The 57,671-nt window shown below is 36.7% G+C and carries 63 protein-coding genes (2 of these 63 cut by a window edge); 44 read left to right on the top strand and 19 right to left on the bottom strand.

The window, feature by feature from the left end; all coding sequences use genetic code 11:
- The 5 genes from Q0X02_RS00595 to Q0X02_RS00575 form a co-directional block, all read right to left on the bottom strand.
- Positions 1-966, bottom strand: partial view of an adenine-specific methyltransferase EcoRI family protein gene (locus Q0X02_RS00595; RefSeq protein WP_297809991.1) — the 5' portion only. The gene continues 18 nt to the left of window position 1, outside the view; 966 of the gene's 984 nt are visible here — the first part of the coding sequence; its start codon is at positions 964-966; its stop codon lies beyond the left edge, outside the window.
- Between the two features lie 6 nt (positions 967-972).
- Positions 973-1,815, bottom strand: coding sequence for an EcoRI family type II restriction endonuclease (locus Q0X02_RS00590; RefSeq protein WP_297809988.1), 843 nt, complete (start codon positions 1,813-1,815; stop codon positions 973-975).
- Positions 1,816-1,926: 111 nt separating this feature from the next.
- Positions 1,927-2,097: a hypothetical protein gene (locus Q0X02_RS00585; protein WP_297809985.1), complete on the bottom strand. Its 171-nt coding sequence runs from the start codon at positions 2,095-2,097 to the stop codon at positions 1,927-1,929.
- The gene (locus tag Q0X02_RS00580; RefSeq protein WP_297809982.1) at positions 2,098-2,688 is read right to left on the bottom strand and encodes a methyltransferase domain-containing protein; all 591 of its coding nucleotides are present in this window, start codon (positions 2,686-2,688) and stop codon (positions 2,098-2,100) included.
- The gene (locus Q0X02_RS00575) at positions 2,681-2,986 is read right to left on the bottom strand and encodes a helix-turn-helix transcriptional regulator (protein WP_297809979.1); all 306 of its coding nucleotides are present in this window, start codon (positions 2,984-2,986) and stop codon (positions 2,681-2,683) included. Before Q0X02_RS00575 ends, Q0X02_RS00580 begins: the two co-directional genes overlap by 8 nt.
- A 216-nt stretch (positions 2,987-3,202) precedes the next feature.
- Between Q0X02_RS00575 and rpmH the strand changes: the two genes are divergently transcribed.
- Genes rpmH through jag form a run of 5 tightly spaced genes read left to right on the top strand, consistent with a single transcriptional unit; the run spans position 3,203 to position 5,641 of the window.
- Positions 3,203-3,337, top strand: coding sequence for a 50S ribosomal protein L34 (rpmH, locus tag Q0X02_RS00570; protein ID WP_002835948.1), 135 nt, complete (start codon positions 3,203-3,205; stop codon positions 3,335-3,337).
- Between the two features lie 29 nt (positions 3,338-3,366).
- Complete coding sequence (gene rnpA, locus Q0X02_RS00565) at positions 3,367-3,708, top strand: ribonuclease P protein component (RefSeq protein WP_297809974.1); 342 nt, start codon at positions 3,367-3,369, stop codon at positions 3,706-3,708.
- On the top strand, positions 3,696-3,908 hold the full coding sequence (gene yidD, locus Q0X02_RS00560) for a membrane protein insertion efficiency factor YidD (protein WP_297809972.1): 213 nt from the start codon (positions 3,696-3,698) through the stop codon (positions 3,906-3,908). Before rnpA ends, yidD begins: the two co-directional genes overlap by 13 nt.
- 15 nt (positions 3,909-3,923) lie before the next feature.
- On the top strand, positions 3,924-4,655 hold the full coding sequence (locus tag Q0X02_RS00555; protein ID WP_297809969.1) for a YidC/Oxa1 family membrane protein insertase: 732 nt from the start codon (positions 3,924-3,926) through the stop codon (positions 4,653-4,655).
- Complete coding sequence (gene jag, locus Q0X02_RS00550; RefSeq protein WP_297809966.1) at positions 4,652-5,641, top strand: RNA-binding cell elongation regulator Jag/EloR; 990 nt, start codon at positions 4,652-4,654, stop codon at positions 5,639-5,641. Before Q0X02_RS00555 ends, jag begins: the two co-directional genes overlap by 4 nt.
- A gap of 79 nt (positions 5,642-5,720) precedes the next feature.
- On the opposite strand, the gene Q0X02_RS00545 is transcribed toward jag, so the two are convergent.
- The 3 genes from Q0X02_RS00545 to Q0X02_RS00535 all read right to left on the bottom strand — a co-directional run bounded on the left by Q0X02_RS00545 (position 5,721) and on the right by Q0X02_RS00535 (position 9,753).
- Entirely contained in the window at positions 5,721-7,187 is a 1,467-nt protein-coding gene (locus Q0X02_RS00545; protein ID WP_297809962.1) for a YjiH family protein, read from the bottom strand.
- A complete protein-coding gene (gene speB, locus Q0X02_RS00540) occupies positions 7,187-8,149 on the bottom strand; it encodes an agmatinase (RefSeq protein WP_297809959.1) in 963 nt (320 codons plus the stop codon). Before speB ends, Q0X02_RS00545 begins: the two co-directional genes overlap by 1 nt.
- 257 nt (positions 8,150-8,406) lie before the next feature.
- Positions 8,407-9,753 (bottom strand): sigma-54-dependent Fis family transcriptional regulator, encoded by a 1,347-nt coding sequence (locus tag Q0X02_RS00535; protein ID WP_297809956.1) that lies wholly within the window; start codon positions 9,751-9,753, stop codon positions 8,407-8,409.
- A gap of 175 nt (positions 9,754-9,928) precedes the next feature.
- Here Q0X02_RS00535 and mnmE point away from each other — a divergent pair, with 175 nt between their 5' ends.
- From mnmE to Q0X02_RS00475, 12 genes are all read left to right on the top strand, one after another.
- Positions 9,929-11,287, top strand: a complete 1,359-nt coding sequence (gene mnmE / locus Q0X02_RS00530; RefSeq protein ID WP_297809954.1) for a tRNA uridine-5-carboxymethylaminomethyl(34) synthesis GTPase MnmE — start codon at positions 9,929-9,931, stop codon at positions 11,285-11,287.
- A 1-nt stretch (position 11,288) separates the two neighbouring features.
- Entirely contained in the window at positions 11,289-13,172 is a 1,884-nt protein-coding gene (gene mnmG, locus Q0X02_RS00525) for a tRNA uridine-5-carboxymethylaminomethyl(34) synthesis enzyme MnmG (protein ID WP_297809949.1), read from the top strand.
- Positions 13,172-13,864 carry a 16S rRNA (guanine(527)-N(7))-methyltransferase RsmG gene (gene rsmG / locus Q0X02_RS00520; RefSeq protein WP_297809946.1) on the top strand — a complete coding sequence of 231 codons (693 nt, stop codon included), beginning with the start codon at positions 13,172-13,174 and terminating at the stop codon, positions 13,862-13,864. The genes mnmG and rsmG overlap by 1 nt, the downstream gene beginning before the upstream one ends.
- 179 nt (positions 13,865-14,043) lie before the next feature.
- Entirely contained in the window at positions 14,044-15,276 is a 1,233-nt protein-coding gene (locus Q0X02_RS00515; RefSeq protein ID WP_297809943.1) for a competence/damage-inducible protein A, read from the top strand.
- Between the two features lie 42 nt (positions 15,277-15,318).
- On the top strand, positions 15,319-16,065 hold the full coding sequence (locus Q0X02_RS00510) for a ParA family protein (RefSeq protein ID WP_297809940.1): 747 nt from the start codon (positions 15,319-15,321) through the stop codon (positions 16,063-16,065).
- Positions 16,065-16,874 (top strand): ParB/RepB/Spo0J family partition protein, encoded by an 810-nt coding sequence (locus Q0X02_RS00505; RefSeq protein ID WP_297809937.1) that lies wholly within the window; start codon positions 16,065-16,067, stop codon positions 16,872-16,874. Before Q0X02_RS00510 ends, Q0X02_RS00505 begins: the two co-directional genes overlap by 1 nt.
- Complete coding sequence (locus Q0X02_RS00500) at positions 16,871-17,506, top strand: cyclodeaminase/cyclohydrolase family protein (RefSeq protein ID WP_297809933.1); 636 nt, start codon at positions 16,871-16,873, stop codon at positions 17,504-17,506. The genes Q0X02_RS00505 and Q0X02_RS00500 overlap by 4 nt, the downstream gene beginning before the upstream one ends.
- Positions 17,506-18,663 (top strand): aminotransferase class V-fold PLP-dependent enzyme, encoded by a 1,158-nt coding sequence (locus tag Q0X02_RS00495; protein WP_297809930.1) that lies wholly within the window; start codon positions 17,506-17,508, stop codon positions 18,661-18,663. The genes Q0X02_RS00500 and Q0X02_RS00495 overlap by 1 nt, the downstream gene beginning before the upstream one ends.
- Entirely contained in the window at positions 18,650-19,138 is a 489-nt protein-coding gene (locus Q0X02_RS00490) for a DUF4446 family protein (protein ID WP_297809927.1), read from the top strand. The genes Q0X02_RS00495 and Q0X02_RS00490 overlap by 14 nt, the downstream gene beginning before the upstream one ends.
- 42 nt (positions 19,139-19,180) lie before the next feature.
- Positions 19,181-20,152, top strand: coding sequence for a phosphate acetyltransferase (gene pta, locus Q0X02_RS00485; RefSeq protein ID WP_297809924.1), 972 nt, complete (start codon positions 19,181-19,183; stop codon positions 20,150-20,152).
- Between the two features lie 168 nt (positions 20,153-20,320).
- The gene (locus Q0X02_RS00480) at positions 20,321-20,488 is read left to right on the top strand and encodes a hypothetical protein (RefSeq protein WP_297809921.1); all 168 of its coding nucleotides are present in this window, start codon (positions 20,321-20,323) and stop codon (positions 20,486-20,488) included.
- A 32-nt stretch (positions 20,489-20,520) separates the two neighbouring features.
- Positions 20,521-21,429 carry a putative ABC transporter permease gene (locus Q0X02_RS00475; protein WP_297809919.1) on the top strand — a complete coding sequence of 303 codons (909 nt, stop codon included), beginning with the start codon at positions 20,521-20,523 and terminating at the stop codon, positions 21,427-21,429.
- A 45-nt stretch (positions 21,430-21,474) separates the two neighbouring features.
- Here Q0X02_RS00475 and mnmH read toward each other — a convergent pair whose 3' ends face one another.
- Positions 21,475-22,494: a tRNA 2-selenouridine(34) synthase MnmH gene (gene mnmH / locus Q0X02_RS00470; RefSeq protein WP_297809916.1), complete on the bottom strand. Its 1,020-nt coding sequence runs from the start codon at positions 22,492-22,494 to the stop codon at positions 21,475-21,477.
- A gap of 178 nt (positions 22,495-22,672) precedes the next feature.
- Here mnmH and Q0X02_RS00465 point away from each other — a divergent pair, with 178 nt between their 5' ends.
- On the top strand, positions 22,673-22,873 hold the full coding sequence (locus tag Q0X02_RS00465) for a hypothetical protein (protein WP_297809913.1): 201 nt from the start codon (positions 22,673-22,675) through the stop codon (positions 22,871-22,873).
- Positions 22,874-22,998: 125 nt separating this feature from the next.
- Here Q0X02_RS00465 and Q0X02_RS00460 read toward each other — a convergent pair whose 3' ends face one another.
- Positions 22,999-23,730 (bottom strand): TraX family protein, encoded by a 732-nt coding sequence (locus Q0X02_RS00460; protein WP_297809910.1) that lies wholly within the window; start codon positions 23,728-23,730, stop codon positions 22,999-23,001.
- Positions 23,731-24,002: 272 nt separating this feature from the next.
- On the opposite strand from Q0X02_RS00460, the gene Q0X02_RS00455 reads away from it, so the two are divergent.
- The 20 genes from Q0X02_RS00455 (at position 24,003) to Q0X02_RS00360 (ending at position 39,323) form a co-directional block, all read left to right on the top strand.
- On the top strand, positions 24,003-24,353 hold the full coding sequence (locus Q0X02_RS00455) for a GrdX family protein (RefSeq protein WP_297809908.1): 351 nt from the start codon (positions 24,003-24,005) through the stop codon (positions 24,351-24,353).
- 14 nt (positions 24,354-24,367) lie between these two features.
- Complete coding sequence (locus tag Q0X02_RS00450; RefSeq protein ID WP_297809905.1) at positions 24,368-25,654, top strand: glycine/sarcosine/betaine reductase component B subunit; 1,287 nt, start codon at positions 24,368-24,370, stop codon at positions 25,652-25,654.
- 9 nt (positions 25,655-25,663) lie between these two features.
- Positions 25,664-26,953, top strand: coding sequence for a glycine/betaine/sarcosine/D-proline family reductase selenoprotein B (locus Q0X02_RS00445; RefSeq protein WP_297809902.1), 1,290 nt, complete (start codon positions 25,664-25,666; stop codon positions 26,951-26,953).
- Between the two features lie 48 nt (positions 26,954-27,001).
- Complete coding sequence (locus Q0X02_RS00440; protein WP_297809900.1) at positions 27,002-28,084, top strand: hypothetical protein; 1,083 nt, start codon at positions 27,002-27,004, stop codon at positions 28,082-28,084.
- Between the two features lie 26 nt (positions 28,085-28,110).
- On the top strand, positions 28,111-28,764 hold the full coding sequence (locus tag Q0X02_RS00435) for a Crp/Fnr family transcriptional regulator (protein WP_297809899.1): 654 nt from the start codon (positions 28,111-28,113) through the stop codon (positions 28,762-28,764).
- Between the two features lie 74 nt (positions 28,765-28,838).
- The gene (locus tag Q0X02_RS00430) at positions 28,839-29,396 is read left to right on the top strand and encodes a hypothetical protein (protein WP_297809897.1); all 558 of its coding nucleotides are present in this window, start codon (positions 28,839-28,841) and stop codon (positions 29,394-29,396) included.
- Entirely contained in the window at positions 29,380-29,835 is a 456-nt protein-coding gene (locus tag Q0X02_RS00425; RefSeq protein WP_297809895.1) for a prepilin-type N-terminal cleavage/methylation domain-containing protein, read from the top strand. Before Q0X02_RS00430 ends, Q0X02_RS00425 begins: the two co-directional genes overlap by 17 nt.
- Positions 29,819-30,142: a prepilin-type N-terminal cleavage/methylation domain-containing protein gene (locus Q0X02_RS00420; RefSeq protein ID WP_297809892.1), complete on the top strand. Its 324-nt coding sequence runs from the start codon at positions 29,819-29,821 to the stop codon at positions 30,140-30,142. Before Q0X02_RS00425 ends, Q0X02_RS00420 begins: the two co-directional genes overlap by 17 nt.
- Positions 30,099-30,644: a type II secretion system protein J gene (locus Q0X02_RS00415; protein ID WP_297809889.1), complete on the top strand. Its 546-nt coding sequence runs from the start codon at positions 30,099-30,101 to the stop codon at positions 30,642-30,644. Before Q0X02_RS00420 ends, Q0X02_RS00415 begins: the two co-directional genes overlap by 44 nt.
- Positions 30,641-31,579, top strand: a complete 939-nt coding sequence (locus Q0X02_RS00410; protein WP_297809886.1) for a hypothetical protein — start codon at positions 30,641-30,643, stop codon at positions 31,577-31,579. The genes Q0X02_RS00415 and Q0X02_RS00410 overlap by 4 nt, the downstream gene beginning before the upstream one ends.
- A gap of 73 nt (positions 31,580-31,652) precedes the next feature.
- Positions 31,653-32,270, top strand: coding sequence for a hypothetical protein (locus Q0X02_RS00405; RefSeq protein WP_297809884.1), 618 nt, complete (start codon positions 31,653-31,655; stop codon positions 32,268-32,270).
- Between the two features lie 331 nt (positions 32,271-32,601).
- Complete coding sequence (locus tag Q0X02_RS00400; protein WP_297809882.1) at positions 32,602-32,862, top strand: G5 domain-containing protein; 261 nt, start codon at positions 32,602-32,604, stop codon at positions 32,860-32,862.
- 87 nt (positions 32,863-32,949) lie between these two features.
- Positions 32,950-33,534: a rubrerythrin gene (rbr, locus tag Q0X02_RS00395; RefSeq protein WP_297809881.1), complete on the top strand. Its 585-nt coding sequence runs from the start codon at positions 32,950-32,952 to the stop codon at positions 33,532-33,534.
- A gap of 432 nt (positions 33,535-33,966) precedes the next feature.
- Positions 33,967-34,620: a YitT family protein gene (locus Q0X02_RS00390; RefSeq protein ID WP_297809879.1), complete on the top strand. Its 654-nt coding sequence runs from the start codon at positions 33,967-33,969 to the stop codon at positions 34,618-34,620.
- Between the two features lie 73 nt (positions 34,621-34,693).
- Entirely contained in the window at positions 34,694-35,572 is an 879-nt protein-coding gene (locus Q0X02_RS00385) for a CPBP family intramembrane glutamic endopeptidase (protein WP_297809877.1), read from the top strand.
- A 124-nt stretch (positions 35,573-35,696) separates the two neighbouring features.
- Positions 35,697-36,785: a cysteine desulfurase family protein gene (locus Q0X02_RS00380; RefSeq protein WP_297809874.1), complete on the top strand. Its 1,089-nt coding sequence runs from the start codon at positions 35,697-35,699 to the stop codon at positions 36,783-36,785.
- Complete coding sequence (mnmA, locus tag Q0X02_RS00375) at positions 36,778-37,878, top strand: tRNA 2-thiouridine(34) synthase MnmA (protein WP_297809872.1); 1,101 nt, start codon at positions 36,778-36,780, stop codon at positions 37,876-37,878. The genes Q0X02_RS00380 and mnmA overlap by 8 nt, the downstream gene beginning before the upstream one ends.
- Positions 37,879-37,996: 118 nt before the next feature.
- Positions 37,997-38,419 carry a hypothetical protein gene (locus tag Q0X02_RS00370; protein WP_297809869.1) on the top strand — a complete coding sequence of 141 codons (423 nt, stop codon included), beginning with the start codon at positions 37,997-37,999 and terminating at the stop codon, positions 38,417-38,419.
- A gap of 86 nt (positions 38,420-38,505) precedes the next feature.
- Entirely contained in the window at positions 38,506-38,835 is a 330-nt protein-coding gene (locus Q0X02_RS00365; RefSeq protein ID WP_297809866.1) for a hypothetical protein, read from the top strand.
- A gap of 35 nt (positions 38,836-38,870) precedes the next feature.
- A complete protein-coding gene (locus tag Q0X02_RS00360) occupies positions 38,871-39,323 on the top strand; it encodes a hypothetical protein (protein WP_297809863.1) in 453 nt (150 codons plus the stop codon).
- A 77-nt stretch (positions 39,324-39,400) separates the two neighbouring features.
- On the opposite strand, the gene Q0X02_RS00355 is transcribed toward Q0X02_RS00360, so the two are convergent.
- Complete coding sequence (locus Q0X02_RS00355; protein WP_297809861.1) at positions 39,401-40,027, bottom strand: nuclease-related domain-containing protein; 627 nt, start codon at positions 40,025-40,027, stop codon at positions 39,401-39,403.
- Between the two features lie 51 nt (positions 40,028-40,078).
- Positions 40,079-40,600, bottom strand: a complete 522-nt coding sequence (locus Q0X02_RS00350) for a cysteine hydrolase family protein (RefSeq protein ID WP_297809859.1) — start codon at positions 40,598-40,600, stop codon at positions 40,079-40,081.
- A gap of 163 nt (positions 40,601-40,763) precedes the next feature.
- On the opposite strand from Q0X02_RS00350, the gene Q0X02_RS00345 reads away from it, so the two are divergent.
- From Q0X02_RS00345 to Q0X02_RS00330, 4 genes are all read left to right on the top strand, one after another.
- On the top strand, positions 40,764-42,413 hold the full coding sequence (locus tag Q0X02_RS00345) for a putative manganese-dependent inorganic diphosphatase (protein WP_297809857.1): 1,650 nt from the start codon (positions 40,764-40,766) through the stop codon (positions 42,411-42,413).
- 19 nt (positions 42,414-42,432) lie between these two features.
- On the top strand, positions 42,433-43,383 hold the full coding sequence (locus tag Q0X02_RS00340; RefSeq protein WP_297809855.1) for a ketopantoate reductase family protein: 951 nt from the start codon (positions 42,433-42,435) through the stop codon (positions 43,381-43,383).
- 45 nt (positions 43,384-43,428) lie between these two features.
- A complete protein-coding gene (locus tag Q0X02_RS00335) occupies positions 43,429-43,764 on the top strand; it encodes a hypothetical protein (protein WP_297809853.1) in 336 nt (111 codons plus the stop codon).
- Positions 43,765-43,873: 109 nt separating this feature from the next.
- Positions 43,874-44,380 (top strand): DUF6568 family protein, encoded by a 507-nt coding sequence (locus Q0X02_RS00330; RefSeq protein WP_297809849.1) that lies wholly within the window; start codon positions 43,874-43,876, stop codon positions 44,378-44,380.
- Positions 44,381-44,427: 47 nt separating this feature from the next.
- On the opposite strand, the gene Q0X02_RS00325 is transcribed toward Q0X02_RS00330, so the two are convergent.
- Positions 44,428-44,670 carry a cell division protein FtsW gene (locus tag Q0X02_RS00325; RefSeq protein ID WP_297809846.1) on the bottom strand — a complete coding sequence of 81 codons (243 nt, stop codon included), beginning with the start codon at positions 44,668-44,670 and terminating at the stop codon, positions 44,428-44,430.
- A gap of 386 nt (positions 44,671-45,056) precedes the next feature.
- Here Q0X02_RS00325 and Q0X02_RS00320 point away from each other — a divergent pair, with 386 nt between their 5' ends.
- Positions 45,057-45,770 carry a hypothetical protein gene (locus Q0X02_RS00320; RefSeq protein ID WP_297809843.1) on the top strand — a complete coding sequence of 238 codons (714 nt, stop codon included), beginning with the start codon at positions 45,057-45,059 and terminating at the stop codon, positions 45,768-45,770.
- Positions 45,771-45,812: 42 nt separating this feature from the next.
- Here the strand turns inward: Q0X02_RS00320 and Q0X02_RS00315 are convergent, their stop codons facing one another.
- From Q0X02_RS00315 to Q0X02_RS00300, 4 genes are all read right to left on the bottom strand, one after another.
- On the bottom strand, positions 45,813-49,232 hold the full coding sequence (locus Q0X02_RS00315) for a pyruvate carboxylase (RefSeq protein ID WP_297809840.1): 3,420 nt from the start codon (positions 49,230-49,232) through the stop codon (positions 45,813-45,815).
- Between the two features lie 11 nt (positions 49,233-49,243).
- Positions 49,244-49,663 (bottom strand): cytidine/deoxycytidylate deaminase family protein, encoded by a 420-nt coding sequence (locus tag Q0X02_RS00310; RefSeq protein WP_297809837.1) that lies wholly within the window; start codon positions 49,661-49,663, stop codon positions 49,244-49,246.
- Positions 49,664-50,147: 484 nt separating this feature from the next.
- Positions 50,148-53,738, bottom strand: a complete 3,591-nt coding sequence (locus Q0X02_RS00305) for a cell wall-binding repeat-containing protein (RefSeq protein WP_297809834.1) — start codon at positions 53,736-53,738, stop codon at positions 50,148-50,150.
- Positions 53,739-54,089: 351 nt separating this feature from the next.
- On the bottom strand, positions 54,090-54,467 hold the full coding sequence (locus Q0X02_RS00300; RefSeq protein WP_012291195.1) for a type II toxin-antitoxin system HicB family antitoxin: 378 nt from the start codon (positions 54,465-54,467) through the stop codon (positions 54,090-54,092).
- A 213-nt stretch (positions 54,468-54,680) separates the two neighbouring features.
- Here Q0X02_RS00300 and relB point away from each other — a divergent pair, with 213 nt between their 5' ends.
- Positions 54,681-54,899 carry a type II toxin-antitoxin system RelB family antitoxin gene (relB, locus tag Q0X02_RS00295; RefSeq protein WP_297809830.1) on the top strand — a complete coding sequence of 73 codons (219 nt, stop codon included), beginning with the start codon at positions 54,681-54,683 and terminating at the stop codon, positions 54,897-54,899.
- 189 nt (positions 54,900-55,088) lie between these two features.
- Here the strand turns inward: relB and Q0X02_RS00290 are convergent, their stop codons facing one another.
- Positions 55,089-56,399 (bottom strand): glutathionylspermidine synthase, encoded by a 1,311-nt coding sequence (locus tag Q0X02_RS00290; protein WP_297809827.1) that lies wholly within the window; start codon positions 56,397-56,399, stop codon positions 55,089-55,091.
- Positions 56,392-57,671 carry the 3' portion of a glutamate--cysteine ligase gene (locus Q0X02_RS00285; RefSeq protein ID WP_297809824.1) on the bottom strand. It continues 25 nt past the right edge of the window, so only the last 1,280 of its 1,305 coding nucleotides appear in the window; its start codon lies beyond the right edge, outside the window; it ends in the stop codon at positions 56,392-56,394. Before Q0X02_RS00285 ends, Q0X02_RS00290 begins: the two co-directional genes overlap by 8 nt.

The following is a 57,671-nucleotide window of genomic DNA, read 5'->3' as shown; positions in this document are numbered from 1 at the left end:
ATTTTTTATCAAAATTCTAAAATAAGGACATCTTCCATCGACCGATAAGTCCTTGTTGTCATTTCCCTTTCTGAATTTTATTATTTCAAATTGTTCGGGATTGAATTTATGAAGAAATGTAATAGGAACGCCCATTGCCCCGTTGTAATCTTTGGGTATGTCAACAGTTTTATTCACGTTTATTCCATCGTAATTGTCATATTTTGGATACATTGTTTCGTTTCCATTATATGTCTGGGTCAACGGTATATCTGTGTGTCGTTTTTCGTTATCTAAATTTGTCAACCATAAGTTATTGTTAGTTGAGATTATCCTATTTCCTTCATCATCTATCTTCGTTTCTGTTCCATATAATTCATAATACTCTGGGACTATGAATCCGGATATTCCCCTTCCCATATTCACTCCCATCCAAGCCTTATTGTGTTGTATCAAATTGAAAATGCTTTTATAAGTGATTGCATTGATATTTCCAATAACAAGAAATTCTTTGTCGTATTTCATTATTTGTTCAATGTGTTCTCTGAACAATGAAAATGGTGGATTAGTGACCACAACATCACTTTTTTTTAAAAGTTCGATGCTCTCTTGACTTCGAAAATCTCCATCACCTCTAAAAGGTATTAAATCATATTTAGTTGGTATCAATTTTTCCTCTTTTTTACCCGTATATTCATAGTAAAACCCACTGGCAAAGTGCTTTTTATTGAAATTTAAAAGATTGATTTCATTTTCAACATAGCAAGAAGATATCAGCTTTTTCAACCCAAGCTTGTGGAAATTTTCTGCAAAAAATTTATAAAAATTACTCCTTGTAGGGTCATCACAATTGCAGTATACAATTTTAGAGTTAAATTGATTTGTATAGTATTCTAACTCTCTCTGTATATCTACCATTTGCGTGTAAAATTCATCATTCTTATTCTTTTTTGCTTTTCTTAAAAAATCGTTACTGTTATTTCTCATGAATAATTAATTTCCCCTTTTATTTGTAATCTGAATAAATATATCCCTACCTAACATCTTTAACGATGTCTGGGCAATATCCATTAAAATTTCAAACATTTCTTCATTAGTCCAGCTGCTACCATCACCTTTTGTATACATGGATGCAGCTTGAAGCATAAATAATTTATCATCTTTTTTTATAATTTTGTTTATACAAAGATTAGTATTAAATGGCATTCCATAGTTTGCTGCGGTTAGCCTGTCCAATCTGTTTAATTTTCCTGAATTATAACTTAGAACGACTATACGACCATCTGGTCTCGTAACTTCTATAGTTTTGGTCAAAAAATTTGAACCTTCCAAGAAAATAACATAAGGAAAGTGAGATTCAGATAACATAAAATTCCCTATTTCTGATATGTTTTTATATGAGCGTTCTATTGCGTTTCCACCTTCCATCAAGTCTTGGTTCTTATTTTTTCCGACAAGTATTCCATTTTTAATATTTTCTATATCTTTGCCTTGAAATTTCGCTTCAGATACTAAAACAACTCTCCAATTGTTTTCATCATCTTTTACCTCTATTATTCCACCATCAGGTTCTATTCTAGAGTTTTCTATGAATAATATTTGACCGAGCTCGCTATCTAAATTTTGTAAAGATTTATTTATTTCTGATTTTCTTATACTTCTTCTATATCTAAATGTTAATTCTGGATATTTTTCTTCTAATTTTTCCAATACTATTTTTGATATTTGCCCTACTGACAAGTCATGCTTTTTTGCTTCATCACCGAATATACCAATAACACCATGTGATTGTTTGTGTTGTTTAGTTAATCTTTTACTTTGATTATTTTTTGACATTCAGAAACTTCTCCTTAAAATTTAAATTCAACTATTTTTAATTGATAACATTTCTGTTGTTTACAATTTTATTTTACTACAATTATTTTATTTTTTCTCAAACAAACTAGCTTATTTATTGCCGATAAACATTGTTTCTTGAATGTATTGTTTTATTTGTAGGCCGTAGCCCCATTTTTCTGCGTACTGGTCTGTGACTTCTTCACTTTTTGCAAAGAAGTTTGTAAATCCTGCTTTTTTGATGATTTTCTCTACGTCTTCTTCCAGAAGCGCTCCTCCCACTCATGAGCCGTAGATGTTGTCTAGTGACATAATTTCTTTTGTGAGTGGTTTTTTGAGTGTGATGTCACTGATTATGAACATTCCGTTTGGTTTGAGGATTCGATGGATTTCTCGGTAGACTTGTAGTTTGTTTGGTTCAAGGTTTATGACACAGTTGCTTATTATCTTGTCTATGGAGTTGTCTTCAAATGGCATTTTGATTAGTTCTCCTTGGACAAATTCGATTTTTTTGAACCCTTTTTTGTCTCTGACTTTTTCGGCTTTTTCTATCATGGATTTTAGTCTGTCCATTCCATAAATTGTGTTGGAGTTGGGGTATTTTATTCTCGCCATAAACACGTCTAGTCCCATTCCACAGCCTAAGTCCAGTAGTGTGTCGGTGTCTTTTAGTACGAGGTTGTCGAGTGGGTTTCCACACGATAGTCCCGATGATATTTCTTCTGGGAGTTGTTGTAGTAGTTTGGTGTCGTAGCCGAGGGATTTGTATAGGTCGATTGATTTTACTTTTGTCGTTGTCTTTCCTTGTGCTATGTTGTCGTAGAATTTTTTCACTTGTTGTCTTATTTCTTCGTCTGTGTATTGTTTACTCATTTATTGTCCTTTCTTTATTATTATCGTTTAATTTTGTGATGTCTATTAATAGTGTCATTAGATTACTACATTGTTTTTCTGATATTTTATAATATGTCCATTTCCCAACTTGTCTGGATTGTATTATTTGTGAATTTGTGAGTATTTTCATATGATAAGACAATCCAGATTGCGTTAAGTTCAATTTTTCTAAAAGTACACATGCGCATTGTTCTCCATTTTGTAACAATTGCAAAATATCTATTCTTTTTTCATCGCTCAATGCTTTGAATGTATCTGCTATTTGTTTGTTATTCATTTTATCGCCTCATATCAAATATTTTTGATACATTAATTATATCATTTTTGGGATAATACATCAAATATTTTTGATATGAGTTAATTAAATTATTTTTCCTAAATAATTGGTATTTGTCAACAAAAAAGCTTGACAATATGGGAGTTGGTTTGTATAATTGGAGTAGTGTTTTTATAAGGAAAAAAGTCCTTTATTTTATACTAGGAGGTGCGATTGATGAAAAGAACTTATCAACCAAATAACAGAAAAAGAAAAAAAGACCACGGATTTAGAAATAGAATGGCTACAAGAGGTGGAAGAGCTGTTTTAAAGGCTAGAAGAAGAAAAGGTAGAAAAGTATTATCAGCTTAGGTCACATTTGTTGTGACCTTTAATTAATTATGGATAAAAGTTTAAGGTTAAGAGATAACAGGGAATACAATGTTGTCTACAAGAAGGGCAAGAGCTTCTACAATAGAAACTTTTCACTTGTTGTGTACAATGCTAAAAAAGGAAGTCGAATCGGATTCTCTGTTACTAAAAAATACGGCAATGCCGTTGAGAGAAACAGAATCAAGAGGAAACTCAGGGAGATTGTTAGGCTTAATTTTTCTGAGTTTGACAAGGGCTTGGATATTGTGATTATCCCCAAGAAAAACACGCAAGACTTAACCTACAAACAGCTTCAATCCGCTTTATTGCACGTTTGTAGAAAGGCACAGAGTAAGAAATGTCAAGGGTAATGATTTTTTTAATCAAGTTTTATCAGAAAGCTATATCGCCGTATCTGGGAGAGGGAAAGTGCAAGTACTATCCGACTTGTTCTCAGTATGCGATGGAGGCTTTTCAAAAGAAGCCTTTTTTTAAGGCTTTGTTGCTTACTGTGTGGCGAGTTCTAAGGTGCAATCCATTTTCAAAAGGCGGATATGACCCATTAAAATAAAAAGGAGTTGTAAAATTGCAAATAATTGCAAATGTATTTGGAACAATTCTTAGGCTCATCTATGAGAACATTTCGAGTTTGATGGCTGAACCTAAAAGCATATCGTATTTTGCGATATCAATACTTTTATTGACACTTATTTATAAGCTTTTGACTCTTCCGGTAACTATTCACACTCAAAAAACTCAAGAGCAAAACGCTCTTATGCAACCGGAAATGAAGGAAATTCAAAGAAAATACAAGAACGATCCGAAGACTCAACAGTTGAAGATGCAGGAGTTGTACAAGAAGTATAATTTCAATCCGTTGAGTGGATGTTTGCCAATCATTTTACAAATGGTGTTGGTGTTGGCTTTGTTCAGGGTTATGAGGGAGCCGGGCAAGTATATGTTCGACAATGTTTCGAAGATTAACGAGATTGCTCGTAACTTTTTCTGGATAGCCGATTTGACTAAGCCGGATCCTGTGTTGTTTGGATTGCCTTTGATAAACGCTTTGACTCAATTTTTGGTAGCTAAAATCAGTATGCCAAGTTCTAAGAAGGACAAGAAGTCGAACGAGCCTGACCAAATGGAGATGATGAACAAATCGATGATTTATTTTATGCCGATTTTTATGTTTTTCATTTCGAGCAAATACGCTTCAGGTTTGATTCTTTATTGGGCATTTTCGAATGTTATCGAAGTTTTAATAAGGTTAGTAATTAAAAACAAAGACAAGAAAGATGTTTTGGAGGAAGTTAGATGAGAAGCACAGTAATCAGTGCGAAGACTGTCGATGAATGTGTCGATATCGCTTTAAAACAACTTAATGCAAGTCGAGACGAGGTCAATATTGATGTCATTGATGAGGCCAAACAAGGATTTTTTGGTTTGTTCGGCAAGAAGGATGCAGTAGTTCGTGTTTCACTGAAGGACGATGTCAAGGATAAGGAATCTGATGATTTTGTCAAGAGCATTTTGAATACTGAATCTTTGAGTTCGATTGACAAAGATGAGGTTGACAGTTGTTCACAAAAACAAGATTCATCCGAAATACTAGAAGATGAAACAAATCAACAAGATGTTGCTGATGATAGCGACAAGTCAAGCGATGTTGACAAGTCAAGTGATGAGAAAAACGATGTTGTCTGTGAAGATGAACAATCAGATGAGATAGAGGTTGAAGTTTACGAAATCAATGATGAGTTTATTGAAGAGCCGATTGACGATGCAGTAGAAGCGTCAGATGATTCAGATGTAAATTCAGAAGATGATGTCAAGGATATTCAACGCACAGATGAAATCTTCATTACAGCGAAGAATTTCTTGAAACAAATGATAGAAGATATGGGAATTTCTTGCGATATCGAGTCGAGGACGGACAAGAATTTAATCAAGTTCAACATTATCTGTTCTGATGAGACTGATATTGGAATTATCATAGGCAAGAGGGGAGAGACATTGGATTCTCTACAATACATTGTCAACTTGGTTACAAATAGAAACAGTGACACTTACATCAGAGTCATCTTGGATTGTAATCAATATCGCACAAAAAGGGAGAAATCACTCGAGAAACTTGCTAAGAGATTGGCTGAGAAGGCCGTTGAGACAGGCAGAGATATCAAGCTTGAGCCGATGAATCCATACGAGAGAAGAATAATTCACACTTATCTTCAAAATAACGATAAAGTTAAGACATTCTCCCAAGGCAATGAGCCTAACAGGAGAGTTATTATTAAAAGAAAATAATTTACAGGCTGCGTTTTGTGACGCAGTCTTTTTTTGTTCACAAAAATAACACCCTCTGTAACAAAACAGAGGGGTTATGTTAGAAGAATATGTGCATTATCAACGAACCTATAATAATCGCTATTATCGTTCTTTCGATAAATACAACAACCAATTCCCATAATTTTATCGGTAATTTTGCAGACATCATTACAACTATTGTTTCTGCGAAGAAAATTATCTGACAGATTGACACTGACACTACCAAAAATCTTGCACCCGGTGCGAGGTTTGGAACTTTCTCTGCGATTAACAATACTGGAAGGAACATTTCTGCTATTCCAACAGGGAAACTCGCTGCTATTTCTGTTGCGTTTGGCACTTGTAGTAATTTTAATAGTGGGACAAATAGTTTGCCGAGCAAGTTGAATATAGGTGTGTTTTCTGCCAAAATCAATGCGCCTGTACCGATTGCCACTAGAGATGTGACAACTTTTGGTATAACTTCGAATCCGTCTTTCAAGCTTGATTTTACTTCGCCCAAAAGACTAGGAGCTAAGAAAGCTTTTTTGACAGCTCTCGAGCCTGCTGTTTTCAAAATACCGTTTGAAGAAGATTTCGTGTTGTCGATGTCTTCTTTTGTTTGGATTTTGCCATTTGGGTATATGTCACGTTTCTTGGAGAATGGAGGAATCCTTCCGATAACTCCCGAAACCAAAAGCGTCATTACAGCCGAGATTAGATAGACAAATGCGAATTTATCTTGAAGTCCCGCTGTCTTGATTACCATGTAAGCAAATCCCACGGATACTGCGGAAAATCCCGTCGCTACGAGGACTGCCTCTTTTTCTGTGTAAACACCTCTACGATAGAGTTTGTTTGTGATGAGAACACCGACTGAACTGCTCGACAAAAACGATACCAATGCGTTTATCGCTGCACGTCCAGGAAGTTTAAACATAGGTCTCATCAGTGGTTCCATCAAAGTTCCTATCAAATCTATGAAGCCATAATTGATTAAAAATGGCATACAGAATGACGACACTAGTATAATCCAGAATACTGCAACGGCGATTGAAGGAATTACCGTTCCACCCGTTGATTTTCCGACTATGATTTCAGGGCCGTTAAACGATGTTGTAACTGTCAAACTGTAAAGCACTGCGAATGCTGCGCCTATGCTGTAGAGTAGTGGGTGAATTATCGAATCGCCGTGGAAATAATTGTAGATTTTTCCCTCTTTGGCGATGAATTTTCCGTAAATACTCAACAATGCAGTGGCGACTGTCAGGCAAGTGATGGCCCACAATCCGTAGAACCCTGTGAATTTCATCAAGCTGTTGTAAATTATTCCGAATGTAATATCCGTCTGTCCGTTGATAGTGATAGGCACAAAGAATATGAAGATTGCTATTGCTGTGAATATCAAGCTTTTCAATATTCCTTGCTTTTTGTCTTTGGGGCTTAAATCAAATGAATCTATCTGAGATAAGTCTTCGAGATCTAAATTTAGATCTCGAATTTCAGACTTACTAAGTGTTCCTTTATAATTTACACTTTCTTTCATTATTTTTGGCTCGCTTTTTTGTTTAGAGCAAGAATTGACAAGAACTCAAATATCAAGTTAGCTGCGAGAAGAGAAGTGATTTCTGCGTGGTCGTATGGTGGTGCAACTTCAACAACGTCCATGCCGACAAAGTTCAATCCTGCTAAGCTTCTTATAATTTCTACACCTTCAAGTGAAGTGTATCCGCCAACTTCAGGAGTTCCAGTTCCAGGAGCGTAAGCTGGGTCTATGAAGTCGATGTCAAATGTCAAGAATACTTTGTTGTCGCCGATGATTTCTCTTGCTTTTTTGATTGTCTCTGCTATTCCCATTTCACGAACTTTGTAAGTTGGGATGAGAGTTAATCCGAGGTCTTTTGCCAATTTAAACTCTCCAGCATCGTATAATGAACCTCTCATACCGATTTGTACTGATTTGTGAGGGTCAATCAAGCCTTCTTCGATTGCTCTTCTAAAAGGAGTTCCGTGATTGTATTTTTCACCGAAAACTGTATCGTTTATGTCAGCGTGTGAATCGAAGTGAAGTAGGGATACAGGGCCGTGTTCTTTGGCAACTGCTCTAAGTTCACCCAATGTTATAGAGTGGTCTCCACCTAATGCTATTGGAATAGCACCCGCTTTGATAATTTCACGAGCGAAATTTTCGATAGCTTCGTAAGTTGGATGTATGTATCCAGGTACGACATTCACATCTCCAAGGTCTCCACCTTTTAAGTAGTCCAAGATATTTACTTCGTGAACTGGATTGTTTGTCTTCATCATTACTGAAATGTTTCTGATTGCTTGAGGACCGAATCTAGCTCCTACTCTGTAAGAACAAGCTGTGTCAAATGGAATACCGTAGATTGCGAAGTCTAATCCTTCTGCGTTGTCAAATCTTTGCATACGCATAAAGTTTCCTGTGTTGACGAATCTTGGCGATGCAAAAGCCGTTGCCGGTTGTTTAATGTTTTTTTCTTTCATAAAATTTTCCCCCTAAAAGTTAAAATTGTTTTCCTTGCAAGAAATACTTTACAACTAGAGTATAAGCCCTCAAATGTCAAAATACAAATTTAAATGGCTAAATCAAGGGGAAAAAAGTACCAAATCTTGGCGATGCAAAATCAATTTTTTAGAAAAAATTCCAAAAACTCACTTCAGCAGGATAAAGATTAGAAATTTAGTCACACGAAAAAAAGGAAAAAATTCCAATTAATTGGAAAATTTTCCTAAATCAAATGTTACGAAAATGAAATATTTAGGTCGTAACGCTCTATTTTCTTTCTCAAAGTCGATTCGTTGATGCAGGCAAGCATCGCCAATTCCTTGATTGATGAGACTTGTTTGCTGTATTCGAGAATCAATTTTTTCTCGTAGGATTCTATTTTATCCTTGAATGTGTTGCCGTCGTCGAATTTCGTGTAGAAATTGGAGATAAATTCCTGAACATCTTCTAGTTCTATCGTCTCTCCTTCGCTTGTGACGACAAGTCTTTCAATGATGTTTTCAAGTTCACGCACATTTCCCGGCCAGCTGTAGTTGATGATAAATTTCTTGCATCGAGGAGATATCGTCTTTTCTTCGTTGTAAAACTGGTTGTACTTGTTCAAGAACAAGTTTATAAGTGGAATTATATCCTCGTTTCTGTCCCTGAGCGAAGGCATTTTAATTGGAATTATATTGAGAAGGTAGAACAAATCCATCCTGAACTTGCCGTTGGCGATGTTCTTGTCGATGTTTTCGTTGGATGCGGCAATAACTCGCACGGTAGGGGATTTTTCGTTGTTATTTCTCATATTTTCCTTCATCTTGTTGAGCTCATAAACCAGTCTTCGCTGACAAGAAAGTGGCATATCGGCTATTTCATCGATGAACAGCGTTCCATTAGTCGCCTGTTTGATGAGCGATTCGTTGTAGCTGTTGTTGTCGTCAAAAAGTTCTGACTCGATGATGTTTTTTGGAATGGCAGAGCAGTCAACTTTGACAAATGGCTTGTCCTGCCTTAGGGAGTTGTCGTGAATGTATTTTGCAAACATTGTCTTGCCCGATCCAGCCTCTCCCAATATGAATATCGGAGTTTCCAGTTTGCAGATTCTATTCGCCAATTTCATCACTCTCTGCATTGATTTTGAGTTCGAGATAATCATATCTTCCTTCAAGAATTTCGAGTTGTATTTGGAAAGGTTTGTCGCCATAACGTTGTTTTCAATCAAGAGGTCTTGTAGGTTTAATGTCATATCCTTCAAAATCTTCGAGTCTTTGGTGAACACCACCACAGCTTCTAGTATTCCTTTTTTCATCATAGGAAAACCTGCTGCTATTACGACTTTGTCTTTGATATACTGAACGACTTCCTTCGGCTTTTTGGAATCTATGATGTCGAGGGCAACGGATGACGGAAATGTCCCATTGGCTACGAGGTCTCGCATATTTTTGCCAATCATTTCTTCTTTTGTGATGCCGTCTATTTCTTCTGCAAATTTGTTGTAGTAGAGCGTCGTTCCCTGTGGGTCGACAATATGTATGCCTTGATTTGATTTGTCCAACAATCTTATCAAGAAATCCTTGTTAAGTACGTTTTTTGTCATAACTCATCACCTTTCTTTAGAATTTAACATAAATTGTTAATTTTTATTATAATATATCATCGAAATTTTGCAAATCAATTTTTGCGAAATTTTCCACCGCAAATGTGCTATTTTATTTGAAATCATTTTGTGTGATATAATATAATATTGCTATAAAGTATGAAAGGTGACTAATATGGACGATTGTATTGCAGCTATTAGTTCAGCGACTGGCGAAGCGGGAATCGGTATTGTCCGAATGACTGGCGAAAGTTGTTTAGGTGTGCTTAATTCTGTCTTCAAAAAAATGAACGAAAATGCTGATATTATAAATAGAAAAATGACTTATGGCCACATTGTTGACGATAACGAAATCGTCGATGAGGTCTTGGTTTGTTTTATGAAGGCTCCTCACACATACACTCGTGAGGATGTCGTGGAGATTTACACTCACGGTGGTGTTGTCGCTGTGAGAAAAGTGTTGGAGGTTTTGTTGAAAAACGGTGCAAGGCTTGCGGAGGCGGGCGAGTTCACCAAGAGAGCCTTCTTGAACGGTAGGATTGATTTGTCGCAGGCTGAGGCGATTATCGATATGATTAAGGCGAAGACAGACAAGGCGTATTCGGTGAGTATGAAGCAGTTGGAAGGTAGCGTTAACAGAAATATCAAACAGTTGCGTGACAAGCTTTTGGATATGCTATCTCATGTTGAATATTCGATTAATTTTACTGAAGATATGCAGGACGAATTGGACAACACGCCGGTTTTGAATGAGGGCAAGGTTGTATTGGACAAGCTCAAAAAGCTTTCTGAGAGCGCCAACAGAGGCCGAATTATCAGAGATGGAATCAACACTACCATAATCGGAAAGCCCAATGTGGGCAAATCTTCTCTGTTGAATGCGTTGTTGAAGGAAAACAGAGCCATCGTCACGGATATTCCAGGCACTACTCGCGATGTGATAGAGGAATACATCGATTTGAACGGCATCAGCCTCAAGATTAACGACACCGCAGGTATCAGGGATACTGAAGATGTCGTGGAGAAAATCGGAGTCGAGAAATCCGTATCTTTTATTTCGGATTCTGATTTGATTATTGCGATTTTCGACAGTTCGAGGGAGTTTGACGATGAGGACAAAAAGATTTTAAATTTGATAAGAGATAAAAAGTCCATCGTTTTGTTGAACAAGATTGATTTGGAATCTGCGTTTGATTTCGATGAAAACTTGGAGAATATGGAGGTTATTCGCACTTCCATCAAGCAAAACGAGGGGATTGAGGATTTGGAAAACAAGATTATAGAGATGTTTAATGATGGATACATTGAGGCTAACAACGACAATGTCATCACCAATATTAGACACAGAGATATCATCAACAAGGCGATTAGCTCATTGGAGAGTTCACTAAATGATATGGAAAGTGGCGTTCCGATAGATTGCTTCGAGGTTGATTTGCGTAACGCTTGGGAAATACTGGGAGAAATCACAGGCGAAACTGTGGACGACGATGTGTTGAACAAGATTTTCAAAGATTTTTGTATAGGTAAGTAGAATGGATAGATTATATTATGAAAATCCCTACGATGTTGTAGTTGTAGGTGCAGGCCACGCAGGTTGCGAGGCGGCGTTGGCTACGGCGCGTTTGGGATTAAAAACAGCGATTATGAGCATTAGTTTGGATTCTGTGGCAGATTTGCCATGCAATCCCAACATTGGAGGAACCGGAAAGGGTCACTTGGTCAAAGAAGTCGACGCGTTGGGCGGCGAGATGGGGATTGTCATCGACAAGACATACATTCAGTCGAGGATGTTGAACACTTCGAAAGGACCTGCTGTTCACTCGTTGAGAGTTCAAGCGGACAAGAGAAAATACCACGATGAGATGAAAAGCGTGTTGGAAAACCAAGACAACTTGGATTTGATCGAGGCTGAGGTAGTCGATATCGGACTCGAAGACAATAAAGTGAAATCGGTGACGACTGCACAGGGTGCGATTTTCCCGACGAGAGCAGTTGTTCTAGCCACAGGAACGTACCTAAAGGGGCTCGTGATGATGGGTGAGTATACTTACGAGTCAGGGCCTCACGGGATGAAATCATCGAAGAAATTGTCGGAGTCATTGAAGAAGTTGGGAATCAATCTCAGAAGGTTCAAGACGGGAACACCTGCGAGAGTTCACCGCGACAGCTTAGATTATGACAAAATGGTAGTTCAACCGGGAGACAACGAGGTAATTCCATTTTCGTTTTTGAATGATGGCAAGGATATTTCTAAAAAACAAGAAAACTGTTACTTGACATATACTACGCTTAAAACAAAGCAAATAATCGAGGATAATTTGCAAAGGTCGCCGATGTATGCTGGAATTGTCAAGGGCGTTGGCCCTCGCTATTGTCCTTCAATCGAGGACAAAATCGTGAGATTTTCGGAAAGGGACGAGCATCAAGTTTTTGTCGAGCCAGAAGGATTGAGCACAAAGGAAATGTACGTTCAAGGTGTGTCATCGACTCTACCGGAAGAAGTACAAAAAGAGATGTATAAGACCATAATCGGCTTTGAAAACGTGAAATTTATGCGCAGCGCCTACGGAATCGAGTACGATTGCATAGATCCTACGATATTAAAGAGGACATTGGAGCATTTGGAGATAAATAATTTATTCTTCGCAGGACAAATCAACGGTTCAAGCGGATATGAAGAAGCTGCCGGTCAGGGAATAATCGCAGGAATCAACGCTGGTATGAATTTGCTCGGCAAAGAGCCTTTTGTACTGGACAGGTCGGATGCCTACATCGGTGTGTTGATAGACGATTTGGTAACCAAAGGCACAAACGAGCCTTACAGGATGATGACGAGCAGGTGCGAATACAGATTGACATTGAGACAGGACAACGCCGATTTGAGATTGACGGAAAGAGCGCACGAAATAGGTCTTGCAAGTGACGAACGATACGAGAAAATGCTTCAAAAGAAAAAGACAATCGAGGACGAAATTGAGAGGTTGTCGAACGTGATGGTCACTCCGACAGAAGAAACAAACGAAAAACTCAGAGCTTTGGATTCATCGGAGCTAAAAACGGGAATCACTTTGTTGGATTTGATAAAAAGACCGGAATTGACTTACGATAAGACAGAAGAATTTGACTCAGAAAGACCTGAATTGCCGAGGTATTTGAGGTTACAAGTGGAAACTCACATCAAATACGAAGGCTATATCGCTAAGCAAATGAGCCAGATAAAACAGTTTAAAAAGCTTGAAAACAGAAAACTCGATGTGATTAGCGACTACCACGAAGTCACGGGACTTTCCAACGAAGCTGTGCAAAAGCTCAACGACATTAAGCCGGAATCTCTCGGACAAGCCAGCAGAATAAGCGGAGTCAGCCCGTCAGACATCAACGTGTTGTTGATTTATATGGAAACGAGGAAGAAATAATGCCACTAAAAGAAACGCTTTTGAAATACGACATCGAACTTGACGACAATCAAATACAACAACTCAACACTTATATGAGCTTAGTTCTCGAAAAAAACAAGGTGATGAACTTGACCGCCATAACCGATGAAGAAATGTTTCACGTGAAACATTTTGTCGATTCGTTGTACGTTTTAAATCTGTTTGAATTTGAAAAAAACAAAACAATTATCGACGTAGGAACGGGTGCCGGATTTCCAGCGATACCATTAAAAATAGCGAGGAACGATTTGGACTTCACGTTGCTCGACAGCCTGAGAAAAAGAGTTGATTTCTTAAAAGATGTAATAAATGAACTGAAACTCACTAATATCAACGCCGTTCACGAAAGGGCAGAGGAATGCACGAGAACAAAACAGTACAGGGAGGCTTACGACTACTGTATTTCCCGTGCAGTTTCGAAACTCGACACATTGTCCGAGTATTGTCTTCCATTTGTAAAAGTCGGAGGATATATGATTGCTATGAAGGGCAAATCCGACGAAACAGATGTGGGAACTAACGCCATCAAAATTCTCGGAGGAAAAATCGAAAAGACAATTGATTACAAGATTGACGGCGAAGACAGAAGTCTAGTCGTGATTAAAAAAATAAAAGAAACTCCAAAAAAATATCCAAGAGGAGCTGGCAAACCAAAAAAGAATCCTCTTTGATTTTGAAAATTAACTAGAGTGCATTTAAGATGCACTCTTTTTTCTTTTATAAAATGTTTCACGTGAAACTTTTTTCTCGGACGAATTAAGTGATATAATTTAATTGAGAAAAAACAACTCTCTGAGAGGCGATTTAAGAGGGGTAAAATCAAAAAAAGGTATTATGATATGGAGGAAATATGAAAGTTCAAATAATAGCCGTAGGGACGGAATTACTCTTGGGAGACACTTTGGACACCAATTCCAACTACCTTTCCATCAAAATGAAAGAGCTCGGATTCGATTTGTATAAAAGAGTGGTGGTCGGAGATAATTACGAAAGATTGCACAGAGAAATAACAGAGGCTTTGCAAAACAATGACCTCATTATAACCACAGGAGGTCTCGGACCAACGGAGGACGATATCACCAAGAAATGCTGCTGTGATTGTCTGGGCAAGGAAATGGTGATTAACGAGGAAAGCTACCTTCGTCTCCGCAAATACTTCAACGAGGATGAAAATGCGATTGAAACAAACATCAGCCAGTGTATGTTTCCCGAAGATGCGATTGTATTTGAAAACAGAAATGGCACATCGGATTGTGCGTTGATAGAAAACAACGGCAAAATGATACTTTTTATGCCGGGTCCACCAAGCGAGATGAAGGCTTTATACGAAAATCAGGTTGAAGATGTTTTGAAAAAATACGCGAGTGACTGCATTTTATCGGAGACGTTGAACATTTCAATCTTGGGTGAGTGGGATATGAATGAAAGGGTCAAGGACATTATCCAATCGTCAACAAATCCTACGGTCGCCCCTTATTTCAAGAAGAACAAGAGAATATTGAAGATTACAGCGAAGGCAGTGGATAAACAAACAGCAATTCGTATGATAGATGAAAAGAAGAAAACACTACGAGAAAGGCTTGGCGTGTATGTATTTGGTGAAAACGACGAAACGATTGAACAGTCACTGTACAAAGTTTTAAAGGAAAACGACTTGACTATAATGACTTCCGAGTCCATAACTGGAGGAATGATTGCAAGCAAGCTCGTTAACGTTGCTGGTATAAGCGATTACTTGAAAAGGTCTTTGGTTGTCTACTCAAATGAGGCAAAGATTGACTTGCTGGGAGTAAAAAAACAGACGATAGACACTTGCGGCGTCGTGAGCGAAAATGTTGCAGCGGAAATGGTTCAGAGAATGTTCGACAAATTCCAAGTGGATTGCGCGATATCTACCACGGGCTACGCTTCAGGAGAAAATGCCGGTCTTGTCTACATCGGTTTAGGATACAAAAACGAAATAAAAACGCTAAAATTACAGCTTTACGGAGAGAGAAATAAAATAAGAAACAGGGTTTCTAACAGAGCAATCAGCGAGCTTCGCCTTATGATTTTGAAAAATGTTTCACGTGAAACATTTTAGCATATTATTTGTGCTATAATATTTATGGAAGGAGCTGTAAATTTGAAAACAATATGTGTATTTAATCAAAAAGGTGGAGTTGGAAAAACGACTACTGTTGTTAATTTGTCAGCAGCTCTTGGCTTGAAAGGCAAAAAAATACTCGTTGTTGACTTGGACCCACAGGGAAACACGACTTCTGGATTTGGAGTTAACAAGTTTGAATTGTCAAAAAGCGTCTACGATTTGATGGTTCACGATGAATTTGACGAGGATTTTATATTGAACACGGATGAAGAAAATGTCGATATAATCCCAGCGACATCGGATTTGTCAGGCGTTGAGGTCGAGCTTATAAATTCAAATAACAAGGAAAAGGTGTTGAAGGATATACTTTCTAATGTAAAAGGATATGATTACTGCTTTGTAGATTGTCCTCCATCATTGGGCACGTTGTCCATAAACGCTCTAGTGGCGGCGGATTCGGTTTTAATCCCTATCCAATGTGAGTTTTACGCACTTGAAGGGGTCAGCCAGCTTATGAACACTATCAACTTGGTGAGAAGTTCGCTTAACGAAAACCTTGAAATAGAAGGCATCTTGATGAGTATGTTTGATGGTAGGAACAATCTAAGCTTGGAAGTGGTTGAAGAAGTTAAAAAATACTTCAAAGACAAGGTGTTTACGACGATGATACCTCGCAATATTAGATTAGCAGAAGCCCCAAGCTATGGAATGAGCGTCATTCGTTACGACAAAAACTCCAAAGGAGCCATTGCTTACAAGAGATTAGCGGAGGAATTTGTATAATGGTTAAGAAAAAAGGATTGGGCAGAGGGCTTGATGCCCTTATTCCACAAAATATTATAGATACGACAAGTTCAGATTCGATTGTCAAAATCGAACTATCCAAAATAATCAGGAGAAAAGACCAACCGAGAACTTATTTTGAAAAAGACAAGATTAATGAACTAGCGAACTCAATCAAGGAATACGGGGTTATTTCGCCGATTATTGTCAGGAAAAAGGGCGACAAATACGAGATAATCGCCGGTGAGAGAAGATTTTTGGCGAGTACGCAAGCTGGTTTGACCGACATTCCCGTAATTGTCAAGGATATGGAGGACAAAGAAGTCAGGGAAGTCTCACTCATTGAGAACATTCAACGTGAGGATTTGAACGCAGTCGAAGAAGCCGAAGCTTACAAGAGTTTGATGGAGAGCTATGAGTTAACTCAGAAGGAGTTGGCGGACAAATTATCGAAGTCAAGGTCGTATGTGGCAAACACATTGAGATTGTTAAACCTGGACGACACATCGCTAGAACATCTCAAAAACAAAGAGATTACATCTTCTCAGGCGAGGAGTTTGCTTGCGATTGACGACACGAAAAAGAGAAGAAGTCTTCTCAACAAACTGTTGACAAAGAAAACCAACGTCAGAGAAATCGAAAAAGTTTCGAAAAGCGAAGACCCATTTTTGATGGATTTACAAAATAGATTTGTAGAAAAATTCTCAACAAAGGTCAAAATCAAGCCGATGAGAAAAGGTGGAAAGATAGAAATAGAATATCTATCGAATGATGATTTAGAAAGGATTATGGAGGTATTAGAGCTATGATGTTTATGGATCAAACATTAGAACAATTTATTGACAATGTTAACTCAAAGGAACTGCCAGGTGGAGGTTCTATCAGTGCGTTGACTGCACTTTTAGGTGTTGGAATTGGTAATATGAGTTTCTACTTAACTGAAGACAAGAAGTCTTTCAAAGCATTGGACGAAGAAACTCAACAAAAAATCAAAGGTCATGTAGCTAGACTCACTGAAATCATCGAGGAATTGAAGGGTAAAATGGTTGAAGACACTAAAAGCTTCGATGCAGTTCTTCAAGCTTACAAATTGCCAAAAGAAACAGAAGAAGAAAAAGCTTACAGAAAGAAAATGATTGCTGATGGTTACATCATCGCGACAGAATCGCCAATGTCCTCAGCGAGAGTTATGATGGAAGCATTAGAATTGATTAAACAAATATCTAAATACATCGATAAATATGCAATAACAGACTTGTTGGCAAGTGCATATTTATTACATTCCAGTATGAAATCTGTTATGTTGAATGCGAAGATAAATATGAAGCAATTAGGTGATAGTAGCAAAGTTTCCGAAGAAATAGCAACTCTTGAAGATAAATCAGAAGTTCTATTGAGAGAAGTTGAGGAAGTATCTTACAAAAAAATCGGAGAAGTATAATGACTTATTTTGACAATGCTGCGACGAGCTTTCCAAAACCGGAGGTTGTTTACAACAAGCTCGATGAAGCAATGAGGGAATTTGCCGCAAATCCTGGCAGAAGCGGACACAAGTTGTCGCTTAAAATGGACAGGGCTATTTTCAACTCTAGGATGAATATAGCTGAATTTGTCGGAGGCACGAACCCTCTTAATTTGATTTTCACATTGAACTGCACAGACAGTTTGAACACGGCAATAAAGGGCCTCGTGAAAAAGGGTGACCACGTCATAACGACATCGTTGGAGCACAATTCAGTTCTAAGACCACTTCACAAGATGCAGGAAGATGGATTCATCGACTTGACAGTTGTCTATGCCGATGAACGTGGGATTTTAGATGTGAAAAAGGTTGAAGATGCTATCACCGACAAGACGAGAGTTTGTGTGACGACAGCGATGAGCAACTTGACAGGAACTATTGTCGATTTTTGCAAAATCGGTGAAATTATGCACGCTCACAATATTTTATACATCGTGGATGCCGCACAGGCGATGGGATATTTGGATTTCGATATGAAAAATATGCCGATAGATGTGTTGTGCTTTCCTGGCCACAAATCGTTATTTGGACCTATGGGAACAGGTGCGATGTATATAAATGATGGAATTGATATCAAGAGTTTGAAACAAGGTGGAACGGGGTCACATTCACAAGATTTAGACCAACCAATAGAATACCCGGACAGACTTGAAGCAGGGACTATAAACGGTCCTGCAATCTACGCACTTTCTGCCGGTGTTGACTTCATCAGAGAAGTTGGCTTGGAAAACATCAGAGACCACGAAAACAAGCTAAAAGATAGATTTATAAATGGCCTGAAGGACGAAAAGGCAATCACAATGTACGGAAGCTTGGATGAGCATCAGGGACCAGTTGTGCCTGTCAATGTCGAGGGAATCGGTTCGAGCCAATTGGCATACATCCTAGATGACAAGTACGATATTGCAACGAGAGCAGGTCTTCACTGCGCACCTCTTGCTCACAAGACCATTCACACACAAGATATCGGTGCAGTGAGGTTTTCGTTTGGACATTTCAACACGGAAGAAGAAGTGGACAAGGCAATCGAAGCGTTGAAGGAAATCAACAGAGGAGAAAAAGATGGGGCAATCTAGTGCTGTCAACACTATCTTGATTATTTTAATGGTGCTAGTAGCGTTAATTTCTGTGATTAATTTTCGCAAAATCAACATCGTCAACAAGAAAGTCAACAGGGTAAAACGAAGATATGACGCACTTTTTAGGGCACAAGACGAGGACATCGAGGATATTTTAAATCAGAACTCGACTGATATCATCGAAAATCAGAAAAAGATTGAACAATTGACGAAGACTGTCGAATCTGTGGAGACTTTGCAATCAATGTCGCTTCAAAAAATCGGACTTGTGAACTACGACGCATTTGAATATTTGACAAACAAATTGTCGTATTCTCTTTGTCTGTTGGATGCAAACGACAATGGTTTGATAATAACTTCGATTTTCGGAAGAGAACAGTCTACAAATTACATCAAGATAATAACAAACGCAAAGTGTAGCGAAAAATTGAGTCAAGAGGAGAATGAAGCCTTGAAAAAGGCTTTGAATTAATAGTTAAAGCAATAAAAGTAATAAGTTGAGAAAAGGGGAAAAATGGATATATTTGAATCATTAAAATCAAAAATTTCAGGGAAAAATCTAAAAATCGTGTTTCCTGAAGGAGAAGAACCAAGAATTTTGAGAGCGGTAGCTAGATTGAACGAAGAAAAGATAATAACTCCAGTTGTTCTTGGTGATGAATCAAAAATAAAAGAGCTAGCAGAAAAAGAAGGGTTAAACATAAACGAAGTCAAGATTGTCAATCCACTAAACGCAGGTGATTTCGACGAAAAAGTTCAACAATTTGTCGAAAGACGTAAAGGGAAAAACACAGAAGACCAAGCGAAGACTATGTTAAAAGATGTGAATTACTACGCAACGATGATGCTTTACAATGGCGAAGTTGACGGTCTCGTATCGGGAGCGGTTCACTCGACAGGTGACACTGTCAAGCCTGCACTTCAAATCATCAAGACAAAACCGGGCACAAAATTGGTGTCGGGTGCTATGATAATGATTGGGCCAAATGGTGAGAGATACTTGTTTTCGGACATTGCAATCAACATCGAATTGACAGAAGAACAATTGGCGGAAGTTGGAGTTGTAAGTGCAGAAACTGCGAAGTTATACGACATAGACCCAAAAGTTTCCTTCCTTTCATTCTCGACAAAAGGCTCTGCAAATCATCCATTAGCACAAAAGGTTGCAAATGCGACGAAAATCGCACAAGAAATGGCACCGGAACTACCAATTGACGGTGAAATGCAGTTTGACGCATCAATTGTGGAATCAGTAGGAAAACAAAAAGCGCCGGATTCGAAAGTAGCAGGTCATGCAAATGTGTTTATTTTCCCAGATTTACAAGCAGGCAACATCGGCTACAAAATCGCACAGAGATTGGGCAAATTCGAGGCGATAGGACCAATCTTGCAGGGAATGGCAAAGCCTGTCAATGATTTGTCCCGTGGATGTAACGAAGAAGACGTCTACAAATTAGCCATCATCACAGCTGCTCAGGCATTGTAAATTGAAAAAATAGTCTGTTATCACTAATAACTTTTATAGTATTCTTGTTATTCTCGGGATTTCTGGTTGAAATCACGCTATGGGGACAAAATTTCACGAGAATAATGCTCGTTGCTTCGAGGCATCTTGTTAGTGGTGACATGATTTTCGGCAGAAAAGGTGACATCTTTGAATGAAGTTGTATTGATAGCCGGTGGCACTGTGTCCACAACGGCAATCGCAAAACACTTCAGGGAATTTGGACTTAAAAAAGTGTATATGCCGCTGATGTTTATAATAATTATACATTTGGCATATACATTATTATACAAAAACAAATCAAAGCAACAAAGATAGGTGTGTGCCTATCTTTGTTTTTAAGGGGAAAAATGGAAGTAGTAGATTACTTGTATATGTTCTTCTTTTATGCGATTTTTGGATATGTGTGGGAAGTAATCTGGGTCAGTTTGAACGAGAAAAAGCTCACAAACAGAGGGTTTGTGTACGGGCCAATCCTGCCGATATACGGCTTCGGAGCGGTATTCATAACGCTTTTTGTCGACAAAGCAATATCCAGATTTAGCGATTCACTCATCGTAATCTTCACTTCAGGTCTTGTTATCGCGACATTTCTCGAACTCGTCAGTGGAGCTACGATTGAAAAAATATTCAAAGTAAGATACTGGGACTACTCTAAGAGGTTTATGAACTTCAAGGGCTTGATTTGCCTGCGTTCGTCGATGTTTTTCGGAGTAATGTCGATACTTATGGTCAGACACACCAACATTTTCATTTATAACTTGCAAAAACAAATTCAACACAGCAACTTTGCTTTCGTGATTTACGTTCTAACGGCTGTTTTTGCTGCTGATGTGGTGGTTTCTACAAGACAAGCGTACGGATTTAGAATTTTGATGCAATACCACGAGAAAGTCGATTCGTATTTGAAGGAAATTCAAAAAGAACTCATGGAAAAAGCTCAGCAAAATTCCACAGAATTGGAACGCAGTATTTCAGAAATCAAGAGCGCCATCAGAGAAAAAATCGACAACAAAAATATCCGACAATCCTTCATATCGAACAGCAAAAAAATCCTCGATGACAGGATAAATCGCGAGACTGAGATTAAGCAAAAACTCAAAAAATTTGTCGAAGATAGGATTGATGACCTCGACAGATTGCAAAAAATCGACAACAAAATTGATTCTGTCTACAACAGAAGAATAAGACGAATCAACAGACACCACAAAAATATCGAGAAAATCGCCAAGAGAAACAACATAACATACAAAAGATAAAATCTCCACTGCAATCGAGTTGATTGTGTGGAGATTTTTTGATTCTCATTGTTCATAGTATTTGATTATTTCGTCGGCACAAACATTCGAGTTCACGTTGTCAACCTTCAACTCGAAGTCCTTTTTCTTGACGGCGTAGTTTTTGTCGTAGTATTGCACTATAAGAGTTCTTATAATGTCATCGTAGTCTTTTTCTTCGAGTTTATCCAACAAAATATCGGAGTTGGCCTTGCCGATGTATTTGGACAAGTATTCTATGCCGATTTTGATGTCGGGGATTGATTTTTCGCTTTGCAGGTAGTCATTTTTGATTCTTTCGATTCTCTTGTCAATCGAACAATTCACGAATACTTGGTGGGCGGAATTGTTGTAGGCTTGGCGTAGGTCTTTGACGACGTTGATGGTGCCAATCTTGCTGCTCTCGCTTTCGACAAACACGAGCTTTCCGTCAAACTCAGTGAACTTTTCATAAAGAAGGCTCTCGAACATTTTTTGCGAAGGCTGTTTGCCAAGTCCTGCGTTGCCGAGGATTGAGCCACGGTGATTTGCGAGTTTTTCCAAGTTCAGCACATTGTGTCCTTCTCTTTCGAGAAAATCCAGAATCTCCGTCTTTCCGACGCCCGTGAATCCGTTGATGTTGACGTATTCGTGCGATTTGATTTCTCGTTCAAGAGCGGATATTACGAATTTGCGATACGCCTTGTAGCCGCCTTTTAGCCTGTAAATTGAAAGCCCCATAGATTTCAGTATGTTGAAAATTACGCTACTTCTCATCGAACCTCGTTGGCAAAAAAGACACACGTTGTGATTTTCCGACAGGTCACGGATTTTAACATAAAAATCCTCCAACTTGACAGAAGCGTATCGAATTGCGAGCTCCTTCGCCTTCTCGTGGTTTCCCATATCGTAAATCGTCGAGATTTCGACTCTTTCATCGTTGTCGAGAATCGGCATATTGATTGCGTGAGGGATGGTTTCAAGATTGTATTCGTACTCACTTCTCACATCTACAAATATTAAATTTTCAAGCTTTATAATTTCCTCGTATGTATTTGAAACGAACATATTACCCTCCAAAATACTAATTATACACCTTTTTTGCATATTAGAAAAGATGTTGACACAAGTTCAGTGAAATATTCTATGACCAATCTCAGAAATACAAACAAAGTAGCAACAAATATAAATATATGACTCATAGACAAAAAATTATAGTATAATCAAGTTAACAAAAGGAGATGGTATGATTATGAAAAATACTTCTAATATTTGCAAATGGTGTTTGGGAATAATTTTCGCATTTATCGCTATATGTGTATTAAAAATATGCGTCTTTAGTGATTACATCGCAGAGTACATAACAGCCAAGGCGCTACCTTTGTCAATAGTGTCAGTGGCTATATCTATTCTGTTTTTCGCCGTAGTGTATGAAAATAAAAAGTAGATTTAGGAAAATTGTTCTAGTCATTGTAAAAAGTGAGTTGGGGTGCAAACCCTGACTTTTTTTGTTGCAATAGATTAAAAAAAGATGCCACCTACAAAATATAGATAGCATCCATTTGCAATGAATTAAAATTTAAAATAATATCTAACCAGCGCCAATAAAAACAAGTGAACCGGATAGAATAGATAGTTTACCAATTTGTGCTGTCTGCCCTTTTTCCCGTTGTAGCAAACCGTCATAAAAAATCCCAAGCACGAGTACACTTCTTTGATAATCGACAAATATCCAAGTCCAGCCGAGATTACAGGCTTGTCGTAGAAAATATAGAACAAATACGCAAGTACAATCGCGTTGTAGTCGTAGTCGAGACTTAAAAGCATCGCCAAAAATCCGAAGGCGATTACAATTACAATCGACACGAAATACCAGAAAATCTTGTTGGTGATTTTTGATTTCAGATAATCAATCAGCCAAATTGTCACCAAACACAACGCCAAAGTGAACATCATATTGTTCCAGTACGGGTCGAAAAACACCTTCGAGGTGAACATATCGAAAGGCACTTCCGAAATAATTGCGAATACAAGCAAGTTGCGAAGATATTTCAACCTATCGTGCGTCTTGAAAAACCCCTCGACAATGAAAAATATAAATATAGGAAATGCAATTCTTCCCAATATAGATAAAAAGTTCGATACATAAAGTAGCCATCCCTTACCTGTCAGAAAATGCGTGACGATGGAGTTGTTCACGTGGTCTATCAGCATCGACAAAAATGCAATGTATTTTAACTGTGCTGCGTCAAATATTTGAATTTTTTTTAGCTTTTCGTTCTCAAATCTTTTGTTTAAATCCATAAATTCCCCCTTTTTGTTGAATACAATGTATCATACTATAAATCGAAAAAATTGGCAATATATTTACAAAAATTTACAAATAAAATCGTAAATTTTAAAAAAAATGAAACATTTCCTCTTAAAAAAACATAATACGAATGAAAATTGAAAATAAAAATACTAGTAAATTTTGCATATTTGTTAGTACGCCAACAAAAACTTTAATATGTGTTAGTGCGCTAACTTTTTTTTATCAAGATATATGGTTTAATAATAGTATAAGGAGGGTGCTTATGGAAAAAGATATTTTGATTGTTAGTAATAATAGTAGTGTAATTAACAAATATCAAAACAGTATTGAAGTCAAAGGGGAATATTTGGATGTGTTATATAAAGTAAGAGATCTCACACATTTGGGATATTCTTTGGTGACGCATCCTCTAGCTGCATCCATCAGGATGTTTTATTCTCCGGTTAGAAGCGTTGTGTTGAAGAAGGGATTTTCGGAAAAATCCATCGAGATTATCGAAAACTCCATCACAACTTATCAAAACACAATGGGAGAAAGAAAACCAGACTACCGAAATAATGACGATTATTGCGTGTTGGATGCGGTCTTACTTAAAGAAGGTATAGAGAATTAGAGAAGGAGTAGGTTATGAAATTAGAATATCAAAATTGTTTGATAGAAGATGTTAAGTTTTCAGATGTGACTAAAGTTGAAAACAAAACACTTTTTATCAACAAAGATGAGATGATTGATTTTTTGAAAGACGTTGATTTTGTAACGGAAATCGATATAGACATTGCAAAACCGGGCGAAAAGACAAGAATCATTCCAGTTAAAGATTGTATCGAGCCTAGATTTAGAGTTGGCAGAACTAACAAAACACCAGGCGTTACAGGAGAAATCGAACAACTTGGTGAAGGTATCACTAAGATTATGAAAAATGTCGCTGTAGTAACTGTCGGTGATGTAGTTGGTTTCCAAGAAGGTATCATCGATATGTGGGGAGAAGGAGCTGATTATACTCCATTTTCTAAGACATTAAACGTTGTTGTCGATATAAAAGTTGAAAAAGGCATCGAACCACACGAACACGAAACTTGCGCAAGACTTGTTGGTTTGAAATCGGCTGAGTATTTGGGATACGCTTTGGAAAATGTAAAAGCTGACAACAGCGAAGTATTCGAAATAAAAGACATAAAGACAGAATCAGAAAGACTTAAAGATTTGCCAAGAGTTGTCTATGCACAAATGATGATAGCGCAAGGTCTACTTCACGATGTTTACATTTACGGAGTAGATGTTAAGAAGATTCTTCCTACAGTTCTTCATCCTAACGAAGAATTAGACGGAGCTGTTGTAAGTGGTAACTGCGTAGCTGCTTGCGATAAGATTACAACTTACCAACACCAAAACAATTCAGTTATAAAAGAATTATACAAGGAACACGGCAAGACTATCAACTTTGTCGGAGAAATTATGGTTCCAGAGCTTACTACTTTGGATGGTAAATTCAGAACTTGCGATTACACTGTAAAACTTTGCAAGATGTTAGCGGCAGACGGAGTTGTTATATCAGAAGAAGGATACGGAAATCCAGACTCAGACTTGGTTATGATTTCATCGGGATTGGAAAAAGCTGGTATCAAATCAGTTCTAATCACTGACGAATGTGCTGGTTGGGCAGGAGATTCTCAACCATTGGCAGATGCTAAGAAAGAAGCATGTGCAGTTGTATCTACTGGAAACGTATCACACCTTGTTCACTTGGATAAACCAGACAAGATTATCGGTAGTGTTGAAGCTATCAAGAACTTAGCTGGTGGATGGGATGGATGTTTGGATGAAGAAAAAGGAACAATAGTATGCGAACTCAACGCAGTTACTGGTTCTACATCTGAAATAGGATTCCACAATCTTACAGTTAAGCTTTACTAGGAGGTTATTATGAAGAGAATATTATACTATGTAAATCAGTTTTTTGGACAAATAGGTGGAGAAGACAAAGCTGATTATGAACCTCATTTTGAAGAAAAACCTGTAGGTTGTGCACAAGCCTTCGACAAGGCTTTGGTAGACGGACAAGTTGTAGGAACAATCGTCTGTGGTGACAACTACTACAACGAACACAAAGAAGTATCAGACAAATTCATACTAGATGTATTTGAAAAAGTAAAACCAGACATAGTCGTAGCAGGACCTGCATTCAACGCTGGTAGATACGGTATGGCTTGTTCGGGAGTTATCAATCTATTAAAAGACAAAGACGTTCCAATGGTAACAGGAATGTACAACGAAAACCCAGCAGTTGATATGTGTAGACTTAACAGCTACATCATCTTGACAGCTGATTCAGCAGCAAAAATGAAACAAGCCATCAAAGAAATGGCAGCATTGACTAATAAAATAATCGAAGGCAAAAAGCTTTCTCCAAAAGAAGACGGATATCTTGCACAAGGAAGACGTTTGACAGAATTTTCTGACAAAATCGGAGCTAGACGTGCAGTTGAAATGCTTCTCAAGAGATTCAACAACGAAGAATTTGAAACAGAACTTCCAATGCCAGAATTTGACGAAGTTGAACCAGCAGCACCAATCGCTGATATGAGCAAAGCTACAATCGCACTTATCACAACTGGTGGTGTTGTTCCTGAAGGAAACCCTGACAAAGTTCAATCGGCATCAGCACAAAAATGGGCGAAATACGATGTCAGTGATTTGGACGAATTGAAGGGCAAATTTGTCACAATCCACGGAGGATTTGACCCTGTATACTGTAACGCAAAGGCAGACAGAGTTGCTCCATTAGACCAACTTACAAGACTTAAAAAAGAAGGCGTTATCGGAAATGTGTTCAAATATTTCTACACTACAACAGGAACTGGAACATCTGTAGCAAACGCCAAGAGATTTGGTAAGGAAATCGGAAAAGAATTGAAGGATGCCCACGTTGACGGCGTTATAATGACTAGTACCTGAGGTACTTGTACACGTTGCGGTGCAACGATGGTAAAAGAAATCGAAAGATATGGTATCCCTATAGTTCATATGGCTACTATAACTACAATTTCACAATCAGTAGGAGCAAACAGAATTATACCTACAGTCGCAATTCCATATCCAGTTGGTAATCCTGAATTACAATCTCGTGAAGATGGATTGAGAGAAGAATTAGTAGAACGTGCAATTAAAGCTTTAGAAACTAAGGTCGACAAACCTACAATATTTAAATCTTAATAAAAGCTTTTTAGCTTTTATTAAGATTTTAAAAAGAAAGGAATTGCTATGAATGAAAAAATAAAAATCTCAAAAGTAGTCAATTATGCAGGAGCCTTCATAGCTTTGCTAATAGGTTCTGGATTCGCAACAGGTCAAGAGTTAATGCAATTCTTCTCATCCTATGGGCTTGTTGGATTAATTGGAGTGTGTATTTGCTTTTTAGCTTTAGCTTTTGTAGGAGTACAATTTGTAAAATACGGCTTTGAAGAAAAATTCGACAATCCTAACGACATATACAAACATATTTGTGGAAAAGGTTTGGGAACATTCTACGATTATTTCTCAATATTTTTCATATTCTTATCATTTACAGTAATGATATCTGGAGCTCAGGCAACAGCAGTTCAACATTACAACGCTCCACCATTTGTAGGTGGAATTGTACTAGGTGCATTGGCAATAATAACGGTTATGTGTGGGCTAAACAGAATTGTAGATGTTATTGGGAAAATAGGACCTGTGATAGTTATATTGGCTATATTAGTAGGATTAATTTCAATAGCTAAAAATATTTCAAGCTTAGGTTCTTCACTAGAAGCGTTGAAAATTTTTGTGGAGAAAAAACAGATTAATCAAGCATCAAATTTTGGATTTGTGGCTTCAGCATTGTCATATGTAGGTTTTTGTATGTTGTGGTTAGCTGCATTTTGTGCAACAGTTGGGAAAAATTCATCGAATTTAAAAGAAACTAAGTACGGACAAATTCTAGGCGCAGCAGGTTTTTCGCTAGCAACTATTATAATGGCATTTGCTATATTATTATCTATAAATGAAGTTCATAGTTCACAAATACCTTCATTAATACTAGCAAGTGATATTAATCCGTTGTTTGCAAACATTTTCTCGATTTTTATAATTTTGGGAATTTACACTACAGCAGTACCACTACTATGGACTGTAATTGCAAGATTCTTTGAAGAAAATACTAAGAAATTCAGAATGGCAACACTTATTATCGGAGTTTTGGGAATGGTAATTGGCCTTTTACTTAAGTTCGATATTTTGGTAAAATATGTATATGTACTAAATGGTTATTTGGGCATAATTTTATTGTTTATTATGGTGATAAGAGCTATAATGAAAAAATAAAAACATATTACCTAGGAAGTGTGGAAATGGCTAGAATATTAGATTTTAAACTATTTGATAATATATCTGAGAGAACAAAGAATGAATTACTTAAATTAGATTTTTTTTCTAAAAACTATGAATCAGGCGAAATGGTTCTTAGCAAAGAGGAAGAGTTAAATTATGCAATGTTTATCGAAAAAGGTTGTTTGAAAGCCTGCGAATACACAATAAACGGAAAGGAAATAGTGTCCTCATATTATCTTACGGGGGACGCTTTTCCCTTTTATTTGTATTTTGGGCATACTCGTGAGTTTCCCTACGATGTTTACGCAACCAAGAAGACGAAGGTGTATTTCTTGCCTTTCAAAGAGTTCGAGAAGATTATGGACACGGACATTGTACTCACGAAAAACATCTTGAAATTTGTAGCGGAATACACTTGTTTCAACAAACTCGTCATAAGAGCGACACAGTATTCGAAGGTGTCGCAGAGACTTGCGTATTGGATTCTTCACTTAGACGAGGTGGATTATTTGAAGCTTCCGACATCTCAGACTATGCTAGCAGATATCCTTCGTGTAAACAGGCCGAGCTTGAACCAGGAATTGAAGAAGTTTGCCGATGACAAGGCAATTTACATTGAAGCGATGGAAATTCACGTCTTAAACAGGGATTATTTACTCAAAATAATTGACTAATTTATCTATCGAAATTAACAAAACAAAATGTTTTTTAGCTAAAATTATACTATAATATTGTTATGGAGGAAAGTATGGAAACCATAATAGTTGTTATGTTGATAGCTAAGTGCTTGATGGATTTCTATTTGAAAAGATTATCCATCAAAAACATTGGCGTGTTTGTGTTGATTTCGGTTTTTTTGTGTGCGATTTTCCGCATAACGGATACAAAATCAAACTACAACTTTGCACTGCTACTTGGGTCTATTGATATGATGGTTGATGATTTCAAAGCTAACGAGGTGTACTGGATTAATTGTATATTTTTCATTCTGTGTAGTATTGTAGTTTCTATATTTTCGAGATTTTATGTTACGAGTTTTCTGATTTTATTAATTCCTGCGATTTTCAATTTCGTGACGAAGGACAGATTTATGGGCAGCGTCGATTCTCTTATTATTCTGGGGCTTGGTATGAGTAAAAATCTTACAGACTTAGTAAATTTCATTTTTTATCTTGGAATTATAAGTGGAATCAGGGCGTTGATGTTTATTATAAGAAAAGAAGCGAACGAGGAGATTGCATTTGTTCCCGTGATTTGGTCTTCTTTTTTGTTGTATGTGGTGATGGGAAATGTTTTTAATTTGTAGGACAAAGAGAAATGCGTTTACTTTGCTGGAAGTGTTGGCAGGGCTGTTCATTATTTCGGTCGTGATTATGGTTTGTGTGATAAAATACGACTTCAAATCAGATATTAATTGCAGAAACGAAATCAACACTCTTCTAAGCGATTTGAAAACGGCGAGGAGCGTTGCGATGAACTCCGGAAAAAGTCTGGAATTTAAGTTAAATGATGGCACCTACGAGATTTCTGACAAGAACAATTCTGAGGTTTTCACAAAGAGGAGTATCAAGTACGGAAAATTGTACTACACAGACGGCAAGTATTCGAAAACTCGTGTTTTTATTGCGGATTCTTCGGCACCGTCCGGATTTCCAAAAATCACCTACGAAAACCACAAATCTAAAATACACATCACTTACAATATTGCAACAGGAAGTGTGAGAAAATATGAAGAAAAAAAGTAAAGGATTCACTCTGCTCGAGGTTTTGTTCGCGCTTTTATTGGTGAGCCTGTGCGTCGTAGTCTACTATCCACAGTTGAAGAATGCGCTTGTTTTGCAGAAAAAGGCAAACACCGAAAGAATCGTTCTGCACGATTTGGACAACGCCATCGAGAGCTTGAAATCGAGTGACGATGTGGACAAATCTATTTTGAGCGAAAATTCCACGGTCAATGTCAAAAAGACCAATCATAACGGTCTAATCGAGGTAGATGTATCGGTGACAAATGGAGATGTTACGAGAAATGTGTCGTTTTACAAACAAAAATAAGGCGTTTACGTTGTTGGAGGTTATGGTGAGTTTGTTCATCTTCTCCATCATTTTGGCGGTGATTTTCCTGTCGTTCAGGGCGAATTTCAAAATAATGAGCCAAAGCTTTGAATCCAAGGACAGGCTCGATGATACAAGTCACACAGCCTACTACATAAAAAGAGAAATAGAACAGTCTTCTTGTGTCTACTTCGATGATTTTAAATGGCGAGATAGTGACAAATCGCTCGGATTTGTGCTCGTAAAAGACGACAAGATTTACAAGCAACAAGCCTACACCTACGTGTACTACGCACTAAAAGACGGCGATATTTACAGATACACATTCACCGATAAAAGAAGTTTCGACAAAATAAAAAACAGCGAATCGCCATCTCGAATCTCGAAGAACTTATTGAGACAAAACGTCGCCAATTTCAGCGCAACACATGATGACAAGAATATTTACATCACAGAAGACAATGAGAAATTTGTAGTCTACATCGGAGAAAAATTAAAATGAACAAAAAATCCAGAGCATTCATAAGCGTGTACGCAATGCTTATGATTTTCGTCGTTGTTGTCGTGATATCGTTCGTTTTGATTCAAGTGACAAACATAAGAAAGACGAACGCATACAAGTACAATTATTTGAACGCCAAAGCGAGGGCGTACTCTGCCGTTCAAATCATAAACGCAAGAAAGCTTTTAGATGACAAATTAAAACAAAATTACAGCGGATATTACAGTCTGAAAATCGACGAGCTCAACTACATCTTCCAAGGCGACATCTACAACGAAGATGACGGTAAAATCAAAAAATTCAGCTTCTTGACGTATTTTCCAAACAACAAAGGCTCGTATGTGAACACGACGATGAAATACAAGAGGGCGGATTTTTTCAAAGACAGGGTCGTATCCGACAAAAAAATAGATGAAGTTTATGACGAATTTAAAGGCAATTACAAGAAAATTGACTTCGAGGAGTGCTTTTTGTACAGCGTAGACAACTCGACGTTTGTCTGCGACAAAAAGAAAGTAGATGAAAAACTAAGAGAAATTGAGGAGAAATCATCCGACAAAAAACAAGACGAACAACCCACTCAGGGCGAAACGTCCGAGCAAGGGAAAATTGACGATGAATTTCTCAAAAGCCTGGTTGTCTTTTCCGAAAAGGCAGACAACATAATCGTCGATTCAAACAAAATCTACATCTACAACGACATCAAAGTGTCGGGGATTTTTGTCGACAAAAACAATATTTTCTACGCAAAAACCACCGGTGACAACTTAAAAATAGAGGTGGATGGACTTTTGCTACTTAAAACACAGACGGCTGTAAACTACACAGTAAAAGGCGAATATCTGTCAATCGAGCCTGCGACAATCAAATTCACAGAAGATGACAGCAAATTTAAAACCAACAAATACGAATTTGTTTGCAGCTATTTCAACTAGACAATACATTTGAACAACTATGTGTACTTGTTGTATAATATATTTGATAAGTAAAAAGGGAGGGTTTGCTTATATGACAAAATTTAATAAATACGACGATATGAAGAGCAAACGTTCCAAATATCGCGATGATTTTTTTGAAATCATAGAATTTATGGGAGAAACACTGGAACTTCCCATAAATAAATTCAAGAATATGAAAAACGGATTGCTGTCGATGACAATCGTAGCCTTCATAATAAGCGTGTTTTTGGACTACTACTCCAGCTTTGACATCAGCCGATACATATCGGGAAACGAAAAAGTTGGAACTATATATTTCGCAATAAGGTCGTTGTTCATATTCGTCTTGGCTATAATAAAATTCAAAATAATCTACAGAGTCGCCAACATATTCTTCTTCAGTGACAAGTGGAAAATAGACGAAAAATACAGCGTACTTTTCTTGGTGATGTTGCAATCGGCATTCTCAATGGCGTTTTATCCATTCGGAGTCTACATTGTAATACTCGAAGCATTCATAATGCTGTTGTTTTTCTTGGCGATGAACTACAACTTCCTACTACTAAAAAAAGTCAACTACGTAATAGTATCATTCGTGTCATTGTATATCGGATTGAGATTTGTAAGATTGTTGCTCTACAACATAATAGTCAACTACGTAGAAAAAAGCGGAATGATTAACCTATAAACAGACGTCCACGAGAGTGGGCGTTTTTTAGTGGGAAAAATCAAAAAGGCAGGCACAAATGCCCACCTTCTTGAATAGAGAATTTTAAATGAAATGGTTAGTTAGCTAATTTGTACGATATTATAGTAATAAAACATAAATACCTCTGATTGTAAAAAATTTAATTAACTATCATTGTAAAAATCATTTTGTTTTCCAATTGATATTATATATATATTCTATCATAGATTTTTGTGTTTATTTATTGGAATATCTTATAAATAACACGCTATTTATAAGCCTGACAAATAAATTAAAATAATGGGTATAAATAAAAAAGAGGTGATTTTGTGTGAAAAAATACGGAGAAGACTTCGCAATCGCAGAACAAGAACCAAAAGTTAGAAAAATCTACGACAACAACCTGCGACAAAACGAAACTCAAATCATAAATCCGGGAAAGCCCACAATCAAAAAAATACACTACGAAGATATAAACGGCCAGCCCACAATAAAAAAAGAAGAAATAATCGAAGTGGGAGAGGATAGAATCGTAAAAATCGGAACAAAGGGAATAGTTGATGACTTTAAAAATCAAAAATCTGACAAATAATGTGAATAATTTTGAAAAGTATGATATAGTATAATGTAGACAAATGAGTTGGGGGATTCATTTGAAATTTACAAGGGGGAAAATAAAATGACAAGTTTAAAAGGAACAAAAACAGCGACTAATTTGATGGCTTCATTTGCAGGGGAAAGCCAAGCAAATATGCGCTACACTTACTTTGCAAAAACTGCAAAAAAAGAAGGATACGTTCAAATATCTATGATTTTTGAAGAAACTGCAAGAAACGAAATGGCTCACGCAAAAAGATTTATGAACTTTTTGAGCGAAGACCTACAAGATGCTGAAATACAAATCGAAGCAGGATTTCCAGTTCACTTAGGAGACACTAAGAGTAACCTCAAATCAGCAGCAGAAGGAGAACACTTTGAATGTTCAAGTATGTATCCGGAATTTGCCAAAATAGCTGAAGAAGAAGGATTCAAAGAAATCGCACGTGTATTCACTGAAATCGGAGAAGTAGAAGAAGCTCACGAAAGAAGATACAGAAAATTATTGGCAAACATCGAAGAAAACAAAGTATTCGAAAGAGACGAAGTTTACCTATGGAAATGCAACAACTGCGGCTACATCCACGAAGGCAAAACAGCACCTAAAAAATGCCCAGCATGTGCTCATCCACAATCATTCTTCGAAATCTTCAGAGAAACTTATTAAAATTATACAATCAAGCCCCAAAAGTTTTATGACTTTTGGGGTTTTTTATTTGAAAAAATCGCTTTAGATTATTAATATTAAAGCGATAATGTAAACAAAAAACCAGCAAAATCTCCTCTAATTTACAAAAAAAGTTGACAACTGGCTAAAAATAGTATATAATCTCTTTGTAAATAATTATCTATGGGTACCAAATAAATATTTTGGTAGTTTTTATCTGATGACTATTGCTCGATAAAGAGCCTGGAAAGCATCTGATGTGATGCTCTTATAGGCTAAAAAGAACAATAAGGTTCAGAGTTTTTACAAGAAAAAATCAGCAAACAAAAAAGCATCAAAACCAGAGATTGCAAAGGCAAGTTAAACTTGAACCGCAGTCTTTTTTTCGTGGTCAATTTTAACTTCCTAAATTTCTAAACGGGAGAAGATAAAATGCTTAGTAGAATGCTAAAATTTTTCGGATTAACTAAAAAAGGATTAATAAAAATAATTCTAGGATGTGCTATCATGGCGTTCGCAGTAGTGAACGTACATAAACAATCAGGAGTAACAGAGGGCGGAGTGCTCGGAATGATGTTGTTTTTGAACAAAGTCTTCGGATTTGACCAATCAATAACATCCGTAGTATTGGATGTGAGCTGCTACGTTCTTGGATTTTCGATAATGGGATTTGATTTTGTGAAGAAAGCCTTCGTAGCCACAATGTCATTTGCAGTATTTGCGAAAATCTTCAACATCATCGGACCGGTGTTGCCAAGTATGTACGATGTGCCATTGTTAGCAAGTATTGTCGGAGGAATCTGCATCGGAATAGGATGCGGACTTGTAGTGAGCGAAGGTGGAGCAGCAGGAGGCGACGACGCCTTGGCGATGACGATATCCACAAAATCGGGACTCAAAATATCATTGGCGTATTTGTTCTCGGACGTCACAGTGTTGGCATTGTCACTTATGTACATTCCAATCGACAGAATTATGTTCTCACTTTTGACAACTGTAATATCATCGTTCTTGATAGGACAATTCGAAGTGAAACTACCAAATCCAGAAATAAAAATGGCAAATCAAGCCATATCAAAAGCTTAAAACAATCAAGCCTAGTGCTTGATTTTTTTATTGAAAGAAAAATTTGGGTATATATAATTAACTGGAGGTTTTTATGGAGAGTACGAGAAAACTAAAATTTTCCAATCTTTTGATTGCGATTTTACAAGGAGTTATCCTTTTACTTTTGTTCGTGATTCCAGAGCTTGTTGTTGGAGTGATTGGAGGAGTTGTTGCCAAGTTTATAGGATTTGATGGTAATTTCCAAGATTTTTATGTGAAAAATGGGGCGGCTTTTCTTCTTTGTGGACAAATCTTGAGGATTATTATTTTCCTTTTAATCATTAAATTTAGAACGAAGATTTTTCAAACGAAATACAACAGGGATTACTTAAAGAAAAGAAAGATTTCTTTTTCTGAAATCGTGAAGCTTTTCGTGGTGGGAATTGGTCTTATTGGTCTTATCAATATTACTGTTTTTTTGATGATGTATTTGGGCAAATTTTTCCCACAAATTGTGGCAAGCCGTGATGTGTACAACAAGGCATCTGAAGAATTGATGAAGGGCAATATGATGTTGTCGGTTCTTGCTATTACTATTTTCGCTCCGATTTCCGAGGAGTTGATGTTGCGTGGGACTTTGTTCACAGAAAACGAACGACTTCTTCCTTATAAATGGGCGATTGTCCTGAACGGGATTGTGTTCGGAGTGTTCCACTTTAATTTGTTCCAAGGAGTGTATGCACTAATCGGAGGGATTGTGATTTGTGCGGTCTACTTCTACACGGAGTCCATTTACGCATCAATTCTTCTTCATACGATTAACAATTCTCTGAGTTTGCTCGTTTCCTTCAACGAAAAGTTGCTTGCAAAATATGCGGTTGTTTTTTCGATTGTGATTTTTGCGTGTACGATATTGATGTTTGTCTTCTTGAAGGATTTCAAGAACGACTGGAAAATCCGACACTCAAATTGCGAGGAAATCGCAGAATGAATTTGAACTTATAGTCTATCCCCGATGCTAAAATTTGCATTGGGGTTTTTGTTTGCAAAAGCTTGTGAGGTTGATTTTTTTGGCTGGAAAATATAGTATAATAGCATATAAGAGAGGTTAGATTATGATTTATTTGGATTATGCTGCGACATCTTTGAAAAGGGTGGAGCTTATTGAATATATTATGAATAATATGATGGATTTTGATGCGAATGCTGACAGTATTCACAAGATGGGAAGACTCGCCAAGAAGACGTTGGAGAGTTCCCGTCATGAGATTGCGAAGTTTTTGAATACTTCTGATGATAGGATTGTGTTCACAAGTGGTGCGAGCGAATCCAACAATTATATCATCAATAATTTTTCCAATGAAAACTACGATATCATCACATCACAAATAGAGCATCCATCTATTTTGAATCCGTTAGAGCACAGCAAATCCAATGTGATTTTGATAGATGCAAATCAAAACGGTGTGGTCAATTGCGACGAAATCATACGAAACATCACACCGGATACAAGGCTGATTATTCTTCAACACGTCAACAATGAAACGGGAGCCATCCAACCCGTGAGAAAACTCGGCGAATACTTGAAAGATACGGACATTTGGTATCACATCGACGCCACTCAGTCGGTGGGCCATATTGATGTCGACATTGAGGATTTGCACTGCGATTCGCTGTCTTTTTCGGGGCACAAACTCGGTGGGCTAAACGGATTTGGGGTGCTATATATAAGGAAGGATTTGGACAATCTGATTTATGCAGGTGAGCAGGAGAATTACAGACGAGGTGGCACTTCTTTTGTGATGGGGGCGTACACGTTGGAGAAATCCCTGGTCAAATCTGTCGAAGAACGTGAGTATATTGCAAATTTGAAGAAGACTTTCTTGGATAATATACATTTTGATTGCGAAATTAATGGTAATGTGGACAATTGTGCATCTCATATTTTGAACTTATACATTCCTTTTGAGAAGAATGATTTCTTGTTGACTTATTTGGATATGCACGGAGTGTGCGTGTCGGCAGGGTCTGCTTGTTCTGCAGGTAGCATCACAAATTCGCACGTGATTGAAAATATGTACGACGGACAAAGGGCAGAACATTCGGTGAGGTTTAGCTTTGGGTTTAAAAACACCGAGGAAGAAATATTGAAAGCGGTAAATGTGTTAAATGAACTGTACGAAAAGGGAAAAAACAATGGATAATTCGAAAATAAAAGTAGTAGTGGGAATAAGCGGAGGCGTGGATTCGTCGGTGGCGGCGCTTTTGTTGAAACAGCAGGGATATGATGTCGTGGGGATTTTTATGAAAAACTGGGACGAGACTGACGACGACGGAGTTTGCACGGCAGAAGAAGATTACAAGGATGCGGTGGCTGTGGCGAATGAAATCGGCATAGATTATTATTCCATCAATTTCGAGAAGGAATACTACGACAGAGTGTTCACTTATTTCTTGGACGAATACAAAAAAGGCAGAACGCCCAATCCCGACATAATGTGCAACAAGGAAATCAAATTCAAAGCGTTCTTGGATTTTGCGATGAAGCTCGGTGCAGATTATGTGGCGACGGGTCACTATGCGAGAATAGAACAAACTGATGACGGAGTGAAGCTACTTCGTGGGCTTGACAACAACAAAGACCAGACGTATTTTCTGAGCCAACTGACGCAAGAGCAAATCAAAAACGTGATGTTTCCAGTTGGAGAACTCCAAAAAAAACAAGTGCGTGAGATAGCCAAGAAATATAATTTGGCAACTGCTTACAAGAAAGATTCTACGGGGATTTGTTTCATCGGAGAGAGAAACTTCAACGAATTTTTGTCGCACTATTTGCCGGCGAAACGAGGGAACATCGTAGATGTCGACGGAAATATCTTGGGCAAGCACAACGGACTGATGTATCACACAATCGGTCAACGAAGGGGACTCGGAATCGGCGGAGACGGAGCAGCGTGGTTTGTGTGCGGGAAAAACTTGGACACGAACGAATTAATCGTATGCCAAGGAGAGGACAACCCACTGTTGTACTCCAACAAATTATACGCCAGTCAATTTGAAACATCGCTTAATCATTTGGACAGAAACGAGTTTGACTGCACAGCCAAATTCAGATACAGACAAAAAGACATCCGAGCGCACGTCAAATTCATCGACGACACAAATGTCGAAGTCACATACGACGACACGAAAGCCGTAACACCGGGACAAGCAGCGGTGTTCTACGACGGCGAAGTGTGCATCGGCTCTGCGATAATAGATGAAGTATACAACGGAGATAAAAAATTAATGGTATAAAACAGTCCACTAGGTTGAAAAATCTGGTGGATTTTTTCCAATTGCTACAAAACGTCAAATAGTGAATAAATTGACGATATTTGTGGTATAATTAATAAAAGCAAAAATGGAGGAGACTATGGAAAAACAAGAAATAAAAGAAGCCATTGATGTATGCGATGATTTGGTGATAAAACTAGAAGATGTACTAAAAGATTTGAAATCAGCAAAAAACTGGGCGTTGGCAGACCTTTTGTTCGGAGATGGTATGATTGGGTTTTTCAAGAGAAGCAAAATGGAAAAAGCACAAAGCAAACTCCAACTAATCAAACAACTCTCACAAAAACTACAAAAAGAATTGTCGGACATTCACGTGGAGCTGGAAGACTTCGGAGATTTGTATTCGATGAAGGAGTTCATGCTAGACATTGTGTTCGACAACCCATTTACCGATTGGAGAATCAGAAAAGAAATCAACCAAGTGTACGACTCGACGAATGAGTACTTGGAAAATATCGAAATGTTGAGAGACAGTCTAACAAAGGAATACAACAAATTGTAAAAATATTTTGGAATAGTTGTTTAAGTTTAATAAAAAGCTTTACACAAAAGGCGGAGTATCATGAAAATGATAAAAAACTTACAATTGTGGCAATACTTTTTGCTATATCACTTGTGTGCAATGCGTATTTTCTAACGAATATGACAAAGGCTGACGATGCTGACACTCATAGAATAATTGAAAGATACGTTAAGGAAAATCCTGAAAAAGAAGACGATACTTTAATTAAAGCTACATTAGAAAAGTTTGCCAAGGACGAAAAACATTTGGTATTGACTCAAAATGGCAAAGACGTAACCAAACAACACGAAAATAAGCTGTTGGAATTCAACAAAAACAAAGACTACAAAGCAGCCAAAGAATACGTCCTCAATGAAAACATATCAATCGGTTATTCAGATGACAATATAAAATAGACAATTAGCAGTTAAGTATATAATTAAAATCTACTATGAAAACAAGAAAAATAATTTTAATGATAATGCTTGCTTTTATTTCTGTAGTGTTATCTATAGTATATGTTGCAAAATCAAATAAGAATATTAGTGATTTATCAGAAATTAACACATCAATTAAAACTTATAAAGTAAGATTTGAAAGCGATAGAGGTTTCGGAAATGATAGGCTTGACATCTATTCTTTTTCATTGAAGAGTCAGGATAATCTCAAAGATTTTAAGCAAAAGAATGACGAACTCGATCAGATTTTTGATAACAATTTTGAGACTATGATGCTATCTGAACAAGAAAAAAACAATCAAATACAAGAATTAAAAGCAGATATTGAGAAATTAAAAAATTCAAAGCATATACTTTATAAGTATATTGAAAAAGATGGAACAAAAAAATTATATTTGTATGATAAAAATGCCAATATAGGTTATTGTATGATACTGACAATATAAAATAGAAAACAAAAATAGCAGCTCATGGCTGCTATTTTACTTTACTACGACTTGTACTCCTTTAAGTATGTCGAATGTTATTTTTTTATTTCTTTTAAATTTTTGACATGCTCTCTATTACTAATATTTAGTTTGTTTTCTTCGATTAACTTCAATATATTATCAATATCTGTTTCGTTTATTATTTCTGTTGATGAAAGTTCTTCAATATTTTTAGCTACTTTTGATATTTTGCAAACTACAGAATTTTTTACTTCAAATTTGATTTCAGCTTCTGGTGAAAAAGCTACTATTGAAAAATATCTCATATAAGGATAAGAATCTTTTATAATGGATTCAACTGCTTTAATGTGGGCGTAGTTTTGCAAAATAGGATTCATGAAGTTTGTTTTATTTCCATAAATATTTTGCGTCCACTTTTTTGCGTGTTCTGATCCATAAATCCAACCTTTATAATTTTTGGTTTCGACTGAAAATATACCATATCTTGAAACTACTAGGTGATCAATTTGTGTAGTTTTTGTATTACCTTTTTTGTTTTCTAAAACAAGGTTGTTTATAATTCTGTATTTTTCTTTATCAAGACTATTTAGTTTGATTTTTACAGCTGATTCACCCATAGCTCCCTTTAGACGTGGTAGCAAGAGCTTGGCAATCACACAAAAAGCTAAAAATAATCCTAAAATAATGTAAATGTCGTGCATAATTATTTCCTTTGTGAAAAATTTTGATAAAAATATATGTTTTCTAATACATTATTTTACGACTACTTGTATTCCTTTGAGTATGTCTAATGTTTCTTGGTTTAGTTTTTTATCGAAGCTGTCAGTTAAGTTCTTGTCGACTGTGACTGTTGCTTCTGGGTTGAATGTTTTGGCGAGGACTGCGTTGGAAAGCACGCAGATGTTGGATACGAGTCCGCACAATTCTATCTGTGAAAATTTATTTTCTCGTAAGTAATCGCAAAGTTCGATGCTGCCGAATGTTGGCTTTTCGATTAGTATGTCTTTTTCTTCGACTAATTGTGCTATTTTTCCGTATAGTTTGTGTCCGTCTGTTCCTTTGATGCAGTGTTTGACTGGAAGAAATTTGCCTTCTTGTGTGTTCAAGTAATTGTCTTGGTGTGTGTCAAATGTGAAGATTATTTCTTCGTTGTCTTCTCTTGCTTTTTTGATTCTGTCACAGATTTTGTCTTCAAGTTTGTTTGCTCCGTCGAAGCCCAAAGCTCCGTCAACGAAATCATTTTGAAAATCTACAACTATTAAAAGTTTTCTCATTTGTATCTCTCCTTTAAGTTATTATATCGCAAATGGAAAAATTTTTACAATAAGTGTTTGAAATATCACAAAATTGGTATATAATCATAAGGTTAGGAAAATTATTTTGAGCAATCAATCGGCAGAATTTTGTTGTTTGATTGTTTTTTATGAAGGAGAAAATATGGAAAAAGTTTATATAACAGGCCACAAGAACCCCGATACTGATTCTATCTGTGCTGCGTTGGCTTACCAGGAGTTTAAGAGTAGAACTGGTGAGGAGAATGTCGAGGCGATTAGGCTTGGTGATGTCAACAGGGAAACTCAATTTGTGTTGGATTATTTTGGAGTGGATGCTCCTACTTTCAAGGATTCGATGAAGTCACAAGTCAAGGATTTGAGTTTTGATGTGGCTATGTGCGTGTCGCAAAATGCGAGCTTGTACAAGGCGACTAATATTATGCAGGAAAAAAATGTGTCAAGTTTGCCGGTTATTGATATTGAGGAGAGACTTTTGGGAGTGGTGTCACTTTCTGATATTACAAAATGCTATATGGATGTGTGGGATGACCAGATTCTTTCTCATTCAAAAACTCCCGTTGAGAATATCATAGATGTGTTGAGCGCAAGTGTGTTGAACATTCCAGAGCAAGACAGGGATTTGCCGGGAAAGATTGTCGTTGGCGCTATGAATCCAGAGCAGATGTCGAGGTTTTTGGAAGAGGGAGATGTTGTAATCCTCGCAAGTAGGGAGGATTCTCAATTAGTTGCGATAGATAAGAATGTGTCTATGATTATCTTGACGGGTGGCAACAAGTTGAATGATGAGTTGCTAGAAAAGGCGAGAAAAAAGGACATTATCGTCATTTCAACGGAGCTTCAGACTTATATGGCAGCTCGTCTTCTTCCACAATCTGTGCCGGTTAATTACGTTATGACGAAGGATGATGTTGTAAGTTTTTCGTTGAATGACACTGTCGATGATGTGAAAAATACGATGTCCAAGACGAGATACAGATTGTATCCTGTTGTCGACAATCAAAACAAGGTTGTGGGAAATATTGCTAGATATCACGTGATAAACGAGGAAAAGAAGAAGCTTATCTTGGTTGACCACAACGAGAGAAATCAGTCCGTTGACGATATGGAGTGCTGCGACATTAAGGAAATCATCGACCACCACAGGGTTGCGAATATTTCTACGCAAAATCCTGTTTATTTCAGAAATGAGCCGTTGGGTTCAACTTGTACGATTATTTCGAAGATGTTTTTGGAAAAGGGCATAGTTCCGACAAGACAAACTGCGGGCTTGTTGTGTTCGGCGATTATTTCCGACACGTTGTTGTTCAGGTCTCCGACAGCGACAGAAACCGACAAGATGATTCTCGATAGAATGGCGAAAATCGCCAACATAAATCCCGAAAAATTTGCGATGGAAATGTTCAAAGCGGGAACATCATTAGAAGGAAAATCACCAGCAGATTTGTTAAACACTGACGTCAAGGCGTTTAAGATAGAGTCATTTGATTGTCGAGTTGCACAAATCTTCTCGATGGATTTGGACAATCTCGAAAAAATCAAAAATAGTTTGCTCGAAGAGATGAACAAAATCAGAAACGACAAAAAAGAATCTACATTTGTACTAATTCTAACCGACATCTTCAGAGAAGAAAGTGAGGTTTTGGTTTCGGGAATGTTCCAAGAGCAATTAGCACAGGCTTTTGATTCGAAGATACACGACAATTCATTCTTGGCTAAGGGGCTTCTTTCGAGAAAGAAACAAATGATACCAAAACTTAACCAAGCTGTGATAAAATATATTCAAGAGAATTAATTCGAAAGGGAGAGATAATTTGAAAATTGCAATTTTAGGGGCAGGAGCAATGGGTTGTATGCTTGCAAAAGCAGCTCAATCTCCTGAAAATGAAGTGAACTTAGTCGATCCATACGAAGCTCACATGAAAAAAATCGAAAAAGATGGAATCAAAATCATCAACAGAGCCGGTGGCGAATGCGTTGTCAAAGTCGATTACGCTAAGACTGACTCGAAGGATTTGGACATTCAAGATGTCGTTGTAATCCTCGTAAAAGGATACGACACAGAAAAGATTTTGAGAGAAAATATGAATTTGGTAGGCGACAAGACGATCGTCATGACTTTGCAAAATGGAATCGGAAATGTCGACATTATCAGAAATGTTGACATCAAAGAGGAAAACATCGCACAGGGAATAATGTTCATCTCCGCGTCAATCGAAGAGCCGGGCGTCATCAGCGCAGGATATGACAGCGACAAAACCAATATTATTTTCGGAGCTGTCAGCGACAAGCACGACGACAAAGTATTCAAAGACATCGAAAAAGCTTTCAACAAGAATGAAATAATCACAGAATTAAATCCAGACGTGGACAGAATAATGTGGAGAAAATTATACATCAACGCCATATACAACCTACCTTGCGCAGTTATGCACTTGTCCACAAAATACACTAGAACTGACGAAAACTCCGTAGCGATTTTGAAGAAAATCTCAGACGAGTTCATAGCCGTTACTGACAAATTGGGCTACAATTTCGACGGCGACAAACTTTTCAGAAAATACGTCACAGATGCATTCGAAGAATACGGAGACATATTGCCATCTGCAGCACAAGATACACAAAAACACAGAAAAACAGAAGCAGAATTCTTGAATGGAGCAATCGTAAGACAAGCGAAGAAACTTGGACTAGAAGCACCAGTCAATGAAACAATCTACAGACTAGCAATGGTTCAAATGAACAACTACGATAATAGATTTTAGTTTGATTTTGGGAATATAAATCAACGAAAATTGCGAGGAAAATTTATGTCAGAACAAGAAATTTACGAAATTACGAGAAATTATGCCGTAGTCACAGCGGTATTCCTGCTCGTCAACATTTTTAATTTTTACATCACATTGAAACAAAAATCAAACGTGATTCTCAACGTAGTGGTAGCAATCGTACAAGTTGCGTTGGTGTTTGGAATGTGGAATATGAACTTCACAATCACGTTGCTACACGATGGAATGGGCGCAAATGACACAATGCTCGTGAAATTCTGCTTATACGGAAATATCTTTGCACTATTATTGATGGGTATTAGCGCAATAATAACCATTAGAAATATCTTAAAACAACGTAAAGAACAAACAAAATAAAATTACTAAAACAAGACCACCAACAATAGTTGGTGGTCTTTGTCTACAATTGTACAGATTGATTATTGCCAGTAAATATTATAAAATGAATTAAAACAGGAGGGAACGTATGAAAAACAAATTCAAATTAATCGTTTGCGTGAGCTTTATTTTGGTATTATTTGCAAGTTGCAACCAAAGACAAGATGAGCCTACAAAAAAAGCCACAGGAGTTGAATCCAAAAACGTAACCACAGAAGAAGACAAACAAAAAGCCATCGCAGAGTACGAACAAAACATCAAAGGCGTCAAGGAAATCAAAGTTGCAGAGCTTTCCAAAGTGAGTGCCGGAAAAGAAATCACGGTGTATCTTGGAAGAAAAAATTGCCCAGATTGCCAGAAGTTTTCAAAAATATTCAAGCCGTTCGTGTCGAAATACGAAATCTACTACATAGATAGCGTCGCTGGAATCAAAAAATCTCCAGAAGATTTGAAGAAATTCAGAACCAACAACGACCTCAAAACAGTACCAGCGGTGTTCAGGGTTAAAGACGGCAAAATCACCGACAGAATGAACATCGACGACAAAGTGGGAACTACATCAGAAGAACTACAAAGCTTTTTTGATAAAAAATAAGTCAAAGCCATAACGTTAGTTATGGCTTGTTGTATTTATTAGGATTGTTACCAAACTTCTTTTCCTGTAACTTTTCCCCAATCAATATCTTCTTTTTCATATTGCCCATTAAAATCTTCAAACAAATCTTCAATCTTCATTTCATCATCAGACGAATTTTCGATTATTAGTTTGTTGTACTCAATTTTTAAATCTAAAATATCATCGTCTTTCCAATTCAAAACATCCAAAATCAACCTTGGAATTTGCAACACATGAGAATCTCCACACTTAGATAATTTGGTTTTCATAATTCCTCCAAAAGCTAAATTATTAATATCTAATATATACTTTTTTAAAAATTTCTGAATGTAATTTCCTAAATATTAAGAAAAAATTAAAGAAAAAAATTCAAAGTATTTTTTGGGAATATTTTCACAAATAAGGTTATATTTTTACTTAAAGTTGCTTATTTTATTAAAAAACAGGGTAAATATACAATAAGTTTAATAACTGAAAATATTTTTAGGAAAAATAGTTTATGAAAACAATTAAAGTGGAATAAACGTCGCAATCCAGAATCAAAGAAACGCACTAATCTGATGTATTCGTGGTATTATGCTGATGGATTATATAATTATTTAAGATATAATCTAGGTATTTTTTAGAATAGGAAAAATAATGGGGATGTCAATAGATGGATATTACAAATAAAAAATTTTTTAGAGGTTTATTAACCCTAATTTTTATAGCTGTTATATCGACAGCGTGTGGTTCTAAAAAAGAAGTCAAACTAACAAATGAACAGAAAATATGTGTTGGAAACTATTTTGATAGGGCTTTTAAGGGTATTGAGGTAGGAAAAGACAGAAAACTGACAGATAATGAAATTAAACAAATTACAAAAGTTTTTGTTGAAAAACTGCCTTCATCTAAATACTATGAAATTAAAAATATAACTTCTAATTTTTTCGAAGCGGGTAACTATAATAATCCTAAAGAAATGAATTTAGAAGCATTTATTTCATATTTTCCTAACAAAAATTTAGAAGAAAATACAAATGAGTTTAAAACTACTATAAAAAAATTAGAAAAGCTGGATAATTTTTCTGAGTTTGAATCTTCGAGTAAACTTATGCCATTGGTAAAAATCGATAAGAATCTAGTTGATGCAACATTGCAGAAATATGCAGATATTGTTTCAGATGATATGATATATAAGGATAAATGTTTGTATTTGAAGGAAACTAATAGTTATTATACATTTGTAAGCGATGTATCTATTGGCACTTTTTATCCAACTGAAGGAGAAATCAAAGGAAATAATTTGATATTAGAAAACTCATATTCAACTCTTATACTTGAATTTAAAGACCACAAATTCATCATTAAATCTTTTATAGAAAAATAAAAATAATAACGGATTGTAGATTTTACTCTACAATCCGTTATTTTATTCCAAAACTATGAGAAGTTGGTCTGTGTCGATGGTGTCATTTTCTTTTATCAGGATTGATTTTACAATTCCCTCTGATTTGGATAGTATGTTTGTTTCCATTTTCATAGCTTCAACTACTACCAATGGGTCGTTGACTGATACTTTGTCGTTTTCTTTGACTAGAACTTTCACGACTCTTCCTGGAATTGATGCCCCGATTTCTTTGTCGTTGTTAGGGTCTGCGATGGATTTGTTGTCTTCTTCACGTTCGGTGATTTTTGCAGACTCATCGAACACTCTGACCTCACGTCGGTTGCCGTTGACTTCGTAGGTGAAGTTTCGGTAGCCGTCTTTTTCCAATCTTCCTTTTTCGATTAGTTTGATGATGAGGATTTTGCCTTCTTCTATCGGAACTTCGACTGTTTCTTTTTCGTTTATTCCTTCGAAGAATGTCGGAGTGTCCATATAAGTGAAGTTGCCTTTTGCCTTTCTGTAGTCGATGTAATCTTCGAATACTTTCGGATAAAGTGCGTGTGAGATGATGTCTTTTTCGTCAAATTCCATTTTGTATTTGTCTTGTAAATCTTTTTTGTCTTTGTCAAAATCAAATGGGTCGAGGTAAAGCCCAGCTCTCTTTGTGATTGGCTTTTCACCTTTTAATACGATTTTTTGTAATTTTTCGTTGAATCCACCTTCAGGTTGTCCCATCATTCCTTTGAAGAATGAAATTACGGAATCGGGATAGTCGAGGCTTTTGCCTTTTTCGTAGATGTTTTCCGGAGTGAGTCCGTTTGACACCATAAATATCGCCATATCTCCGACCATTTTTGACGAAGGTGTAACTTTGATAATGTCGCCGAGCATATCGTTGACTTTTTTGTACATTAATTTGACTTCGTCGAATTTTTCTCCAAGCCCGAACGATTCTACTTGTGGTTTGAGGTTGGAATATTGTCCTCCAGGAATTTCGTAGCGATAAATTTCTGTTGTACCGCTTTTCAAATCGCTCTCGAATTGTGAGTAGTAGGAGCGAACGTCCCTGTAGTAGGAGCTTATTTTGTCGCAATTTGAAAGGCTTATTCCCGTTTGACGTGGAGTGTTTTCGAGCGCTGCCACGACGGAGTTAAGCGCAGGTTGGCTTGTGAGTGAACTCATCGAGTTGAAGCAAGTGTCCACGATGTCGACTCCCGATTCGCAGGCGTTGATTATCGTAGCGACTCCGTTTCCCGTCGTGTCGTGTGTGTGCAAATGAATTGGAACAGAGACTTCGTTTTTCAATGCTGAGATTAGTTTCGTTGCGGCGTACGGTTTTAACAACGCGCTCATATCTTTGATTGCGATGATATTCGCTCCGATGGATTCCAGCTCCTTCGCTTTTTTCACGTAATATTCTAGTGAGTATTTGTCTCTTGTTTCGTCCAAGATGTCTCCTGTGTAGCAAAGTGTTGCTTCCAAGATTTTTCCTTGTTCAAGTACGCTGTCACAGGCAAGCCTCATTCCGTCGATGTAGTTGAGCGAGTCGAACACTCTGAACACGTCGATTCCGTTTTCTGCGGCTTTTTGTACGAATTTCACCACGACGTTGTCGGGATAATTTTTGTATCCTACGGTGTTGTTTCCACGAAGTAACATTTGGAATAAAATGTTCGGGATTCTTTTGCGGAGTTCTTGTAGTCTAACCCATGGGTCTTCCTTCAAAAATCTGTAGCTGACGTCAAATGTCGCACCGCCCCACATTTCCAAACTGAACAAGTCCTTCATCAATTCATTGGTAGCTTGTGCGATTGGAACCATATCTCTCGTTCTCATTCGTGTCGCCATCAATGATTGGTGAGCATCTCTTAGTGTAGTGTCAGTTATTAGAAGTTTTTGTTGGTTCAAAATCCAATCGCTGAGTCCCTTCGCACCTTTTTCTTCGAAAATATCTTTGGTTCCTGTAGAATTTGTCTTGGTAAATTCGGGAATTTGCGGAGTGTTGTATTCTTTTTTGTCACCTTTGATGGAGCGTTCGCTTAGAAAGTTCAACACTTTTAATTCTTTATCCGTCGAAGGTTTGATGTCGAAAAGTTTCGGGTTTTTCGAGATAAATCCCGTGTCGCACGTTCCCTTGTGAAATTCTTCTGTGTTCAAAACGTTGATTATAAATCCGATGTTCGTCTTGACACCGCTGATTTTAGTCTCACGCAACGCACGAATTGCCTTGCTTATGGCGTCGTTGAAAGTTCTTGAAAATGCGGTGATTTTAACCAAAAGCGAATCGTAGTACGGAGTGATGACGGAACCTGTGAATCCATTTCCACCGTCAAGTCTTATTCCAAATCCGGAGCTCGTACGATACAAATCAATCTTTCCTGTGTCCGGCATAAAATTATTAGAAGGGTCTTCCGTCGTGATACGACATTGGATTGCGTAACCATTCGTGTGGATGTCATCTTGTGAGTAAATTCCAATCGCATCATCGTCAAAGCTCTTGCCGTCTGCAATCAAAATCTGCGTCTGAACGATATCAATTCCGGTGATGAGCTCACTGACTGTGTGCTCAACTTGAACTCTCGGATTGACCTCGATGAAATAGTGGTTTTCCTCCTCATCCACCAAAAACTCCACAGTACCGGCGTTTGTGTAGCCGACTTCCCTGCAGATTTTGATGGCGTCGTTGTGAAGCTCATTCTTCGTCTTTTCGGAAATCGAAAATGCAGGAGCAAATTCCACAACTTTTTGGTGACGCCTTTGAATGGAACAATCCCTCTCGTACAAATGAAGAATGTTTCCGTGGTTGTCAGCTATGATTTGCACCTCGATGTGTTTCGGATTGCGGATGTATTTTTCGATGAACATATCATCCGAGCCGAAAGCCTTCTTAGATTCGTTTTGCGCACTGACAAAAGAACTCATCAAATCGGATTCTTTTTCGACAATTCTCATACCACGTCCGCCACCACCGGCACAGGCCTTCACCATAACTGGATAGCCGATTTGGTTTGCGATTTCCAACGCCTCGTTTTTGTTCCTGATAGGAGTTTCCACGCCTTCGATTGTTTGCACACCGGCTCTCTTGGCAACTAACTTCGATTGAACCTTGTCGCCCAAGCTATGTAGAACAAATTCGTCAGGGCCCACGAAAATAATTCCATTTTCCTTGCAACGTCTAGCAAATTCTGCATTTTCGCTCAAAAACCCATAACCAGGATGAATCGCATCACAGTGTTTGAATTTTGCAATCGCAATGATTTTTTCGATATCTAAGTAGCTCGACAGAGGAGACGCCGCATCCTTTATCAAATAAGATTCGTCTGCCTTTGTTCTAAACAGCGAAGTCTTGTCCTCCTCGCTGTATATAGCGACGCTTCTTATTCCCAGCTCACTACAAGCTCTGAAAATTCTAATAGCAATCTCGCCACGGTTTGCCACGAGAAGTTTTTTTATTTTATCCATATAACACCCCTCTAAATTTGGATATACTCAATATTATTTCTGTCTAACAATTCAATCGCATACTCATCCACACGATAAGCCTCGTGGTAATAAATCTTGCTGATGCCGGATTGAATAAGAGATTTCGTGCAGTTCAAACAAGGAAAATGAGTCACATAACAAATACAACCCTTCACAGAAATTCCCTCCTTCGCACAGTACAACAAAGCGTTCATCTCCGCGTGAATCGTAGCTATGCAATGACCGTCACGCAAAGTGTGACCCACCTCGTCGCAGTGAGGATTGCCACTTATCGCACCGTTGTAGCCTGTCGACACAATTCTATTGTCAGAGTTGACCAAAACGCAGCCGACAAACGCCCTGTCGCAAGTGCTTCTAGTCGCAACGTTCAATGCCAAATCCATAAAATATTCATTCCAAGATTTTCTCATAATGACCTCTCATAATAATTTAAAAAATTCTTTACCTTTAATATTATCACAAAAACACAAAAATCTAAACAGAAACGCCAAGGTAAGCACACAAAAGCTAAATCTAATTTATGTATTATCCAACAAATATTTTTCATTTTTTAAGCTTCAATTTCCACAGATTTAATTACTTCATTAGATCTTCCATGGCCAGACAATTCAGAAATAGTATAACGATAATCTGTAGGCATATTGTTTATAACCGAATCTTTTACACCATCCGCAGTAAAAGAAATTGGATGAATAAGTAAGATTTTTTGTTGTTTTCTTTATTAATATCAATAAAATCCATGCACTTTCTCTCCATTGCATAAATTAAATGATAATAACTATATATTATCCGATTAAAGTTGGAAATTTCTGAGTTTTCAACACAAAACGATTTTTGAGACAAAAAAAGATTCCAGAATCTTTATAATCCTGGAATCTTTATATCTTAGTTGTTTTATTTAACAATTTGTAAATTATAATTTATTGGTCTGCTATAGTTAACAACTTTTACTTCTACATCTTCAAAGCCTGGAACTTTTATAACAACTTTATCCTCATCATTAAGCCCAAAAATTACTAGTCCAGTATAATAATTGTTTGTTCCATATTCTCCTGCACAATATCCAAGTCTTTTTTCTCCAAAATTATATGGTAACTTTTCAAGCTTTTCTTGACCTTTTAGTACAGTGGCTTTTCCATCTTCTAAAGCCTTTAACCACTCTTTTGCTTCAGCGTCATTTTTATCTATATCTATGGACTTAGATTTTCCCATTTTTAATTTAGCACTAATATTTTTAGCCGGAGAAGTTACTGTTATTTCCTTGTTCTTTTTTTCAACAATTTGTAAATTATAACGTATTGGTTCGCTATAGTTAACAACTTTTACCTCTACATCTTCAAAACCTGGAACTTTTATAACAACTTTATCCTCATCATTAAGCCCAAAAATTACTAGTCCAGTATAATAATTGTTTGTTCCATATTCTCCTGCACAATATCCAAGTCTTTTTTCTCCAAAATTATATGGTAACTTTTCAAGCTTTTCTTGACCTTTTAGTACAGTGGCTTTTCCAGCTTTTAAAGCCTCTAACCACTCTTTTGCTTCAGCGTCATCTTTATCTATATCTATAGACTTAGATTTTCCCATTTTTAATTTAGCACTAATATCTCTAGCTGGAGAAGTTACTGTTATTTCCTTTGTAGTAGTTTTTGTGTTGTCTAACACTGAAGTTGCTTTAACAACAATTTTAGTACTAGTCTCATCACTTGCTATTGTCAAAAGTCCGTTCTCGTCTATGCTCGTATTAGCGCTAGTTTTTCCTTCAATTTCAAATTTAACTTTCTTATCTTCGTCCTTTAAGTTTTTTCCTTCAACAATCGCTGTTAATTTAAGGTTCTTTCCTTTTTCGAGGCTTGTTTCTGTATTTTTGATTTTTACAGATGATACCTCTTTGAGCTTTTTAATGTTTATTAATAAAGAACCATTAAACTCTGAATCTTTTCCCCATCTAACTTTGATAGTTTTTCCATTTTCAAGTTCGTCGAAGTTTAATATCTCTATATTTTCACCATTATTTTTTATCTTTTTTTCTTGTTCATTAATATCGTGCTTATTTCCAATTTGGTCAATTATAGGATTTTTCACAAGACTACTTGTAGCATCAATCTTAGCTTCTTGAGAGCCCATTTCTACCGCAACTTTAAATTTGCTTCTAAGCTTTCCTATAGGTGAGGCATCAAAAATATTGTTATAACCTAGTTTTAGTTCTCTTAGATTTGCCATATCAACTAGAGGATTTATATCAGAAATTTGATTATTTTGTAAATTCATTTCTGTTATTTCATTAAGTCCTTTTAAGAATGATACATCAGTCAATCCTGACCTAATGATTGTTAAATCGTCTAGCTTTTTAAGTTTAGATATAGGAGAAAAGTCCTTTACTTTTTTTGCATTATTAATCTTAAGCTCTGTTATATTTGTCAGATTTTTTAGCACGTCTAATGATTCAATATCTGGGTTGTTACTTATATCCAAATCTTCAAGATTTACTAATTTTTCCAACGGGCTTAGGTCTTTTATGTTATTCTCTGAAATGTGAATTTCCTTTAACTCTGTCAATTTCTTTAAACTATCTAAACTTTGAATTTTATTTCCATTAGCTAAAAGTCTAGTCATTTTAGTTGACTTCTCTAAAGGTGATAAATCTGTTATTTGCTTGTTTCCTGAAATATCAAGAATTGTTAATTTTTCGTGGTCTTTTAGAGCTTCAATAGAAGAAACCTTGTTGTTTTGAATAGATAATTCTTCAAGAGCCTTACATTCCTTTAGAGGGCTTATGTCAGTAATTCCTACAGTTCTATTCAAGAGTAGTTTCTTTAATTTTTTTAGATTTTCAAATCCATTTATTGATTTTATTCCTCTATTTCCATATAAATCTAACTCTTCAAGATTTGTTAAATATCCAATTGCACTTAAATCTTCTATTTTGTTATTTTTCAAAACTAATTTTTTAAGTTTTGTAAGTTCTTTAAGAGGAGTTATATCTTTAAGATATTGACCACTCTCTGCTAAATATTGGTCATCTAATTCAAGATTTTCTAAATTTTTACATTTTTTCAAAGGAGTTAAGTCGATGACTTCATTTCCTGTAAGGTCAAGGGTTGTCATATTTACAGCATACTCTAAACCTTCTAATGACTTTATTCCTCCCCTTCTTGACTGAGTGAAATTTAGATTACAATCAAGTCCTTTTAACTGTGACATCATTTTTTCAGTTATTTTCTGACCATCTTTGTAAATATTTTGATGCTTAAGTTGGTTTATTATCGCTTTTTTCAAAATCTCATCTTTAACAACTACTTCTTTTGAATTATCAATATTGCTTTGTGGATTTTCATTATTCTTATTAGGAGTTGTGGTAGAAGTAGTACTTGAAGTAGTACTTGAAGTAGTACTTGAAGTAGTATTTGAAGTAGTACTTGAAGTAGTATTTGAAGAAGTATTTGAAGTAGTACTTGAAGTAGTATTTGAAGTAGTACTTGAAGTAGTGCTTGAAGTAGTACTTGAAGTTGTATTTGAAGTTGTATTTGGAGTTGTGTTGCCTACTTTTGATTCTTCAGTTTTATTAGGGTTTAGTAATTTCTTTTCCAACTCCTTAGAAAGACTCTGTTCTCCTCCAACTAAAACAACTTTTTTAAGCCCTTGAAACTCAAATACTTCATTAGAAATGTCATTTCCATTAGTTAATAATATTGGCGCATGAAGATTTTTTGCAAGAGGTGTTGATGCTAAGGCGTCTGCAAAAACTCTTCCAGATGCTAATACAGCAGTGTCAAAACTTCCAAATTCTTTAGCTATTTGCATCGAAGTTTCATATCTATCTTTACCAGAAATTCTTTTTCCGAAAGTTTCTTTTATTGAATTTACCCCTCCAAAAGTATAAACAACATTATAATTTTGAGGGATATTTCCAGCTAAAGGTCCATCAACTAAAAGCAATGGCATACCTTTTTGTGACAAATATGCTCCTGCGCTTAAAGCATCAGGGAAATCCCTTCCCGTGGCTATCGCAATATCATTTACACCCATTTTTTCAACTATTTTAAGAGATGTTTCATATCTATCTCTACCAGCTATCCTGGATACCTTGAAATTTTTTTTCAAATTATTTTCAAGATTATTTGATATTGAGTTTTCTCCACCTACAATAGTAACCTCAGTTATTGACTTTGATTTTAATTTATCCACATCTAAAGTCTTACCATCACTAAGAACTATTGCAGCATTCTCTTTCCCTGCCAATGGACCAACAGATAACGCATCTGCAAAGCTGTTCCCGTTAGCCAAATATGCTTTATTTGTATCCATCTTCTCAAGAATATTAATGGATGTCTCATATCTATTTTTTCCATAAATTCTCTCCAAAGATAACTCTGACGAAGATGCACTAGCATATGTATTTACTGTTATTAAACTTGAAAAAATCATTGTCATAGCTAATAACAGTGATATGCTTTTTTTACTATTTTTTGTTTTTGTATTCATAATACCTCCTATAAAAATTTTTTTAGAGAAAAATCTCTAATACAATTCTAAGGCACATTGATATTGATTGTCAATACCATTTTTTCCAAAAAAATATTGATATGAACACAAAAATACGGAATGCGGATGGAGGGGCTTTTGTATGCCAAAATACACAAAAAAATTTAAAATAAAATTTGTACTAGAATACTTATCAGGTGAATGAGGTGGACTTAAATCAATAGCTAAAACATATAAAATTAGTGGATTGTATATCTGAAGATGAAATCAATCGGAATAATTTTTAATCATTTTTCACACACACAAAAAAAGCCACGCAATGTGGCTTAGGGAAATAAAATATTTACAAAATTATGCGTTGATTTTCTTTTCAAGAGCTGTGGTCAAAACTTCGGAATAATTGATATTTTGACGGTCACAAAGTCTAACCAACCATTCAGGGACAGTAACATTTTTTCTGATGGTTTTGTTGTTTTTGATAAATGGTGTGGGATCAACTTGAATCATAGACGTAAATCCATCTTCGACTTTTATTTTTGTAATATCACTTGGTTTGGGAAGTGGAAGATCTTCATCAATGAAAGTAGCCAACACGCTTTCCAACATTTGATGAGCATTCACCATTGCTTCTTCGATATTATCTCCTTCAGTTCCACCGCCAAACTCTGGAAATTCCACCCAATATGAATCTTCTTCTTTATGAAAAATAGCAGGATATGATTTTAACATCGTCTAACCTCCTTATGCTTTAATAATACGCATAATGCGCATAAAAGTCCAGCATTGTATTAGAATAAAATATTAGGATATAATAAAAATAGAAGGAGTTGAGGTAATGAAAATCACAACTGAAAATCAAGGTGTCGTAAGTTGTAGGGTGGACTAAGTTAAGAATTTATATTAAAATTGTGTTACGATGTAACACAAAAAAGGAGTGATATTATGGCTACTATAGCGATTAGATTGAGCGAATCGGATAAGGAACTTTTCACAAATGTTTCAAAAGAAAAAAATAAAACTTTATCCGACTGGGCAAGAGAATCATTATTGGAAAAAATCGAACAAGAGTATGATGAAAAGATAGTTGATGAGTATCTCCTTAACAAAGGCAAAATGAAATTTTACAGTGATGATGAGGTAAAAAAAGAGTTGGGTATATGAGGGTTGTTTATTCAGAAAAAATATATATTAAAAAACAGCGCAATGTTATTTGTAGTTACAAGTTTTTAATCTACAAATAACATTTTTTTTATACAAATTATTTTCGCAGGGATGACAATAGAAGGTGAAATTTTTTGAGAGGGGATTTATATTTTTCACACAAAAAAAGCCACACAATGTGGCTTTTAATTACTCGTTTATGAACAAGTTTGGCGCTGTGTAGTATTTTCTCGCACCGCTTACGACGTTGTCTTTTCCGATTCGTGTGTAAGGGGCGATGAAGTGTTTGTTGTAGATGAAAAGTCCCACAACTTGTGTGAATTTATTCAGCACGGGTTGTTTTTCTTCAAACTCCAAGAACTCACATTTGTTCATATCGTAGTATTCCTGATAGATGTAGCCGGTTTTTATAAATTCCGGAAGTTTTTCTTTCAACTGTTCTTTTGTCAATTCACGTCCGACAAAGATTCCGAGAGAAGCGTAGCCGTCAATTGGTTTGAAGATGTATTTGTCCTTGTTCATAATGATTTCGTATACGTCTTGTTCTTCGATTTTTTTCGTGAACGGAACGTGTTTTTCTATGAATTTCTTTTCTTCGTAATTTAGTAGCGATTGTGTGTGTTCGTCTCTGAAGATTTCGAAGATTAGCTTCGAGTGCATCAATTGCGACCTGAACGAGCCAATCATAAAGAATGCGTTGTCCATATATGCGTCCAAGAATGGTTTGATGTCGTCTTTTATTTTCAACAATTCGAGCGTCACAATTCTTCGGTAAACCAAATCTATGACATAATCTCCACGGCACAATTTGCCGTTTTTGTATTCCAAATCTCTGATGTCTATGATTTCGCAGTTAAATCCGTTTTCTTCGTAGACTCTTTTAAATTCTTGAAATTCATTCGACGTCCCAACTTCCAAATTATCCACGATTGCGATGTTCGGTTTCTTGTCAGAGACATATTTTTTGAACATATCTGCCGTTTCCCAAACCCATGGATTGAACAAGTCCACGTTTTGAACGTCGTGTTTCTCCATAAATTTTTGCATAGCTTTCGTTTGTAGGAGAAGTTCACCCAAAGTGTTGTCTTCGTTCATCGCAGAGGAACCGTCGGTGTTGAGTTCGCAAAGCATATAGTTTTTGCCGTCGTAGAACACATCGTATCTGCAAATCGGAACGGGAACGTCGTAGCCAGGGTCGTGAAGCACGAGCTTTTCAATTGTCGGGTCTAATTGAAACAGTTTTCTGTATTCTGGATTTTTCACAAATTCGTCGGTGATTTTGTCGGTAATGCTCATCAAAGTGTTGGCGATGTAGACAAAATCCGATTTGTGTTGTCTGTTGTAGAATAGCCCTTGGTAGGTCATAGGGATTGGCTCTCCGTGATAGATTGCCTTGGACACTTTTGTTTTCTCAATAAAATCCACAAAATCTTTGTAATACAAATCTTCGTCTTCTCTTACTATTTTATACAATTCTAGTGAATATTCGTCGTTATACATCTAAATCCTCCAAATTGAGTTCTTGTTCTATGACAGCTTGTCGCAATCCTTCTTTTTTGTAAGTTTGTTCAAATTTATCTCGTGGATTCATTCCCGTTTCTAGCATATTTTCCAGCGCGACGAGATATTTCTTTTCGCCATCAACGAGGGCATCTTTTGCCATTTTAACCAAATTTTTCGAAAAATCCAACATAGTTGTGCCCAAAAATTCGGCGTTAAGTCCTTTTTGTCTGGAATCTATTTTTGCCTTCATACACATATCGTAGGTAGTGTCTTTGAAAATCTCCGACAATTTGTCCAAATTGTTTTTGTCGTAGAACAACCCTTTAATCAAGGCTATCGCAGCGAAATTGAGAGGGTATTTGATTTCATCCATCATTCGTATCTCGATGTATTTTTTCACTCGGACATCGGGAAAGACTATCGACAACGCGTGAAAAATCATATCCACATCCTTGACATCGTCGAACACGTCCTTGAATTTTTTTTCTCCGACGTAGACGGGGTTGCGATTGTCGTCAAAAGAGAAAATCAACGGCGTGTTCAAAATGTGTTCGGCGTATTTTTTGTAGCTCAAATCGCCGTCGAAGCTAAATGGATAAATTCCAGACCTGTCCTTGTCGGTGTTCTCCCAGATGATTTCTCTCATATTGCGACTTTTCGCAGGCTCTCCCTCAAAAATGTAGGCATTGTCAAACAAGGCGTACAAAACGGGCGACAAACAGTTTGTGACTTTGTATTTTTTGACAAAATCTTCTTCTGATGAGTAGTCGATGCTGCATTGCAACGAACAAGTTCCCTTCATCATATTGTGCGCCATCGTGCCTTTTGTGTTGAAATACTTGTACATAAAATCGTATCTTTTTTTGGGAAGGATTGTAATCTCGTCGATTTTTGTCACCGGATGATAGCCCAACGTTACAATCTTTTGGTTTTTCGAATCGAAAAATTTAACCAAATTTCTCATATTTTTTAAGTAGATATCCTTCAACTCATCAATTTTTAACTTTGATGATAAAGCGACCTCGAATTGACTGCCAGGCTCTGTCGACACAGCCAAATCATCGTTTTCAAGTCCGAGAATGTAATCTCCCTCTTTGTAGGCGACAAATCCATTTCTATGAAGCTCCTTCAAACTCTCACCGATTCCGTTTTTTCCGAAATACGACACAGTTTTCAAACTGTCCTTGTCTATTATGAAATGCTCCATCTCCATTCCAATCGTAAAATCTTCTTCGCTTTTCTCACCGCTTTTGATGAAGTCAACCACAG

The sequence above is a fragment of the uncultured Finegoldia sp. genome, assembly GCF_947252345.1.
In the GTDB taxonomy this organism is placed as follows: Bacteria; Bacillota; Clostridia; order Tissierellales; family Peptoniphilaceae; genus Finegoldia.
Note: the sequence above shows the minus strand (reverse complement) of the source record. Positions and strands in the feature narration are given on the sequence as shown.

Coding starts and splice junctions, on each gene's coding strand:
- Q0X02_RS00590 (WP_297809988.1), bottom strand. CDS start 1,815: ATGTCAAAAAATAATCAAAGTAAAAGATTAACTAAACAACACAAACAA.
- Q0X02_RS00580 (WP_297809982.1), bottom strand. CDS start 2,688: ATGAGTAAACAATACACAGACGAAGAAATAAGACAACAAGTGAAAAAA.
- Q0X02_RS00575 (WP_297809979.1), bottom strand. CDS start 2,986: ATGAATAACAAACAAATAGCAGATACATTCAAAGCATTGAGCGATGAA.
- rpmH (WP_002835948.1), top strand. CDS start 3,203: ATGAAAAGAACTTATCAACCAAATAACAGAAAAAGAAAAAAAGACCAC.
- rnpA (WP_297809974.1), top strand. CDS start 3,367: ATGGATAAAAGTTTAAGGTTAAGAGATAACAGGGAATACAATGTTGTC.
- yidD (WP_297809972.1), top strand. CDS start 3,696: ATGTCAAGGGTAATGATTTTTTTAATCAAGTTTTATCAGAAAGCTATA.
- jag (WP_297809966.1), top strand. CDS start 4,652: ATGAGAAGCACAGTAATCAGTGCGAAGACTGTCGATGAATGTGTCGAT.
- Q0X02_RS00545 (WP_297809962.1), bottom strand. CDS start 7,187: ATGAAAGAAAGTGTAAATTATAAAGGAACACTTAGTAAGTCTGAAATT.
- speB (WP_297809959.1), bottom strand. CDS start 8,149: ATGAAAGAAAAAAACATTAAACAACCGGCAACGGCTTTTGCATCGCCA.
- Q0X02_RS00535 (WP_297809956.1), bottom strand. CDS start 9,753: ATGACAAAAAACGTACTTAACAAGGATTTCTTGATAAGATTGTTGGAC.
- mnmE (WP_297809954.1), top strand. CDS start 9,929: ATGGACGATTGTATTGCAGCTATTAGTTCAGCGACTGGCGAAGCGGGA.
- mnmG (WP_297809949.1), top strand. CDS start 11,289: ATGGATAGATTATATTATGAAAATCCCTACGATGTTGTAGTTGTAGGT.
- rsmG (WP_297809946.1), top strand. CDS start 13,172: ATGCCACTAAAAGAAACGCTTTTGAAATACGACATCGAACTTGACGAC.
- Q0X02_RS00515 (WP_297809943.1), top strand. CDS start 14,044: ATGAAAGTTCAAATAATAGCCGTAGGGACGGAATTACTCTTGGGAGAC.
- Q0X02_RS00505 (WP_297809937.1), top strand. CDS start 16,065: ATGGTTAAGAAAAAAGGATTGGGCAGAGGGCTTGATGCCCTTATTCCA.
- Q0X02_RS00500 (WP_297809933.1), top strand. CDS start 16,871: ATGATGTTTATGGATCAAACATTAGAACAATTTATTGACAATGTTAAC.
- Q0X02_RS00495 (WP_297809930.1), top strand. CDS start 17,506: ATGACTTATTTTGACAATGCTGCGACGAGCTTTCCAAAACCGGAGGTT.
- Q0X02_RS00490 (WP_297809927.1), top strand. CDS start 18,650: ATGGGGCAATCTAGTGCTGTCAACACTATCTTGATTATTTTAATGGTG.
- pta (WP_297809924.1), top strand. CDS start 19,181: ATGGATATATTTGAATCATTAAAATCAAAAATTTCAGGGAAAAATCTA.
- Q0X02_RS00475 (WP_297809919.1), top strand. CDS start 20,521: ATGGAAGTAGTAGATTACTTGTATATGTTCTTCTTTTATGCGATTTTT.
- mnmH (WP_297809916.1), bottom strand. CDS start 22,494: ATGTTCGTTTCAAATACATACGAGGAAATTATAAAGCTTGAAAATTTA.
- Q0X02_RS00465 (WP_297809913.1), top strand. CDS start 22,673: ATGATTATGAAAAATACTTCTAATATTTGCAAATGGTGTTTGGGAATA.
- Q0X02_RS00460 (WP_297809910.1), bottom strand. CDS start 23,730: ATGGATTTAAACAAAAGATTTGAGAACGAAAAGCTAAAAAAAATTCAA.
- Q0X02_RS00455 (WP_297809908.1), top strand. CDS start 24,003: ATGGAAAAAGATATTTTGATTGTTAGTAATAATAGTAGTGTAATTAAC.
- Q0X02_RS00450 (WP_297809905.1), top strand. CDS start 24,368: ATGAAATTAGAATATCAAAATTGTTTGATAGAAGATGTTAAGTTTTCA.
- Q0X02_RS00440 (WP_297809900.1), top strand. CDS start 27,002: ATGAATGAAAAAATAAAAATCTCAAAAGTAGTCAATTATGCAGGAGCC.
- Q0X02_RS00435 (WP_297809899.1), top strand. CDS start 28,111: ATGGCTAGAATATTAGATTTTAAACTATTTGATAATATATCTGAGAGA.
- Q0X02_RS00430 (WP_297809897.1), top strand. CDS start 28,839: ATGGAAACCATAATAGTTGTTATGTTGATAGCTAAGTGCTTGATGGAT.
- Q0X02_RS00425 (WP_297809895.1), top strand. CDS start 29,380: ATGTTTTTAATTTGTAGGACAAAGAGAAATGCGTTTACTTTGCTGGAA.
- Q0X02_RS00420 (WP_297809892.1), top strand. CDS start 29,819: ATGAAGAAAAAAAGTAAAGGATTCACTCTGCTCGAGGTTTTGTTCGCG.
- Q0X02_RS00415 (WP_297809889.1), top strand. CDS start 30,099: ATGGAGATGTTACGAGAAATGTGTCGTTTTACAAACAAAAATAAGGCG.
- Q0X02_RS00410 (WP_297809886.1), top strand. CDS start 30,641: ATGAACAAAAAATCCAGAGCATTCATAAGCGTGTACGCAATGCTTATG.
- Q0X02_RS00405 (WP_297809884.1), top strand. CDS start 31,653: ATGACAAAATTTAATAAATACGACGATATGAAGAGCAAACGTTCCAAA.
- rbr (WP_297809881.1), top strand. CDS start 32,950: ATGACAAGTTTAAAAGGAACAAAAACAGCGACTAATTTGATGGCTTCA.
- Q0X02_RS00390 (WP_297809879.1), top strand. CDS start 33,967: ATGCTTAGTAGAATGCTAAAATTTTTCGGATTAACTAAAAAAGGATTA.
- Q0X02_RS00385 (WP_297809877.1), top strand. CDS start 34,694: ATGGAGAGTACGAGAAAACTAAAATTTTCCAATCTTTTGATTGCGATT.
- Q0X02_RS00380 (WP_297809874.1), top strand. CDS start 35,697: ATGATTTATTTGGATTATGCTGCGACATCTTTGAAAAGGGTGGAGCTT.
- mnmA (WP_297809872.1), top strand. CDS start 36,778: ATGGATAATTCGAAAATAAAAGTAGTAGTGGGAATAAGCGGAGGCGTG.
- Q0X02_RS00370 (WP_297809869.1), top strand. CDS start 37,997: ATGGAAAAACAAGAAATAAAAGAAGCCATTGATGTATGCGATGATTTG.
- Q0X02_RS00360 (WP_297809863.1), top strand. CDS start 38,871: ATGAAAACAAGAAAAATAATTTTAATGATAATGCTTGCTTTTATTTCT.
- Q0X02_RS00355 (WP_297809861.1), bottom strand. CDS start 40,027: ATGCACGACATTTACATTATTTTAGGATTATTTTTAGCTTTTTGTGTG.
- Q0X02_RS00350 (WP_297809859.1), bottom strand. CDS start 40,600: ATGAGAAAACTTTTAATAGTTGTAGATTTTCAAAATGATTTCGTTGAC.
- Q0X02_RS00345 (WP_297809857.1), top strand. CDS start 40,764: ATGGAAAAAGTTTATATAACAGGCCACAAGAACCCCGATACTGATTCT.
- Q0X02_RS00335 (WP_297809853.1), top strand. CDS start 43,429: ATGTCAGAACAAGAAATTTACGAAATTACGAGAAATTATGCCGTAGTC.
- Q0X02_RS00330 (WP_297809849.1), top strand. CDS start 43,874: ATGAAAAACAAATTCAAATTAATCGTTTGCGTGAGCTTTATTTTGGTA.
- Q0X02_RS00325 (WP_297809846.1), bottom strand. CDS start 44,670: ATGAAAACCAAATTATCTAAGTGTGGAGATTCTCATGTGTTGCAAATT.
- Q0X02_RS00320 (WP_297809843.1), top strand. CDS start 45,057: ATGGATATTACAAATAAAAAATTTTTTAGAGGTTTATTAACCCTAATT.
- Q0X02_RS00315 (WP_297809840.1), bottom strand. CDS start 49,232: ATGGATAAAATAAAAAAACTTCTCGTGGCAAACCGTGGCGAGATTGCT.
- Q0X02_RS00310 (WP_297809837.1), bottom strand. CDS start 49,663: ATGAGAAAATCTTGGAATGAATATTTTATGGATTTGGCATTGAACGTT.
- Q0X02_RS00305 (WP_297809834.1), bottom strand. CDS start 53,738: ATGAATACAAAAACAAAAAATAGTAAAAAAAGCATATCACTGTTATTA.
- Q0X02_RS00300 (WP_012291195.1), bottom strand. CDS start 54,467: ATGTTAAAATCATATCCTGCTATTTTTCATAAAGAAGAAGATTCATAT.
- relB (WP_297809830.1), top strand. CDS start 54,681: ATGGCTACTATAGCGATTAGATTGAGCGAATCGGATAAGGAACTTTTC.
- Q0X02_RS00290 (WP_297809827.1), bottom strand. CDS start 56,399: ATGTATAACGACGAATATTCACTAGAATTGTATAAAATAGTAAGAGAA.